The sequence below is a fragment of the Paraburkholderia sp. BL6669N2 genome (genome assembly GCF_003387275.1).
Taxonomy (GTDB): Bacteria; Pseudomonadota; Gammaproteobacteria; order Burkholderiales; family Burkholderiaceae; genus Paraburkholderia.
In genome coordinates, this window is the sequence record NZ_QUNA01000002.1 from 1727604 (window position 1) to 1785147 (window position 57544).

Genomic DNA, 57544 nt, shown 5'->3' on the forward strand with positions numbered 1-57544 from the left:
TTCGTGTGGTTGCGTTGTCTGCGCCAAGTGAACGCGAGAAGAGCCAGATGTACTTGCAACGTTACGTGCCGTACCTGCCGGCCGCGGGAGAAGTTGTGATCTTCGATCGCAGCTGGTACAACCGCGCGGGGGTCGAGCGAGTGATGGGTTTCTGTTCCGACGAGGACGTCGCGACGTTTTTCAAGGCGGTGCCGCTTGTCGAGCGTGCGATCGTCCATTCTGGGGTGATCCTGCTTAAATACTGGCTGGAGGTCAGCCCCGAAGAACAGACGCGCCGCCTCGAAGCTCGCATCCACGACGGACGCAAGGTCTGGAAGTTGACGGAAATGGATCTGAAATCCTATAGCCGATGGTATGACTACTCCCGTGCACGCGACGCGATGTTCGAAGCGTCGGACACCGATATCGCTTCGTGGTATGTAGCTAATTCGAACGACAAGCGGCGCGTGCGCCTTAACATCATCAGCGACGTGCTCGGAAGAATTCCTTATCAGGAAACGCCGCGCAAGAAAATTACGCTGCCGAAGAGACAAAAACCCGATGGCTATAAAGATCCGGACTATCCGTTCAAGTACATAGCCGAGCGCTTCTGACCCGGGAGCCTCACGAGGCTCGGCGATGGCAAATGCTGGAACTCGACGCCGGACTTCCGGGTGTCCATCGTGTTGCGCGCGCGTCAAGCCGTCAGGTAGTAGTCCCGGAACTGATCCCTCAACTGGTTCTTGAGCACCTTGCCGGTTGCACCGAGAGGAAGGGCTTCTACAAACACGACGGCATCGGGCTTCCACCACTTCGCGACCCGGCCGTCAAAAAATTCGAGCAACTCGTCAGATCCAAGCGCGCTCTCCGGCGTCTTTACGATCAGCAGCAACGGGCGCTCGTCCCATTTCGGATGCCTCGCGGCGATGCACACGGCGCTCGCCACTCCCGGGTGCAGGCAGGCCACGTTCTCGATGTCGATCGAACTGATCCATTCCCCGCCGGATTTGATGACGTCCTTGCTGCGGTCGGTGATCTGCATGAAGCCGTCGGGATCGATCTTCGCCACGTCACCGGTCGGAAACCACCCATCGCATAGTGGCGACGCATCTTCGCCGCCGAAGTAACCGGACGTCACCCACGGCCCGCGCACCTGCAGGTCGCCCGTTGCCTGAGAGTCCCATGGCAACTCCTTGCCGTCCGGGCCCACGATTCGCATGTCGATGCCGAACACGGCGCGGCCCTGCCTGGCCTGGATAGCGTAGCGCTGCTGCGCCGGCAACGACAGGTGGTGCCCTTTGAAGCTGCAAACCGTGCCGACCGGGCTCAGCTCCGTCATCCCCCACGCATGCAGGACGTCGACCTGGTAGCGCTCCTGGAATTCCGCGGTCATGGCCGTCGGGCACGGCGCGCCTCCCACGATCGTGCGGCGCATGGAGGTAAACGTCGTGCCACGCTCGGCCGCATGTCGAAGCAGTCCCTGCCAGACAGTCGGGACACCGGCGGAGAGCGTGACCTGTTCGGCCTCGATCAGCTCATAGAGCGATTTTCCGTCGAGAGCGGGACCCGGGAACACGAGCTTGGCGCCGACCATGCATGCGATATAAGGCAGACCCCACGCGTTCACATGAAACATGGGGACGACCGGGAGGATCACGTCGCGCGCCGAACAGTTCAGTGAATCGGGCAATGCCGCTGCGTAAGTGTGCAGAAGCGTTGAACGATGGCTGTACAGCACCCCTTTCGGATTGCCGGTGGTCCCTGACGTGTAGCACAGGGAAGAGGCATGGTTCTCGTCGAGGAGCGGCCAGGCGAAGTCGTCGTTGTGACCGTCGATGAGATCTTCGTAGCACAGCAACATGACCGGCAGGTCGTGTTTTGCCGGCATGTTTGCGCGGTCGGTCATCGCGACGAATACCTTCGGACTCTTGATACGCGATGCGACAGACTCGATCAGCGGGAGGAAGGTCAGGTCGAAGAAGATGACGCGATCGTCGGCATGATCGATGATGTAGGCGATCTGATCGACGTGCAGCCTGGGGTTGAGCGTGTGGAGTACGGCGCCGGAACCCGACACCGCAAAGTACAGCTCCATGTGGCGGTAGCCGTTCCATGCCAGCGTACCGACGCGTTCGCCCTGAGCAATGCCGAGCCCGGCAAGGGCGTTGGCCAGCTTTCTGGCGCGTTGCGCAAGATCGAGATAGCGATAGCGGTGAATGTCGCCTTCGACCCGTCGCGACACGATTTCCTGCCCGGCGTGATGCCGTTCGGCGTGGGTGAGCAGCGATGCGACCAGCAGCGGTTGCTGCATCATCAAACCATACATGACTATCTTCCTCATTTGTCCAGATTCAGCTGGATTGCGCGTGACACGGACCTGCCGTGATGTCGTCGACGGTGAGTTCGAGCCTGCCGGCGACGTTCCGGATGGGAAAGGTCACAAGACTCAAACCGCCTTTGCCCGGCATGCAACCGGTCGCGACGTCAAAACGAAGGCCGTGGGCGGGGCAGCGAAGCAGGCGCCCTTCGATCTGCCCGCCTGCAAGCGATGCGCCGTTGTGCGGACAGGCGTTGTCGACGGCGCAGAGTTCACCGTCGACGTTCAAGAGCACGACACTGCGACCCTCAACGAAGACCAGCTTGCGTTGTCCTGGGGCGAGTTCATCGGCTGATCCGACCGGTATCTGGCGTGACATTATCTGTTCTCCCGATCACGGGCCCGACGCAACATGGGTTCCATGTCAGATCAGCTCGCGGATCAGGGTGTCCGCCTGTGGCCAGTCGCCATAGCCGGCCGCGGGGTTCAGGTGCCCGACTTCGCCGAGGTCAACGAGACGGCTGCCCCAGTCTGCCGCCATACCGGCAGCGCGATCAAACCCTGCAAGCGGATCGTTGCGGCTGGCGCCGAGAATACTCGGGAACGGCAGCGGTCTACGCGGAAACGGCAGCCACCCGTGTTCTTCGAGCACGTCCAGCGTCGGATAACCGGCGGGCATGGGAACTTCGAGGTCCGCCGGCGTGGCCAGCAGCGCCCCCTGGATCGGGCGGTTGTGGTGCCGCGCCCAGTGCACGGTAATCATGACGCCGGCGCTGTGAGCGACCAGTACGATCGGGCCATCGATCTTCGCGATGGCCTCGTCCAGCGCCGCGACGCGCGCCGCGCAGCTGAGCTTGTCCTGCTCGAGCGGCGGCACCGAAGCCGTTTTGGGAAGACGAGCCTGCAGCAGTGTCTGCCAGTGTTCGGCGACATGGTCACGCAGACCGGGCACGACGAGTACGGTAGGTGCGGTATTGAGCGTCACGACGCGGAGTCCTTCAGGTTAGTACGGCTTGTCGCCAATAATTCCGGCTCGCTCCATCTTTCGATGGCACGGCGCGTAATCCATCACGGCGTAGTGCTGCGTGGAGCGGTTGTCCCATATGGCGATGCTGTTCGGCTTCCAGCGCCAGCGCACCTGGTACTCCGGGATGTACGCCTGGCTGATCAGATAACGCAGCAGATCGGACGCGCCCGGATTGGCGTCCTGGCCAAAGCGCACGCGCGCCGGCGTGTGGTAGTTCGTCAAGTGCGTGGTGAACGCATTGACAAACAGCACTTTCTCGCTCGTCTCGGGGTGCGTGCGCACGACCGGATGCTCGGCGTCGGGATACTGGGCTTTCAAGGCATGCCGCTTCTCGATCGGCATCACGGCGCCGAAGCTCGCTTCAATGCTGTGACGTGCGCGCAGGTCGGCGATCTGCTCCTTCACGTGCGAGGGCAGGTTCTCATACGCGAGCACCATGTTCGCCCACATCGTGTCGCCGCCAACGGGCGGGCATTCCACGCAGCGCAGCACGGCGCCGAACTGCGGGGCTTCGCGCCACGTGGCGTCGGAATGCCATGCGTTTTCGTAGCGGTCGTTGGGCTGATCCGGCGACTTGTAGATTCGCACGAGGCCCGGATGCTCCGGATCGCTGCCCGCGACCGGGTGGTCCTCCAGCTCGCCGAAGCGGCGCGCGAAAGCAACATGCTCAGCACGGCTGATGTCCTGATCGCGCAGGAACAGGACACGGTGCTTGAGCAGGTTCGCCCGGATCTCTGCAAAGAGGCCGTCGTCGTGGATCGCGTCGGCGAGCTTGACACCCACCAGTTCGGCGCCAATGGCGTTAGTGAGTTGTTCGACAAGCATGGTGCCCTCCTTAGATGACGAAGACCGATGAACCCGTTGTCTTGCGCGATTCGACATCACGGTGCGCTTGCGCGGCATCTTCGAGCGCATAGCGCTGGTTGATCTCGATCTTGATGCGGCCAGCCGCAACGTGGCCGAAGATTTCCCCGGCCAGGTCCGACTTTTCGGCGGGGTCGGCGATGTAGTCGGCGAGCGCCGGACGGGTCAGGTACGGCGATCCTTTCATTGCCAGGATCTGCGGATTGAATGCCGGTATCGGCCCCGATGCCGTGCCGACGCAAACAATCAGGCCGCGGCGCTTGACCGAATTCAGAGTCGCTTCAAAGGTATCCTTGCCGACACTGTCGAACACCACATTGACCCCGACGCCATCGGTCAGTTCGCGTACGCGCGCGGCGACGTCTTCATGGCTGTAGTTGATGGTGTGTTCGCAGCCATGCGCGCGGGCGACTTCCGCCTTGGCTTCGTTCGAAACCGTGCCGATCACCGTGAGCCCCAGCAGCCTGGCCCACTGCGATACGATCAGCCCGACGCCGCCCGCGGCGGCATGAAGCAGAATCGTATTGCCGGGTTTGAAGTCGTAGATGCGCCGCATCAGATACGACGAGGTCAAGCCGCGCATCGTCATGGCTGCCGCCGTCTCGCAGGTAATGCCATCAGGCAGCTTGATCAGCGGTGCCGCCGGACACAGGCGCTCCGTGCTGTAGGCGCCAAGCGTGTTGATAAAGCCCGTGTAGGTGACACGATCACCTGTCGCGACGTTCGTCACGCCCTCGCCCACTGCTTCGACCACGCCGGCTGCTTCCACACCCATGCCGGCAGGCAGTGGAACCGGATACAGTCCGGAGCGGAAATAGGTGTCCGCGAAATTCAGGCCCACTGCCTCATGGCGCAGACGAACCTGCCCCGGCCCCGGATCGCCGACTCCAACGTCCTCGTAACGCAAGACCTCAGGGCCGCCGGTTTCATGAAAGCGGACTGCTTTCGCCATGATTCGTTCTCCAGTTTACTGCTCGATTTACAGAAGGGAATGCGCCTGCCGGAGAACGTTACGTCCCGGCGAAGGCGTCGATTACCGCAAAGTGTCCAGGTACTGCTTTGTTGACCGGATTTAACCGACCGCGCCGCCGCATCATCAGGCGGACGACGCGGCAAGCACGAGGGAGCCGCTCAGAGCGAGGCCTTCTCACGTAACGTATTCACGAGGTCGAGGTCGCGCCTGTAGCTGCGACGGCCAATGGCGAACGCGATCGCTGCGAACAGCGGCGCCAGCGGGACCAGTTGCAAAGCGCCGAGCAAGCCGATCCGGTCTGCGACGATGCCCGTGAGAATAGCCGCAGGCGCCAGCCCCAGCAGGTTGTTGGCCAGTGTCAGGGTGGCGAATGCTGAAGCGTGGATCGACGGCGGGGTAAGGTTCGCCACCATGGCACCCGAAGGCCCCGTCGCGCCGGCACAGAAGAACATGCCGCAACCGATCAGGACGAGTTGCAACCGGCCGGCCGGCAGTTGGAAAGCGATGCCGAGCAGGACGCAGCACAACAGGCAGTACACGATCGCGGTCAGCCACTTTCTTTGTACAACCTTCCTGTTGAGCCGGTCGGAGAGCCAGCCGCACACGATCATGCCAAGGCCGGTCACGAGTACGAACACCGCACCATGCACGGCGGCCTTATCCGGCGCCATGCCGTAATAGCGATTCAGGAAGCTCGGCATCCATGACCACACGGCCGCCGGCACGAGCAGATGCATACCGCTGCCCACGTAGGCACAAACAACGGCCTTCGTGGAAAACAGCCCCTTCATCAGCGCGCGGAAGCTCATCCGCACGCCAAGGTTACCCTTGTGCCCGGCGGTCGCCGGCTGCAGTGTCGCCAGCCTTTTCTCCGTGACAACACAACGGTAAATGACAACCAGCGCGATACCGACGCAAGCCATCGCGCCGAACGACCAGCGCCATCCAAGGCGGGTCGCGACAGCGCCGCCCAGCGCCATGCCCATCACGGAGCCAAATGCGCCACCTGCCATGAAAGTGGCGGTGAGGGTGGCGCGCAGACGCGGCGGAAAAATGCTCAGGACTAGCGCGATGCCCACACTTCCGTAGGCCGCCTCGCCAATACCGACACACGCGCGTGCGAGCAACATCTCGCCGTAAGTCGTCGAGATGGCACATCCGAGCGTCGCGAGACTCCACAGCGCCGCCATCAGTACGATGCTTTTGACGCGGCCCCAGCGATCCGCGAGAACCGAAAGCGGAAAGGTCAGCACGCCAACCATGAGCGCCACCACGCTGCTGAGCGAGCCGAGCTTCGTGTCAGAGAGATTCCACGCGGACTTGATAAACGGAAAGACCGCGTTGAGAACCTGGCGCGACATATAGTCGGAAAGCAGCAGGCCGATCGTGAGCGCGCATACCACCCATGCGTAGGCCGGTATCCCGGATTGTGTTGCTGAAACATCGCCCGTCGTGGGCTCGGCATGCTGTAAAAGCATTTCGTCTCCTCCGCGTCTCGCGCGTCCGGCGCCCTCTTCCCATGATGGACAAAAGGGGCCGATATTTGTGTCGCCCCCCGATGCGAGCCGGGGAGCCTCCTTCTTCAATCACCATCGACGCGGAATATCGTGCCGTTGGCGAGTCCCACCCTGTTACGCGGCGCGCAGGGGCAGGTTTTTCACACCTGCCTTGCGACTCGGCGCCATGCCGTTGGCCGCGAGGGTTTCGTCCACCGTTTTGTATTGCACGCCGATCTTGTAGATCTCGCGCGCTTCCTTGCCGCTCGCGATTTCACGGCCCAGTTCGCGTGCCACGCGCACGCACTGCTCGATCTGCTGCACCGAGCTCATCCGATTGCCGTGCTGGTCGATGATCGTGTCCTCGATTCCGCAGCGCGGGTGCAGGCCCATGGCCATCGCCATCATGTTGAACGGCAACACGTTCTTCAACAGCGACTCGGCCGTGACCGTGCCGCCGTCCGGCGCACGGTGGACGAAGTTGAAGAAGTTGAACGGGTTCGGACCGTCAAAGCCGCCGCCGATGCCGATCCACGTCAGGTTCAGCGGCCCCTTGTAGGCGCCCTTGCGTACAAGGCGATCGAGCGTTTCGAGCGCATGAATGCCGGTGAGCTGGAAGTGCGGCTGGATACCCGATGCCTGCAGGCGGCGCAGATGTTCCTCAACCCAGGCCGGTCCCGCTGGCACCGTCATTTCACTATAGGCGGCCATGAGCGCAGGATTGGCCAGCGACGTACCTTCCAGGTACTCCGGATAGAGCAATTCCATGATGTTCATCTGCGTGGTGTTGATCGCGACCGTCACCTGATCGGGCTTCGGGTCGAGATCGGCCAGCATGTGACGCGTGTCGTCGGACAGCCACTTCGCGGCCTGGCCGTCGTCTTCCGGTGCAAACGAGATCGAGCCGCCCACCTGGATGATCATGTCCGGCACGGCGGCGCGCACGCCCGCGATCAGTTCGTTGAACTTCGACAGGCGCTTCGAGCCTTTGCCATCCAGCTCGCGCACGTGCAGGTGCAGCACGGTCGCGCCCGCGTTGTAGCAGTCGACGGCCTTCTGGATCTGCTCTTCCATCGTCACCGGAATGTCTTCGGGAAAATCCTCTGGCGCCCATTCCGGTCCGTACGGAGCCGTCGTAATGACTACCTTGTGCTGATTCTCCGGGTGCAGCGAGTCGTCGAGAAATTGCATCGTTTCCTCCAGAAATAGTTGGATGTTTTTCTTCGGCGCCGGGTGCATGTCGACGCGTCAGGAAATAAATCAGTAAGGCGAAGATACGGCAATCGGGCGATACGGATTTCGTTTCCGACGACATTGTTTTATGATTTGACGACACCGCGCGTTAACACCAATCCCGCGCCGATGGACTTCGCGCGTGAGGAATGGAAGGAGATCGAATGCAAAGCATGGTGAGGTCGTCGACACTGCACGGGTATTTCGACGTGGTGAGAGGCTTGGGTCTGAACCCCTACGAGCTTGTGCAGGCAGTCGGTCTCGACGCCGTGGCGCTGGCGAACCCCGAGGAACGGATTCCGGCTGACGGCGCCTGCCGGTTGCTCGAAGCGACTGCGGAGGAAGCGTCGTGTTTGACACTGGGGCTGCGGATCGCGCAAACCCGCCAGCAGTTCGGCAGTGGCGTCGTCAACGTTCTGCTCGCCCACAAGCGCACGCTCCGCGAGGTGCTGCTGGCGGCGGCGCAGTACCGCTATCTGCTCAACGAAGCGCTGGGTGTTTACGTCGAAACGACCGGCGACACGGTGACGATCCGCGAAGAGATTGTGGCCGAACCGGGCACCCGGACAGTCCAGGCGATCGAACTGGCCGTCGGCGTGCTGGCCCGCCATTCCAGCGCGCTCCTCGGTGCCCACTGGAAACCGCACAGTGTGCATTTCACCCATGCGGCGCCGCCTGACCTGACCTTCCATCGCCGGTTCTTCGGCTGTCCGATCACATTCGAAAGCGACTTCAACGGATTCGTTTGTGCGGCAGCGGACCTCGATTATCCGAATCCGAATGCAGACCCCGTGCTGGTCCGTTATGCGGAAAGCCTTGCCAACCCGCTCAACGATACGGCGGCAGATTCTATTGCGCTGGACGTGCGCAAGACGATTTACCTGCTATTGCCCCTCAGTCAGGCTTCAATCGAACTGGTGGCGCGACAACTGAATCTGACCGTGCGCACCCTGCAGCGCCAGCTTGATTCAGCCGGCTCCCGCTTCTCGGGCATCGTTGAAGAAGTTCGGCGCGATCTCGCCGTGCGCTACCTGCTCAACCCGCGTTATCCGATCGGCCGGGTCGCAGCCCTGTTGGGCTACACAAACCAGGGGGCGTTTACGGTCTGGTTCCAGAAGCGTTTTGGTCTGACGCCCCGTGACTGGCGCAGTCGCCACCGCAAGTGAAAACGTAACGTGTCGTGGTGCAACCGGATGCCGCGATGGCCCATGCGACACGGCACAACGCCACATGCGCCGTTGGTTCAGAAGCTATGGCGCAAGCCGATCATGGCCGCCGTCGTTGTCAGGCCTGGAGCCACCGGCTGACCGTAGACGATCGTCTGGTTCATGGTCCCCTTGTTCACGACGTGACCGACCTGACCGTAAACCATGGTTCTGACGGAGAGCTTGTATTCGGCTCCGAGCGCAATTTCCGTCGAACGATTTGCCGAATTATTCTTGTCTTTCAGGTAGTAGAGACCCGAAGTCACCTGAAGCGTCGGGTTGAAGCGATAACCCAGGCCCGCGGAAAACAGATCGATATTGACCTGATTGGAATGCGCAGGATTCCTGCCGTTGCTGTACGACGCCGACACCGAGAATCCGTGGAGCGTATAAAGTGCGCCGAGATACACGAACTGGTTGTTGTCGAGCCCGGTCAACGGCGCACCGGGAGCCGGATTCGTATCGTGTCCGTTGTAGTACACAGCGGACAGGCTCAGACCGTAGTTCGCGTATTTGAGCACGGCCGACTCGCGCGTCCCCCCCTGAAACTGCCCTGCCACGCCGCCGGGTGCGTACTCCAATCCGATCGAAGCGCCGCCGAAAGAGGGCGACTGGTAAACCAGCGCGTTGCTGTCATAGAGTGCGCCGATTGGCGCATTGGTGCTGGTGCCCGGCCAGCCGGCTGACTGGTTCATACCCAGCCACGCGGTCAGGATACTGCCGAAGTATTGGGAGGACCGTACATCCGTCTCGGCCATGGCATAGATCATCGGGATGATCTGCCGGCCCGCGTTGAACGTGCCGAACGGTCCCGATACGCCGACGGTCGCAAACTGGTTGAACGCAGCCGCGACACCTGGTGTATCGCTAAGGCCGAATTTGCCGGTGCTGCTGTCGAACGAACCCTGGAGCCTGAAATTGATGTGATAGCCGCCGCCGATATCTTCGCTACCCTTGATTCCCCACAGGCTCGAATAAATGCCGCCGTCCTTGAGCCGGTACACCGATCCCGTATTCGGCGCCTTCGGATTAAACGACGCTGCGGCAGTACTCTGATACAGAAAGCCCGAATCGAGGATGCCGTAAAGCGTCACCGAAGATTGCGCTTGAGCGGCGCAGGCGAATGTGGCGAGCGCTGCCGCGCCGATCAGTTTCATCTTCATTTTGTCTCCTTCCTGATAGTTTTGTTTCGACTGCGGCCAGCCAGCCCTTCCCCGCAATGAACTCAAGTCGCGTAGGTGTGACGGAATTCGCCGCATTGTGGCGCGTCGTGCAGGGAAGAATACGTAAAGGAGCTCGTACAGGCCCCTCCCAAAGCGGGAGGGGCAGAACATCTCGGTGAACAGCGCGCCGCGCAGCGCGAACTTATGCGCCTTCGAGCAAACCCAGCACCAACGCTCTTCGAACCGCATGCTTTCGCGAGCTGGCGTCGAGCTTTCCAAAGAGATTCTTGAGGTGCCACTTCACCGTGCCCTCTCCCACCGCGGCCGCAGCCGCAATCTCCTTGTTCGACATATTTCGCGCCAGCAGCTCGAGGATCTCGCGCTCTTTGGGCGTCAGCACAACGCTCGGCACAGCTCGCGGCACGGTGGCCTGGCGACCCAGTGGCGGCACGGCGACGCGCGCTGCCGCGATCGCGTGAGCGACTTCGCCGGATTCGGGCTGCTCTTCGCTGACGCGCCGCGCCCAGTCGGCGAGGGCAGGATGCGCGTCGGCCAGCGTGCGGGTCAAACGGAAAGTCTGCGCGAGATTCATCGCCTCGCGAAGCAATGCGAGCCCGTTCGCGCCGGACTGCTCCAGCGCGAAGGCGCGCATCGCCATGACTTCAATCTGATATCGACCAAGCTTCATCGCCAGAGCGGCCTCGCCGGCCTGCGCGAGGTCGTCGAGCGCCTGCTGCCAGCGACGCGCCGCGATGGCTGCGCCGGCATGCGCCAACCCGACCAGCAGCCCGACCGACTGCCTCCACAGCGGCCCTCTTTTCGGTCCCTCCTCCGTCACCATAGCGTCGATACGGCGCACCAGCGCGTCGCACATTTGGGCGCGATAGCGACCGGCGTGAATACGCACCTGTTCCGCCATGCTGGCAATACACAGACGCGGCAGGCGCCGGCTCACACCCATCGCGTACATTGCCTCGAGGAGATCGAACGCCCGGTGTTCGTCGCCTTTGACCGCTGCGATACGCGCCGCGGTGCGGTACGCGAGGGACACGGTGTCTGGCGTGCCGCCTCGCTCCAGGATGTCAAGCCGATTGGCCAGCAGCGCGGCGGCCTCGTCGACCCGATCGGCTTCATAGCTCAGCGCAGCGCACGTCGCGGCAAACATGCACGAGAGCGGATGACGGCGGCCAAGGTCCGCTTCCGCGCTTGCCAGCGCCGGACGGAGTACCTCCTCGGCAAGCACAAGCTGGCCTTCCCATACGTAGCTGAAGCTCACGATGTAATCGGCCCAGCGCACCACGTAACCGATCCCTTTGCCGACTTCGGCCCGCTTTGCCGCCAGCTGGAACCGACGCGCCTGCGCGGGCTGACCGAGCAGAATCGCACGTACTGCGAGGCGGTTTGCATGAACCTGGGCGAGCCAGGAATCGGCGGCGGGAGCGAACTCGGCCCAAGGCGCAAACAGCTCGACGAACCGGTCGATCTCATCGGCGTAATAGGCGGCCGCGCATAGGATGAGCGCGCATTCGTAACGCAGTTGAGCGTCGGCGCCAGGGCTGGCGAGGACGCGCTGCACCTGGAGTTCCGCCTCCTTGTGCCGCTCACCCAGCGCCAACGCCCAGGCCGCTGCCAACAACAAGCGTGGACGTCGCTCGAGTTCATCCGCGGGGAGCAGATCAAGCCATTCGAGAACCGCCGTCAGGCGTCCCTCCTTGACTGCGTCATGCAGGCAGCGCTCCGCCAGTTCGTAGGCAGTCTGGTGCTGGCCCGCGGCGTGAGCATGCCTTGCTGCCTGTTCGATCATGCCGTGCCGGGTCAGCCAGGCAGCAGCACGACCATGCAACGCGGCCCGTTCGGCGGCGGGCACATGAGCGAGGCGGCCTTGCAGGACGTCGCGCACAAGTGCGTGCAGCCAGCACCATGCGCCGTCTTCGGAGGTGACGAACACGGGCGTCTCACGCACGAGGCGCGCGAGCCGCTCCGGTGCCTGTGGATCGCCGGTCAACGCCTGACAAAGTTCCGGGTGCAGCGAATCCACCAGGCTGGTGCGCGTGAGGAAATCGGTATCTTCCGACGAAAGCTCCGCGATCAGCGTCCCGACAAGGTGTTCACGCAGTCCGCCCTGATTGGCCGCCATGGTCTGCACCACCTGCCGGGGATCCCGGGCGCGCGCCATGGCCGCCATTGCGAGCTGCAACCCAAGCGGCCAGCCATCCGTCAACTCGAACAGCCTCGCGCACGCGTCGGCGTCGAAACGCGAGCCGAACCGGTTGGCGATCAGTGCAATCGTCTCTTCGAGACGAAAACACAGCATCTCGGGATCGACCAGGATGCATTGCCCGTAAGCGATCAGATCGGCAACGGCCGTATCGATTCTGCGGCGCGCGGCAACGGCAACGTGAAGATTCGGCGGGGCATTGTGCAAGACATAGATCAACGCAGTGAGGCCGGCTTCGGGTAGACGGTCGGCCTCGTCGACGATCAACAGAACATCGCCCGAAAATTGGGCGACTTCGGCGAGCCAGGCGGTCACGGCGTCCAGTTCGCCGACCGACCCCACGGCGCCGTCAAGCAGCAATCGTCCGAACGCGGGGCGCGCGCAGCCCGCCCGCATGGCATGGACGAGCCCTTGCAGGAGCCGCTGAGGATCGTCCCGCTCATCCACTGAAAGGAAGGCGACCGCGGCACCACGCGCCAGGGTTTCCCGGCGCCATTGCGCAAGCAGAGAAGTCTTGCCATACCCAGCCGGCGCTTGCACAAGAGCGATGGATTGATCGCCGAAGTGCAACGCGTGCGCGGCCAGCCGCTCACGCATCAGCAAATGGGCCGGCGCGCGCGGCGCGATGGTCTTCAGGACCAGTTCGGTGGCTACACTACCGGCGCTTGTCGATGTCGATGCCATCTTGCAGAGCCTGTCGAGGCTCCTGACGGCCATCTCCGGCTGCCGCGGGGAGCGAATAAGGGGAAGGCTCAAGCGTACCACCCGCACGCTCCAAGCCCCCTCCCTTCGTGGGAGGGGTGAGCGAACCGGCCGCGGACTAAGATAAGTTCCAACAGACCTCGGATGCAAAACCAGCCGGCGAATTCGAAACTGGACAGCAGGAACTGCAAACGTTGAATGCAGCATGAGGGATACCATGTACCGACACTTTCTCGTCCCTGTGGGAGATATGGGTTCATGCATTGAAGCAACCGGTCACGCAGTCGCGTTTGCGCAGTCGATGGGTGCGCGCGTGACCTTCCTGCCCATTTTGTACCGACATGCTGCCACGCTGCACCGCCCGGCCTCGCGCGCAGGCAACCTCACGGAGCGCACATTGGAACTGCTGGCTCGGGCCGAGGCCGCAGCGCGCGCGCAAGGCGTGCCGTATTCGTCCATTGCTGCCAGTGAAGAAACGTCGTTCGACAGCATCGTTTCGGCGGCGATCAAGTGCGGATGCGACCTCATTTGCATCGCCCCTACTCAACGGCTGACTGATGCGGGCGACGTCGCGCCTGCACCGTCCGATGACTCTGGTACGGTCAACGTGGCAGTCCTGATATTCGCTGCAGACAGTCGCCCGGCAACCTCGCGCGCGATCGGCAGGCTCCTCGACGAACACCGCGCCATCGCCGACACCGTCCACGCGCTGCTGGATATGGTCCGCACAGCACGCGCGGCCGGTCAGCAGCCCGAGCCGATATCGATGCGCGAAACGGTCAAACGCCTGCGTGATCTTCAGATACGCCGGCATAGTCTTAAGGAAGATGCCAGGTTATTTCCACGGCTGCGCGATCGCACCTCCGTTGCGGATGCGGAGCTAGATGAACTCGAATGCCGGCATCAGCGCGACAAACAACTGCTCGACGAATTGGCCGAACTATCCGAACTCGTCGGGCGCGACTCGGCGCCGCGCATCCTGACTGGGCGGCTCGAACAGGCTCTAGGCGCTTACGCGCAATTCACCTGGGAGTATCTCGGACGGGAAGAAGGCGTGGTACTACCCATCGCGCGGCGCTATTTGCGAGACGAGGACTGGGACGACATCGCAATGGCATTCGACGCAACCGCTGCGAACTCCGCCAAGGGGCAAACTTGACTTGTATGAACTGCGGGCCTGACAGCGCACATGCAAGATAAGGAAACCTCATTTCATGCTCCAGTCGATCCGATATTGCAGAAAAACGAACTGTCACACTTAACCAATAAACCTGGAGATAAATCGATGAGAAAAGCAACAGCACTCAATTTGGCCGTTAGCGGAATGATCGCGCTGACGTCTATCACCACGTGGGCTCAGCCCGGCCAGACAGCCGCGGCTTCAACCGGATCTGCAAAAGCGGCATCGGCTGGAGTCGATGCCAAAGCCGCTAAACGAGCGAATCGCGAACTGGCCAAGCAGGTTCGTACGGCGATCGCCAGGGAGAAGAGCATCGACGCCGCAAACATCAGCGTGAAAGCGAAAAGCGGCGCAGTAACACTTTACGGAACCGTGCCGGCCGCGTCTCAGATCGACACAGCGGCCGCCGTGGCGAAAGCGGTCCCTGGTGTGACATCGGTCAAGAATCAGATCGTGGTTGAGAAGACGTTCGGTCAGTAAGCGCCTGTCGTGCGAGTCGATGGAATACGAAGTCGTGATCGTCGGCGTCCCGCCGCGACGACCCGCGTCCGTACGGCAGCGAACAGTACCGGGCGCAAGACAGGTGAATAGTGGCGATTGATGCGGCCCACGAGAGGATCTTGATGCGCGCCCACTTCTATCTTCCCCTGTCTCTCTTGCCATTTCTGCTCGTCGGCTGTAACACGCCGCCGATTCCACCCGGTAAGTCAGTCGATATTCCGACCGCTTTGCATCAGGTTCTGGAAGGCCTTTGCAGTGCCAGGAAGGATATGGCGGCACGGAAGCAGGACTTTGGCTTCGCTATCGACTCGATCACAGTGGAACTCGATCTGACCGTGGACGGAACAAAGAATCCGCCGGTGGCAGTTGCGCCGGACATTCAGTTCATCCCGACCGTCAGCTATGGACAGATCATCACGGCAGCCAAAGGAAGCAGGCTTGTGCTTACGCTAAAGAATACTGGTGCCGCTGGCGCCGACTGTCCTGCGTCCATGCGGACCAATTAGGCGGGAAATAAAACGGCGTCGACGATGGCGAGTCAGCGCCTATTCTGCAAAGTGATATCAAAAGGTCCGGTACGAAAAAACCCGAGCGCGGATTCGCCATGGTAGGCCACCGCAGCTTGGCGACCATGAGATCGTACAAACACAGGGTACGTAGGCGGACCGCATGTGTCGCGATCCAACCCACAGCGCGAGCCGGACAGTTGGATTCGACCCACCGGCCGCAGTGCGCATGTCTGTTTATCAACTGCACTGACCGCCCTTAAAAATCCAATATTTTCAACTAGTTGCGCGGTCGCTTTCGGCGGCGTCACCGTTTGGCATGGACTTTGCCTTGATCCTCACCGAGGAGTGACGACACCCTCAACACAAGCTCTGACATTCCTGACTGACCAATTCACCCTCGGAGAATCGACATGAACACACTGGTAATCAAAGACCTCCCCGCAGCCGTTGAGATGGATCGTACTGCAATGACCGCCGTCTGCGGCGGCAGGTTGCCGCAGCAGGTCGTGAACATCATCCAGGCGGTTTCCGACTTTGCAAACGACGCTCCTACCCAGCACAGCTTTACTGGCAGTGGGGTTACTGTCCAGTACTAACAGAAGCATAGTGATTTCGCAGCTCAAGGCCCCGCCAACGAGGGGCCTCTTTGAATTCGCTTCGGTTACTTTATCTACTGAGAGTCCGCTCAAAGGTCGATGACCGTATCACCAACGGGTTGCGAGCAGCAGATGAGCAGGTTGCCATCTGCGGGCTTGTCTAGCGGCTCGGGACTGTACGCTATGGAGCCCGAGACCAATCCGCTTTCGCAGTTGTGGCAGACACCCGTCCGGCACGCCCAACGAACGGGAACATCGCACGCCTCGGCCAGCTCCAGGATGCTCTGGTAGGCCACACCGTCCCAGTGCACATCGATCCCGCTGCGTGCAAAGGACACGATCGGACCGGTGGCGCCATGGTTTTCAGGCAGATGAGGCGCACGAATCGCATCGCCGACGATCCCCGGAGTCATCGACTCCAGGCCATTGAAGATTTCGGTGTGTATTTGCCTCTTTGCAAACCCGAGATTCGTCAGCGCCGCCTTCATATCGACCATGAAGCGGGACGGTCCGCAAAGATAAACATCGGCCTGCGTCGGAATACCTGCGCCCGCTAACCTGGCTTCGGAAAAATGACCCGTCTCCGTGTACTCGACTCCTTGCCGGTCACGCGTGGCGTCGGGCTGGCTGAAGCAGATATACCGACGGCAATGCGCAAGCGCGTCCGCGAGACGCCCCGCTTCAGCATCGAAGGGATGATGCTGTCCATCACGAGCCGCGTGCAACCACCAAACCTGCCGCGTCGAGCGTTGCGACGACAGCGTATTCAGCATGGCGAGAACGGGGGTCGCGCCGATACCCGCGCTTAGAAGGACCACGGGACTCGGGCTCTGCAATAGCACGAAACTCCCACGAGGAGCGCTGACATCGATTACGTCCCCGACGCGCACGCGATCACGGAGATAGGTGGCGGCTGCTCCCCCCTCTTCGAATTTCACACTGATCCGGTATTCCAGCGTTGACGGACCATTGGAAATCGAATAGCTGCGATAAAGCGGCGGTCTCCCACCGTCCTGCGGAAGACGCAATACAACATACTGGCCTGGCTTTGCCATCGGTAACGGCTGGCGGTCCGCTCGCTGCAGGGAATACGAAACGACGTCGGCGGACTCGACCACAACCGACACGACTGTGAGTGAATGGAATCCCGGTGTGGTGGGATAAGCGGCCGAGGCAGGCGCGAGCCCGGCGTTGCCTCCCGTCTTGCCGGTAACGGAGTTGCTCAACAATGCCTCGAACGACCGCTTCCACCCCGATGAAAGCGCGTCGATCCGCAGCGCCCGCTCAAGGCGGTCACGAGGATGATGCGGGGAATACAGGAGCGCATTGATCTCCGTGACCGTCATGCGCTCGCCGGCTTCGTCCACCTTCACTATCTCGTCGTCTGCCCCAACCTCGCCTTCCTTCAGAACGCGAAGGTAAAATCCCGGCCGCCCGCTCGACGTAAGCAAAGCTGCCATACGTGGCTCATTAACGCGAATACCCACGCGGTAGCAGGTCACCCGAGGTTGCGTCACCTCAAACAGTGCACTACCAATTCGATACCGGTCGCCGATGCATACATCGCTATCGGGCATTCCTTCAACCGTGAAGTTCTCACAGAACTGGCCATAGACAACGTCAGGCCACTTCAACTGCTCCTTCCAGAAATGTGCCGATTCGGTCTGGTAGACGAATACGGCTCGATGCTCACCCCCGTGCCCGGCGAGATCGCCCTGCCCGTCTCCGACCAGATTCAAACGAGCCGCCCAGCAACGGCTCGTGAGCGGCTCCTTCCATATGCTCGTATGAACCGTACGGCCCTTCCATTCGATATCACGTGGAAGGCCAACATTCACTGACAGTAGCCGAGCCATGTCTTGCTCCGATCTTTGGGACCGCCTTATCGCATTACCGGTAACGTTCGATGGCTCTTTCGAGCCTTCTCCCGTGATTCGTCTGGCGGCGTACTGGACACGGTATCAGAAGATCGACGAGCAGGCCTTCGGTGACGGTTCGTCGATCCGACGCTGAGCACCTTTGGCGACAATCTGGACCGCAAGGCCTGTCGCCGCAACGGAACCTTCGTTCCGAATGAGGTGTTCGTCATTGCCGCCGTCCACCAATGTCGTGCCATTGGCTGTGCCCGGCCCGTACACTTGCGGCGTACAGTTTGCGTGGTACTCGGTTAACTGTCCCGACGTGATGACTATCAGGCTATGTCCGGGGTGCCGATGCCAGCCAGTGGTTCCACCCGGCGCCCAGGTGTTGGTCTGTATGTACACGTCTGACGGCCCCTCGGTCTTTTCGAATGAAGACCACGTATCTCCAGGAAACCCAGGAGCAAACCGCTGAAGCTGGTCCTGTGTGAGGCGGTTCATGACTTGAAATTCGGCGAAAGTTCCTTGGGCCAGGGTCGTGCCAGTGAATCCGCTGGCCGGGGTCGCTTGGCCAGATTCCATGTGAGAGAGGGCCGCGACCATCCATACGGCAAACCACAGCGGCAACCAGATGGCCTGCCGCAGCCGCTTTCGACTTGAAAACCGTGTCGTCCAGGCGGGCTCCTCGGCATAGCGATCCTTGGTCGCGTTCTTTTCATCGCCGAAATCGGGCTTCTTCACCACACCGCCAGTGCATGTCATGTCATCGCCTCCTTTTGAGCGGGTGTGTCCATCTCTGCGAGTCTCGTTGGTGGACGACCGCTTCCGATCGCCGCGATCAAGGGGTGACGCCGACGGCGATTTTTCGTATCGCGAACGCCGGAGCGAATGACACTTCGTGGCGGGTACTGGCCGCACACGGTCTGATACTTAACCGGCTTATCTGGCGCGTGTAGTGAAGCCTAACCGGCGATCCCGTGCAGCCCGATCCTTTGCAACGGGCCTATTTCGGCGGCGCCCAATCGTCGACGCCATTTTTGACGAAGATCGCTTTGACCGTGCCGTCTGCCTCGAGCTTCGCCAGCGATCGATTTATTCTTTCAAGCAGTTCGCTATTTCCCTTTCGCACCGCAATGCCGATCCGAGGTTTTGGCGACTGCGACTGGTAGGAGCTCACAATTCGCAGATTCGTAAGTCGGCCGTGTTTAGAGGCGTATATCGTGTCAGGGCCAGAAGTCACCGCTGCCTTGATCTGGCCTGAAACGACGGCCGACCACGCGTCTTCCAGCGTGTCATAGATCCTGATTTCAGAGAAACCGCCAATCCGTTGCAGGAGCGCTAGTTGAATGCTGCCCTTCTGTGCGCCCACCGGGAAATTTTTGAGGTCTGCCAGACCTTGATAGGCCGTCGTGTCGTTCGCCGGGACGACAACGACTTCTGTTGGCGCGTTGTAAACCGGGTCGCTGAAATCGACTTGCTGAGCGCGTGCGGGCGTAATCGCCATATTGGTGGCGATCACGTCGATCTTGCCACTGGCCAGCGCAGGGATCAGGTCGCCGAATATCATGAGCTGATACTGAACCGGCAGGCCTGCATCTTTGGCGATGGCGTTTATCAGATCGACGAAGACCCCGGAGAGCGAGTCCGAGTTCTTGTCGTGGAAGACCCAGGGCTGCACGTCCTGACCTGCGACCTTGAGTGGCTGCTGCGCCCACGATGGCACAGAGCAACCGATTGCGCCCAACGAGACGACCGTCGCGATCACCATATTGCTGAACTTGTTCATGGTGTCCCCTCGTGATCGCAGCGCTGGTACCGGTGATGTTGAATCCCATGAGTCGGCAAGGAACGGCAAACTCTACGGAGTATGTCTCAACCAATCGTTTAGCGCAGGCCACAATACCGGCAGAATCCGTCGAGACGCGCATGCGCGACGCGCCAGTGGTCAGCGCCCCTTGAAACGCGGCGGCCGCTTCTCGACGAATGCACGGTGGCCTTCGGCGCGATCCTCGGTCTTGAACACTTCAAGATTTGCCAGATGCTCGCACTGCAAGCCTTGTTGAAGGTTGGTCTCGAACGAATCGAGCACGGCGCGCTTGGCCAGCCGGACGGCGAGCGGCGCGCGGGCGGCGATCAGCGACGCGATCTCAACCGCGCGCGCGACGCTGCGTACCGGCGGTACGACCTCGGTCACCAGTCCGTGGCGCTCGGCCTCGGCTGCCGTCAGCGGCTCGCCGGTAAGCACGAGTTTCATCGCCAGTGTCTTGCCTAGCACCCGCGGCAAGCGCTGGGTGGCGCCATCGCCCGGGAGGGCGCCAATGACGATCTCTCGTTGCGAGAAGGTCGCGTCATCCGCCGCGACGACGATATCGGCCAGCATCACCAGCTCGTGGCCACCACCGATCGCGAAGCCGTTGACCGCGGCGATCAGCGGCTTCGGAAAGGTTTCAATCGCCTTCCAGCTCGCGAGGCGCACCGGGTCCGCATACGCTGCGACCCCGCGCGCCGCCATGTCGGCAATATCCGCCCCCGCGCTGAAGAAACACTCGCCGCCGGTAAGCACGACAGCCCTGACGTCGTCGCTGACCTCGGCTGCCCAGAGCACGCGCGCCAGTTCCTGCAGCAGCGCCACACACAGCGCATTGCGCTTCTCGTGATGATTCAACGTGATCAACCAGACGAACTCAACTGGTTGTTCCAGCTTGAGGTACTGCAGGTCCTCGCATGCGGCCTGCAGGACCGGCGACGCGCCGCTTCGCTCGATGTGAGCCGTGTTCATGATGAGCCTCTCGGTAATTCGGTCGCTATGCGCGCGCGAACAGTCGCCGCTTACGGGGTCGTGGAGCCTGGGCCAAAGGCGTGCAGCCGGCGGCCCATCGGCCTCGTGTTATTTGATTGCCAGCAGGTTGGGCAAAAAGCGCGGGATATGCGGGAAGACAATGATCAGCAGCAGGTCGACCGCCAGCGCGAAGATGAACGGCAGGATCGCCCGAGTCGCTTTTTCGACGGACACACCGCCGATCGACGCAGCCGTAAAGAGGCAAAAACCGATCGGTGGCAGGTTGATGCCGATGGCCGAGTTGACCAGTACGATGACGCCGAACACGACGGGGTCGATATGCATCTGCACGACGAGCGGTAGAAACACAGGAATCACCACGGCGATACTCGAAATGGTTTCCAGTACCGTATGGGCTGCCAGAAGGAAGAGATTGATCAGGATGAGCAACACAAACGCGCTGGTCGTCACGGCCAGGAAGTTGTTGGCGACGTGCAACGGAATTTGCGCCTCGATCAGATAGCGGCCGAGCACGAACGCGAGTCCGAGAAGAAACGATACCCGCGTGGTATTGATAGCCGTGCGCGTGAGTATTTCCCTGAAGTGCGACAGCTTGAGCGACCTGAAGATGAAAGCGCTCACCAGCGTCACATAGAGCGCCGCGACGACGCCTGCTTCAACCGGTGTGAAGACGCCGCCGAGGATGCCGCCCAGAATGATCACGGGCGTCAGCAATGCCCAGATCGCCTGTCTGAAGGTGGTCCACAGCCGCCTCGCGGAGAACGCCTCGACCGCCGTATAGTTCTGGCGCACGGCAGTCACGTAGTTCACGAGCATGAAGGAAACGACCACCAGCAGCATCGGTACTATCCCCGCGACGAACATCGTTCCGACCGAAACGTTGGCGGTGTAGGCGTACACGAGCATGCTCATCGACACGGGCGACAGCAGTCCGAGTGAGCCCGCTGCTGACTGCAGCGCGACCGCGAACGCGCGCGAATACCCCTGCTTCACCATCCCGGGGATCATGACCGAGCCGATCGCTGCGGTATCCGCCGTCGCCGAACCGGAGAGGTCGGCGAAGAACATGCTCGCAACGATCGTCACCTGCCCGATGCCGCCGCGCATAAACCCGACGAGCGCCTGCGAAAAGTCGATGATCCGGCGCGAGACGCCGCCCGCATCCATGATTGCGCCTGTCAACATGAAGAACGGGATGGCCAGCAGGCCGACGTTATTCAGGTTCGAAAACAGCTGCTGCGGAATCACCAGCAGCGGGGTTCCGTTCAGCGTCAATGCAATCGTCGCCGCAATGCCGATGCAAATAGCCACCGGCACACCCAAGCCGAGAAACCCGGCGCCCAGAGCGAGTGCCCACATGTTGATTCACCTCAGATATGTTCGGAGACGCCCTGCAACAGAGACGGCCTCGTTTGCGCGCCGGGCGCGAGATGGGAAACCGCGATTCGCACCGCGGAATGAAAGACCAGCAACGCGCCGCAGACGGGAATCGAAAGGTACGGGTACACCATCGAGATCGGCAGAGAGGTCGCGGTTTCGGTGCCCATCAGATCCAGCATGTCGCCACCGTACATAACGAACACCACGCCGAGCCCGAGGACGACACAGTCGGTCAAGTCCGCCAGTGTCTGCGCGAAAGCGGGCGGACAACGGTCGGCCAGCACCCGCACCTCCGGATGAACCCGCAGCTTGGCTCCCGCCGCCGCGCCGAGGCACGTGAGCCACACGAACAGATAAGCCGCGAGCTCGTCGGACCACGACAGCGAGTTGTGCAGGATGAAGCGAAAGACCACCCCAAGGCCTGCGACGAGCACCATCATGAGAAGTAGTCCGCCGCAGAGGAATAGCGTGATCTTCAGGACCAGGTCGTCGATAAAGAGGAGATTACGGGCAAGCTTTTCCATCGCACTCTCCCTTCATTTCGAAGCGACAGCAGACTTGTCGACCGCCTTGATTTCCTGATAAAGCGCCTGGCCATCGGGAATGTTGCTGAGCAGGCTCTGGCGCGCCCTTTCGGTCGCGGCGGCCCACGGCGCCGTGTCGATCCCGCTCACCTGGGTGCCGTTCTTCTTCATCGTGGCGAGCGCGTCGTCGTACTCGTGCTTGTATTCCTTCACGTCGTAGTCCGCGGCGACGCCGGCAGCTGCCTGAAACGCCTTCTGTTCGTCCGGTGAAAGACGCGTCCAGGCGCTCTTGCTCATTGCCAGCACCACGGGCAGGTAGTTCACGTGGGTCAGGTAGTAATGCTTGGCGACGTCCGAAAATTTGTCCTGGATGAACTGCTCCGGGGAGGTATCGCCGCCGTCGACCAGGCCTTGCGAAAGCGCCAGAAATACCTGGTTATAAGGCAGCGGTGTCGGGTTTGCGCCCAGTGCTTTATAGCCCGCGATATAGCCGCGACTCTGCATCACTCGCACTTTCATATCCTTCATGTCTCCAAGCGAGCCGACCGGCTTTTTCGCGGTGAACAGATTGCGTTCGCCCACCGACAGCCACGTCAGGCCGATCATGTTGACCGCCGGCATCATGTCGAGGAACTTGCGGCCGACCGGTCCTTGCAGAACGCGGTTGGCGTCGTCGATGCTGCTAAAGAGGTAAGGCGTGTCGAAAATCTGCCACTGCTTGATCGTGTTTCCGATCGGCGCCTGTGCGGAAATCATGAGCTCCTGGGTGCCGGTGCGCAGCGCCTGCGCCATCTGCACTTCGCCGCCGAGCTGTGACTGCGGAAAGATCTCGATCTTGACCTTGCCGTGGGTTCGCTGCGCGACCTCCTTCGCGAACACCTGGGCAGTCAGCTGATAGTGGTTGTCCGGAGCGAGGGTGTGGCCCAGCTTCATGACGATCGGCTCGCCGGCACGGGCAACGCTTGCGGCAACGACGCCTGCTGCGAGCAGCGTACCCACCATCACGGCGCGTCCTGCGCGGCGCGCGCTAAAGAATGATTTCATTTCGTCTCCTTCCATACTGGAATGTAATTTCCGCGCTGCATCCGGTCGATCCGTCTGCAGGCGCTTCAAGTATTCGCGAGTGCACGCAACGGGCGTTAGGACCGGTCGCCCGATTTCTTGTACTTTTTTACGGCCTGTTCGATGACAAGCCTCTCCCGCACTGTCTGGCGATTTATCCGGCGCACACGGTGAAAACCCTTGGCGATATTGATGCGTGGCAGACCGGCGGCTATCCGCGGGCTCCTTGCGGATCGGCGAAGACTGAAATCACTGCGTACGTGCAGTCGAAAAAGTCCAAGCATTCGCCCAAACCGTCCTAACGGTCGGCAACTCGCACTGATTAAATTTGAGTCACGCCCGCCGGCGCCCATCGACACGGAACAGGCCGGCTCCTCAACTGACTCTCACTTTCAGAACCACCATGGCCAAACGCCCGCACATGGATTGTTACGCGGTCGGCGACACTGCCGATTTCGCCAAGACCGTAACTGAATTCGACATCTACGGCTTCGCCGGAATCGTCGGCGATTTCTATGCCGTGCATTTGAATGAGGAATTCGCCAAAACCACGCGCTTCGAGAAGCGCATCGCGCAAGGATGTCTCTCGGTCGGCTTCCTGTCGACTGTGATGGGCTATATGGCGCAAAAGGCGCCGAACCCCGGGGCGGTTTCTTACCGCTACGACATCACGTTCAACGCGCCGGTATTCATCGGTGACACGGTCACTGCCCGGCTCACGCTGCGCGAGAAGAACGACGATCGCAACCTGTGCGTGTTCAAAGCAGAGGTCACGCGCCAGGACGGCACGGTGGTCGCATCTGGCGATACCTATCTGAAGGTGCTGTAACACAGCGCCTGCCTTTAACTCCTCTCCCCGCTTTTCAAAGAGTCGAACATGCCGCATTGGTTAAACGAACAACACACCGCGATACGTGACGCCGTGCGCCGTTTCGCTGAAAACGAAATCGCTCCTGTCTCGGAAGAGCTTTGGGAGGCGGAAGCCTTTCCCTACGAAATCTGGACGCGTGCTGGCAAGCTCGGCTTCGCCGGCCTGCCCTATCCGGAGACTTGGGGTGGCGGCGGTGGCGAATGGCTTTCCTATGTGATCGTGCTGGAAGAACTCGCACGCGTAGATTGCGCAATCGCCAACTCGCTCATGGCCAATTCGACGGTCGCGAGCCTGCTATCCAACTATGGCACCGATGAGCAAAAGGACCGCTATTTGCGCCCTATTCTCGACGGCCGCAAGGTCGGCGCGATCGGATTATCGGAGCCCAACGCGGGCTCCGACGCGGCCAACATCGCGACGCGTGCGACGCTGGAAGGCGACCGATGGATCATCAATGGATCAAAGACCTTCATCAGCAACTCTGGCACGGAAGTGACGGGACCGGTCGTCATCGCCGCGGTAACGGGCACGCGCCCTGACGGCCGCAAGGAAATTTCCAACTTCATCGTGCCCAACGGCACCCCCGGTTTCGGCTACGGGCGCAAGCTGCGCAAGATCGGCTGGCGCGCATCGAGCACCTACGAGTTGTACTTCGAGCGCTGTGCGATCCCGGCCGCCAACCTCCTCGGCGAACGCGGCGCGGGCTTGCGACAGACGCTCGCCCAGATCAGCACGGGCCGAATCCTGATCGGCGCGCTCGCGCTAGGCATTCTGCAGGGTTCATTGGATCGGTCGATCGCGTACATGAAGGAGCGGCGCGCATTCGGCAAGCCGATCGCGGAGTTCCAGGCGCTGCAGTTCAAGATCGCTGACATGGCGGCCCACGCGCACGCCGCGCGGTTGATGCTCTACGATGCCGCCGCTCTGAAAGATGCGGGCGTCCGCTTCAATCAGCAGGCGTCGATGGCCAAGCTCTTCGCCACCGAGCGCGCGATGGAGGCGGCTCATCAGGCGCTGCAGATACATGGCGGGTACGGCGTGATGAGCGAGTACCCGGTGTCGCGCGCATTCGGCGACGCCAAGGTATTGGAGATCGTCGAGGGCACCTCGGAGATTCAAAGAATGATCATTTCGCGAAACCTGCTTGCCTGAGCCCTCAGTCAAACAGATACGGACACGCGCTCAGGAGACAAGTCATGCTGGAAGGCATCAAGGTGCTAAGTTTTACTCACTTCTTGCAGGGCCCCGCTGCCGTGCAGATGTTGGCCGACGTCGGCGCGGACGTGATCAAGATCGAACCGCCGGGCGGCGCGTTCGAGCGCAGTTGGACCGGCTTCGATGCGTATGTCGAAGGGGTGAGCATGTTCTTCCTGCTCGGCAATCGCAACCAGCGCAGCATTTCGCTGGATCTGCGCGACGAGCGCGCGAGAGAGATCGTCTGGCGGCTAATCAAGGAAGCCGATGTTCTGATCGAAAACTACCGCCCAGGCGTCCTGCAGCGCATGGGCTTCGGTTACGACGATGTACGCGAGATCAATCCGCGGCTCGTGTACTGTTCGTGCACCGGCTACGGGCCATCGGGGCCATATCTCAAGCGGCCGGGGCAGGACCTGCTGTTGCAGGCCATAAGCGGCATGACGATGCTCTCCGGCGAAGCCGATTCCCCGCCCACGCCCGTCGGATCCGCGATCGTCGACCAGCATGCGGCGGCATTGGCGGCCTTCGGCGTGGTCGCGGCCCTGCAGGCGCGGGAACGCACCGGCAAAGGCACGCTGGTCGAAAGCAATCTGCTCAATGCGGCACTCGATCTTCAGATCGAGCCGTTCACCTACTACCTGAACAAGGGGCCACTCTGGCCACGCACAAACCCGCCGACCGGCAGCCGGTTCCATCCCGCACCCTACGGGATTTACCGGACTCTCGACGGCTGGATCGCGATTTCGCTGACGCCCACTGAGAAGCTCGCGGCGGCCTTGTCTGAACCCATGCTCGCCGGGTTTTCACACCCGAAGGACAATGTGCGCCGCCGCGACGAATTGAACCGCATCGTGTACGACGCGCTGACGACGCGTACGACGGCCGACTGGATGACGACCTTGGACGAGCACGACATCTGGTACGCACCCGTGAACGACTACGATCAGGTCGAGGCCGACCCGCAAGTGGCGCACAACCGCATCATCATGGAGGTCGACCATCCGCAGGCCGGGCCGATCCGTTTGCTCGCGCATCCGGTCCGGTACGACGGCGCGGCACCGCCGCTCGTCCGTCAGCCGCCCCGGCAAGGCGAACACACCCGCGAGGTGCTCGCCGAACTGGGCTACGCGCCGGAAGAAATCGATACGCTGGTCGAAGCCGGCGCGGCGCTGACCGGGCGTAGAACCGTATGAACATTCTCCCGACTCAGCACCACGAGATGCTGCGCTTTGACGACATCCAGATTGGCCGCTGTCAGACACTCGTGCACACCATCGCGGAAAGTGACGTGAATGCTTTCGGCCATCTGTCGGGGGACCTGAATCCCTTGCATATGGATCAGGCCTTCGCGGCACGCTCGCCGTTCGGCCAGCGCGTGGCGCACGGCCTGCTAACTGCCGCATTGGTGTCGACGACACATACCGGTTTGACCGGTCCCGGCTTTGTCTACGTCGGGCAGGAGTTGCGCTTTCTCGGACCCGTCTTCATCGACGATACGATCAGAATCCATGTGACGGTAGTCGAGAAGAAGCCCGCCAAGCGCATCCTCGTGATGGACACGATGGTCCGCAATCAGGACGGCAAACCCGTGCTGAGCGGACTGTCGGCGCTAAAGGAATTGCGTTTCGAATGAGTGACAGATGAGCTGACAATCCGCACGCGAGGTCGACCGGTGCGGGTTTTCGACAACAGCCGTCACGCCGCTTTGCTAATTACAAGTACACTACGTTCGATGCCGAACCGGCGAAGGAGAAACAGCACGCTTGATTTAGCCAGGGAGTGAACCGGCTAGGCGAGCCAGATAAGTGAGCTGGATGCAGGAGACAAATCAAATGCTTAGCGGTTGTGGTTGCCAGTTGCCGGTCTTCAAGATCGCGCACTATGAGTACGGGTCGCGAATCAAGTCGATCGATTTTCATCTCGCGCCCCTCGAAGATATGAAATCGACGTTGCCGTATCCGCATCGACACGAGTTTTATCACATCGTCTGGGTCGTGGCGGGCAGCGGTCACCACATCATCGACTCGATTCGCTACGAGGTGCGGCCCAATACGCTGTTTTTCATGGCCCCCGGCCAGATCCATGATTTCGCCTTGTCCGACGACGCCGTCGGGCACGCGATCAGTTTCTCGTCCGAATTTTTCGCGTTCAAGGTGCAGAACCGCCATTCGCAGACCGAGATTCCCGTCTACGATTTCGAGCGAATTCCGAACACGGTGTATATGAGCGACACACAAGCTCAGGACCTTCATCGTGTGCTGGATGGAATCAATGCGGAATATCAGGGCGAAGAGGCAGGTTACGAGGACGTGATCTGGTCATACCTGCGCGTTCTGCTAATCAAGTCCGCGCGCCTGGGCGGCGACGCCGTCACCGACGTCAATTCGTCGCGTAGCGTGCTGCTGTCGCGACGCTTCAAAAGCCTGCTGGAAAAAAATTTCGCCACGGTCCACGACGTCGCTCACTACGCATGCCTGCTGAACGTCACAGAACGCGCGCTGAACGATGCAACGCGTCAGGCGCTCGGCAGTACAGCGGCCAAGCTGATTCGCGAACGCGTGATGCTGGAGGCGAAGCGTCTGTTGCTGCATTCGGAGGTCAATGTAGCGGAGATCGCAACACAGCTCGCCTTCGACGACCCGGCCTACTTCAGCCGATGTTTCCGCAAGCACACGGGCCGCTCGCCAATCGATTTCCGCCGCAGCCTGGAGAAACTGAGCATTTGAAGCAGTGGCACGACAGGCGTCCGGGGTGCGTGCAGGAAAGTCCAATATAAGCCGCACTTCGTCCTAACTGCCAGAACCGCCGCGCTCCTAGAATTTGCGTGTCCCCGTCACTCGGGAAACGTGAAAGTAATCAGGAGACAAACGCGTGAATGCTTCGTACCAGGATCAAGAGTTGTCCTCTGAGCGGTCCGCCCTCTTCACCAATATCCTCGATCGCATGGCGGCCAAAGTTGCAGAGGACGAGCCGACGCTCGGTGTCGAATTCCCTCAGATCACGGCGCCCGATGGAAAGTGGGTACTGCTTCCGGCGTCGCTGTCGGCAGGCTACAGCGGTTCGGCGTGGAGCCACGGAAACTGGTTTTGCGGGTTCTGGGTCGGACTTTTGCTGGCGTCGTATTTGCACACCGGCAAGGACAAATACCTCTCGTGGGCCCGCGAGCGCATGCGTCTCGTCGCGCAGCGCGCGCAGGACCCCAACACGCACGACATCGGCTTTATCTTCGACAGCAGTGCCGTCCCCGGTTATGAAATCACCCGCGACCCGTGGTACGCGCAAATAGCAATGGAAGCCGCGGACAAACTACGCGCCCGTCTTGTCACCACGCACAGTGGCGCCTATCTCGCTTCCTGGGGCCCGCTCGACGATCCACGCGGACGCAGCGCCTCGGCTATCGACACCATGGCTAACCTGTCGTTGCTTTATTGGGCGGCGAACCATTCCGGGGACGGCAGTTATCGCCTCGCCGCCGAAGCACACGCCCTCATGACCGCCAACGCGTTTATCCGCCCCGATGATTCGACTTATCACGCGGTCGAGTACGACGTGACAACGGGTGTGCGCCAGCGCGGCTACACGTTTCAAGGCGCATTCGACGAATCGGCGTGGAGCCGCGGCCAGGCGTGGGCCGTCTATGGCTACGTGAACACCGCGCGTGAAACCGGCAAGCGTCACTGGCTGGATCTTGCAGAGCGTCTGGCGGCGTACTATCTGCGCCGGCTCGATGGCCGTCCGGTGCCACCGTGGGATTTCGACGCCGCTGGCGCCGACGCGCAAATCAGGGACACCGCCGCAGCAGCGGTGATGGCGTCAGCGCTGATCGAGATGGGTCGTCTGCATCCCGACCCTGCTGAGGCGGCTCGCTGGCGCGAACACGGAGTCGCGATGCTCGAAGCGCTATGTCGTGACGAGTTTGCCTACGAACCCGCACAGCGCGGACTCCTGAAGAATTCCTGTTATTCGAAGCCGCACAATGAAGGCGTCGATGGTGCGACGATGTTCGGCGATTTCTTCTTCGCTGAAGCACTGAGTCGCGTGATGCTGCCCGGCAAGCTTCGGCCAGCCGATACGCAACGCGTATCGCTCGCCTGAAGCGCGCCTCCCTTCCGGTTCCCAACTCTCGCCAGGCAACGCCACCATGATATCGAACGATCTTCCGCATTTCGTACCTACTGACCTGGCCGACGCCCTGCTGGTCGGACGCATCTGGCGAAACGCGCCGATCGACGGGCCGTCGGTCGTCGTTGTTCGTGCCGGTCAGGTCTTCGACATCACGGCGTCGGCGCCGACGACCTCCGATCTGTTCGAGCGCGTGGACCTGTTGGAGTTTGCGCGTCACGTCGAGGGCGAGGCGCTCGGCCCCGTCGAGAACATCGGCCAGGCATTGCTCGCGCCATGCGATCTTCAGGCCATCAAGGCATGCGGCGTGACCTTTGCCGTGAGCCTGCTCGAACGGGTCATTGAAGAACAGGCTAACGGCGACGCGACGCAAGCGGACACGGTGCGCTCGACGATCGCGCAACTGATCGGCACTGATCTCTCCAGAATTCGCCCCGGCACGCCGGCCGCCGACAGTCTGAAGCGGGAACTGGAACGGCGCGGCGCATGGTCGCAATATATGGAAGTCGGCATTGGGCCCGACGCAGAGGTGTTCACCAAGTCTCAACCGATGTCGGCGGTCGGTTACGGCGCAGACGTTGGGCTACACCCGGCCTCCCGCTGGAACAATCCCGAGCCCGAAATTGTGCTGGCGGTCAACAGCCGCGGAACGATCGTCGGTGCAACCCTCGGCAACGATGTCAATCTCCGCGACATCGAAGGCCGCAGTGCGCTGCTGCTCGGTAAGGCAAAAGACAACAACGGCTCATGCGCGATCGGTCCTTTCATCCGGTTGTTCGATGAACGCTTCACGATGGACTCGGTGCGGGCAGCCAGCGTGTCGCTCAGGATAGAAGGCGCGGACGACGGATTTATCCTCGAAGGCGTGAGCCACATGCGCGAGATCAGCCGTGACCCAGAGGAACTTGTCGCCCAGACTGCCGGGCCGCATCACCAGTATCCAGACGGCTTCATGCTGTTCCTCGGCACGATGTTCTCTCCAATTGAAGACCGGCATGCTCCGGGCAGCGGCTTCACGCATCATCTCGGGGACAAAGTGACGATTGCAACGCCGGCGCTCGGCACCCTTGTCAACACCGTGCAGTCGTCAACCGAGATCGCGCCCTGGCAATTCGGCGTCCGCGCTCTTTACAAGGCCCTTGCAAAACGGCGGGCGCTTAGCAGCGCCGTGGGGCAGGTAAGCGATGCGTAAATCGGCGCTGCGCATGATAAAAAACTTCCGCGAGACCGTCGACGGCCGGTCGCCGGCTCGGGAGCCTCGCAACTTGTCCCGCGACGCCGGCGAGCCCGCTGCTCAACGACCGTGACGCTCTATCTCCAACGCCCGTCGATCACGGACCGAGGGGCCTCTCCGCGCTCCTGCGCGAGCGACGGATAGTCGGTATACCCGCGCTCGCCGCCTCCATAGAACGTGGACGGATCCGGCGAATTGAGCGAAGCGTGCGATCGCAAGCGGTCCGGCAAGTCGGGATTGGCGATGAACAGGCGCCCGAACGCGATCAAATCCGCCTTGCCGTCCTCGATCCATCTTTCCGCACTGCTGCCGTCGAACCCGCCCGCGACCATCAGCACACCGCGATAGGTGCGTCGTATCATCTCGTTCATGCGCTTCGCGCGCTCAGTGAAAGCGGCATCCTCGCCGGTCGCCGCGAGCGCGGGATTGACGATGTGCAAGTAAGCGAGCCCGTATCGATTGAGCTTCTCGAGGACGTAAGAGAAGGTCGCCTCGGGATCGTCGTCATGCATGTCGTTGAAAGTGCCGAGAGGAGAAAGCCGTACGCCGACCTTTTCCGGCCCCCACACGTCGCAGACCGTTTCGATCACCTCGAACAGGAGCCTGGCTCGGCGCTCGCTCGACCCGCCATATTCGTCCGTGCGGCGGTTTGTACCGGACAGCAGAAACTGGTCGAGCAGATAGCCGTTCGCTCCGTGCACTTCAACGCCGTCCATACCGGCAGCCTTTGCGTTGCGCGCACCCCTGAAATACTGTCGCACGAGATACGGCATCTCTTCGGCCTGCAGCGCGCGGGGCGTGACGCAGGGTGCAACGACACCTTCGCCGCGCTCGTTCTCGATGAACGCCTCCGCTTTCGGCTGGACCACAGAGGGCGCCACGGGCAGCATTTCGTCGGGCTGCAACGAGGGGTGCGATATGCGTCCAACGTGCCAGAGCTGCATGAACATCAACCCGCCCGCCTCGTGTACGGCGTTCGCGACGAGCCGCCAGCCTTCGACCTGCTCGCGACTATGAATCCCAGGCGTCCACGCATAGCCCTGCCCTTGCATCGACACCTGCGTCGCCTCACTGATGATGAGCGCGGCCGATGCACGCTGCGTGTAGTAGCAGGCGTTGAGCTGAGACGGTATGTTGCCTGGCCGGCTCGCGCGCGAACGCGTCAGCGGCGCCATCACGACCCGATGACGCAGGTTGTACGGTCCCACCTTGACGGGTTCGAAGAGCTTGCCCAGCGGGATTTGCTCCTCGCGCTGCCCGGCTTCCGCCGGCGCGATTTCTATATCCGGCATAAATTCGCTCCTTACGTTTCTTGACTCGACCCGAAAAGTGCTGCCATGAACGCTTCGAAGCGTCTGGGCAGATCACATCGACATGATTTGGCTCTCAGGCCAGTCTAGCCATGGCCCACGCGCGCTTCTTTCCGGTTTCTGCTCAGAAGTGTCGCGATCCTGCCGTTGCCCATGTCTTCCAGTACCGCACAATCCGCCGAATGCCAGCAGGGGACTCAGGCTGCGGCACGCGCGCAGAGGGCTCGTTCACAGCCGAGCGACTTGCGACCAACGACCCGGGTGCTGCAGTGACGTAAACCTCTCCGGCGCGGCGCGCAACGTCAACGAAGCGCGGCCAACGCGTCGTCGATCGGTTCACTGCCACCGGCAAAACCGAAGATGGTGTTAACGACGTTCAACCTGAGCGCTTCGAGCACGACGTCGGCAACATCCTCGCGCGCCACGGGGGCACGAGCCGACTGCGCGTCGATCACGACCTCAATCGTCCCGGTACCCGGCTCCATGGTCAGCGTGCCGGGACGCAGCACGAGATAATCGAGCCCACTGCCGATCAAATAGTCGTCGGATGCACGCTTCATCTGCGCGTAATGCCGAAGCTCATCCGGTGCGCGTTCAGGGGCGTATGCCAGCAAGGTGCTGACAACGATGAAGCGGTCCGCGCCATGTTGCTTCGCATAATCCACCGCCTTGATGATCGCGTCCCGATCGATCTGAGTCTCCTGTGCGGCGCCCTCGGTTTCAGCGGATCCTGCTGTGAAAATAACTGTATGAGCGCCCGCGAGCGCCGCGCCGAAGTCCTGTGTCAGGTCGACCATCGCAACGGTCGCGCCGAGGCCTTCGAAACGGGCCCGCTGCGCCTCGTCGCGCAGCAACGCGCGGAACGGAATGCCCGCACGGTGCAATTTCTCTGCCACCAGGCGACCGGTGCGGCCGGTGGCGCCAATCAATGCAATGCTCATCGTGTCTCTCCTCGGGAAAGCGTCAGCACAGCGAAAGCTTGGGGCATTCAGCTGACATGTCTTCCAGGAGCCGCGTTATCGCTTAAGATTCGTGGCGATTGTGAGCCCATCCAACCCACGCGCGCCGCCACATTCGCCGCGATGCATCTTCCATGTGACCGAACGGTTCCCATGAAGGAAGTCTAGTGCGCTCGTCCGGCCTGTGCGCAAGATCTTTTTCGAGCCTTGAGCGCCACGCATTGCCGCTGTAACAACTTGAATCGCTGCTCTTCGGCAAGCACTTGTTACCACTCAATGACGCCGCTCTGCACATTTTCCCGCGCTGGAACCATGTCCGCGCCGGAGACCGATTTCGGCAGGTTGACAACGCCTTATGATCGAATTGCGTGCTATACGCTGCGTGCTTGTACGTGCACGCAGCGCGACGGCCATCGTAATCGCCTGATCTCTCACACCACTACGCGGCCGAAATGCCTTCAAAGCTATTCAGGCCTGGGCGTAAGCACAGGATATTTGCTGCGGATCGCGCTGAAGATTTCCTGCATCTGCGTTCGCAAGTCGACTGACATGCCCGTCTGCGCATCGACCACCATGAAGATTTGACGCTTGATGAAGTGACGCCACGCAACCGGCAGGCTCGCGAGAAAAGTCGTCATCTCATCATATCGATCGCGTGTCCAGCGTTGTTCGAACGCAGAGCGCGTCGGACCATAGTCGAAATGCTCGTGCCCGCCAGCCACCCCACGCCTCTTCTCGCGATGCGTCGCGGTCAGATCCTGATCGATACACATTTGCACTCCTGTCCCCTTCACCGCCACGCCATAGTCTTCGAGCGCGCGTTCAGGTGAAAGGAAGCCGCTGCGAACGTCCGACAGAACGCGTTGCGCATCGCGCAGAATCGGATCGCCGTAGCCGCCTGCTCCTGGACCAATGACGCGGATAACGTCGCCCGGATCGCACCGGACGACGTCCGTGTTGCCCAGTTCCATGGCAGCGGACGTATCCGGGTTCTTCTGGAAGGTGGACAGCGCCCCCGCACGGCCTCCCTTCACGCCCCACGACGAGAACACTGAACGGTTACGGTTACGCGCCGTCACGATCGTGTTGGGCGTCGACGCGCGGAACTCCATCACCGTGGACATGCCGCCTCGATACTGCCCGGCGCCGGCCGTGTCTGGCCACAGACCGTACCGCAGGAAAAAGATCGGCACTTCAGCTTCGCTGATTTCGATCGGCGTGTTCTTGAGAAACGCCGACGCACCACCGCAACCCTCGACGCCATCTGACACAGGAGTCGCTCCGCCGCCGCCGCCCACCGGCCCAATGGACGCCATGACGGGCCGATTGGCGTGATCGACGGTCTTCACGTTCATGATGGCGTTGCCACCGGGCGCCGTCACGGGGATCCTGTCGGGAAGCGCCAGCGAGAATGCGCCAAACGTGACAATCTGCGTCATCATGCATGTCAGCGAGCGCATACCCACGGCAGCAGGCGCTTCGCAGTTGACGACCGTGCCTGACGGAAGGATCGCCCTTGCCGCACGCAGGGTTCCGGCGTTCATCCAGATACGCGGGTCCAGCGTATAGAGCACGTAGGTCAGGCCGACCAGCGGCAAAGGATGGTGTTCGCGCCCGCCCGTCGGCATGTTCAGCGACGACGCGAGTTGCGGATCGCTGCCGGTATAGTCCAACTCGACCTCGTCGCCCTTCACGCGCAGCGTAAGCGCGATACGGCATGGCACGCCGCCGTCGCCGTCTTCGTCAGCGTAGTCGGCAAAGAAATATTCGCCGTCGGGAATGGTGCGGATAACATTTCGCGCCTGCTGTTCGGCATGGTCGAGAATCGCGCGTGCACCCTCCCTGAAATCTTCCCGGCCAAAGCGCGCGATGATTTCCTTGACCTTGCGCTCGCCGATATTGACGGACGCTATCTGCGCGTTGAAGTCACCCCAGTTCTGATCCGGCGCACGCACGTTCAGGCGCATCATCGCCGCCATCTCCTCGTTCAGAACGCCCCGCCGGTAGATCTTCACGGGCGGTATACGAATCCCTTCCTGCACGATATCGGTGAGCGACCGGGAGAGCGACGCCGGCACGGCGCCGCCTACGTCCGTATTGTGAATATGGCCTGCGACGAAGCACACAAGGACACCGTCGTCGAATACCGGTTTCCAGATATGGATGTCGGGAGAATGCGTGGCGACATGGCCGCTATACGAGTCGTTCGTGATACAGACGTCGCCGTCTTCGTAGTCATCGAACATCTCGATGACCGGAGCATAGTCGATCCCGCTGTACCACGGTGCGCCGAAACTGCGCGGATTGGCGAATGCCATGCCCGACTCGGTCAGGATCGTGCATGAGAAATCTTCGGTTTCCTTAACGAACGTCGAGTACGCCGTTCGGAGCAACGTATAAGCCATTGCGTCCGCGGCGGCGGCGCAGTAGTTGGCAAGAACTTGCAGGTTACGACGGTCAATCGCCATGACGTATGGCTCCTTGAGGGTTTATCGTTGTGCGTGCCCGCGAGCAGCACGGGCGCGACGCAGGCGGGCCATCAATGCATGGTGATCACGAGATTGCCGAATGTATCGACTGTCACGCTCATTGCGGGCAGCACGCATGTCGTGCAATCGTCCTGAGCGACGATCGCCGGACCATCGAAGCATTGTCCCGCAAGCAAATGCGCACGCTGATATAGCGCTACGTTGCGCACTTCCCCGTCGACGTATGCATCGACGAACGCAGCGGGCACTGGGGCAGCCGTACTGTGTTCGATGCGCGCGAGCGCCGGCTTCGGCGTCTTGCCGGTAATGAGCACGCGCAGGCTGATCATTTGCAGCGGCGCGAGGGAATCGCTGTGGCCGAACAAACGCTGATGCTGCGCGTGAAAGGCAGCGGTGATCGCGTCCAGATCGCCATGAGCGACCCAGTCCGGATCGAGCGGCACTTCGATTTCGAAGGACTGTCCGCGATACCGCATCTCAGTCGTGTACGAGAGCGCGCTTTCCCCTTCGAACTGCTGATCCCGATAGAGCCAATGCTCGGCGCGCAATTTCAGCGCGTCAAACGATTCCTGCAGCAACGCGACCGAAGCCGCATCCAGATCGATGTACAACGTCTTGATGAAGTCGTTCTTCAGATCGGCTATCAACCCGCCCAATGCGCTCAATACACCTGGTGTCGGCGGAACGATCACGCCTTTGATATTCAGTTCGCGTGCGAGAAAGCACGCCATCATCGGGCCTGCACCGCCGAATGCGAGCAGATAGAATTCGCGCGGATCAATGCCGAAGCGCGACATCAATCCGCTGGTATCGGCGAACATGCCCGATACGGCAATCGTAATGATGCTCTCGGCGGTTTCGAACAAACTCAGATTCAGCGCGTCTGCGAGCGGCGCCAATGCGGTTTGCGCCTTCTTCACGTCGATGTTCACGGCGCTATAACCCAGCTTGCTATGGCCGATCAAACCGCAGGCGGCGAACGCGTCGGTCACCGCCGGCCGGAGTCCGCCCTTGTCGAAGCACGCCGGCCCCGGACTCGATCCCGCGCTTTCGGGGCCCACCTGCAGCACGCCGAGGTCATCGACCCACGCAATCGACCCGCCGCCCTGGCCGATCGACGTGACGGACACAGAAGGGATGAAGATCGGGAACTCGCCGATCAACTCACCTGCACCATATTCCGCCGCGCCATCCACAATGACGGCCACGTCGGCGCTCGTGCCGCCAATGTCGAGGCTCAGTATCCTGGGCAGTCCCATCATGCGTGCCAGATAGCCGGCGCCGATCACGCCGGACGCGGTACCCGACAAGATCATCTGCACGCATTCTTCCTTCGCCTGGCGCGCGCTCATCACGCCTCCGTTCGATTTCGTGATGCGCGGCGGCACGGGAACGCCGACTTCGTTTAGTGCTTCCTCGAAAGCCGTGAGATAACGGGCTACTTTCGGCTGCACATAGCCGCTGATCACCCCGGTCACGGTTCGCTCATATTCGCGGATGATGGGCCACACGTCGCTTGAACAGAACACCGGAAAAGAAGGCGCGATATCCGCGATCGCCGCTTTTGCGGCCCGCTCGTTCTCCGGATTGCGATAGGAATGCAGAAAGGAGATCACGATGGCCTCGCAGCCCTGCTCCCGTGCCTGCTCGAAGGCTAGCATGACGGCTGTGGCATCGACCTCCGTGAGAACCTTGCCGGCGGCGTCGGTACGCTCATCTATTCCAAATACCGAATACCGCGGAACCAGCGGAACCGGGCGGCGCGCATACAGGTTGTGAAAGCGCGGCATCTTGAGACGGCCCAGCTCCAGTACATCCTCGAAATGCCGGGTGGTGAGAAGCGCCAGTTTGGCGCCCTTGCGCTGAATGACGGTATTGACGCCGACGGTCGTCCCATGCGTGAAGTAGCTGACGTCTGCCGCGGCAATACCATCGCGCTCGGCGAATACCGCCATACCGGTCCTGATCTCCGCGCCCGGTTCATCGGGCCGTGACAACACCTTTAACGGTCGAATCGTGTTGTCCTTTTCGTCCAGCACCGCGAAGTCCGTGAACGAACCGCCAATATCAACTCCAACCCTGTAGGCCATGTTAGCTACCCTGAAAAGAATGCTTTCCCGCTGCTCGTATGACGCTCGATGCGCTCACTCGGCGGCCTTCGTCATGAGGAGATCGGTATATCCGACGCGCTTGAAGCCGACCTTTTCGTAGAGCGTATGAGCATCCCGGGTCGACAGCATCCATCGGCGCACGGGTACCAGGTCAGGATGCCCGCCAATCGTCTGCATAAGCCACAGGCCCAGACCCTGCCCACGATATGCACTTGCCACGATCACGTCGCGTACATAAGCAAACGCGACGCCGTCCGTGACGACTCGTGCAAAGCCGATCTGCCGCGAGCCGTCATACAGCCCAAACGCCACGGATCCGGCTATTGCTCGCCGCAAAGCGTCGGCCGTCGATTCTTGCGCCCAGTAACTTTCCTCGATCAGCAAACGCTGGGTAGCCGGCACATCGATACGCTGCCGGTCGGTATCCACTTCGAAGCCATCGCGCGACCAGCGCGCCGACCCGGATTCGAAAGGCAAAAGCTGAAATGTGGGACTTGACGGTGTCATGACGAGACCTGGTGGATCGCCCTGCCGATCGGTTTTTCGGTTACGACGATAACGTAGGCAGATCCCAGTTTTCCTGGGATCAAAGCCACGCCTGGATCATCCGTGACCAAGAATAGCCTTCGTTTCGAGGTACTCTTCGAATCCTTGAACACCATACTCGCGTCCATTACCGGATTGCTTATAGCCACCGAACGGCGCGTGCGGATCCCATGCCGGATGGTTGATATGAACCTGTCCCGCGCGAATGCGAAATGCCACCGCGCGCCCGGCGTCGAGATCCTGGGTCTGCACGTGGGCACCCAGTCCATAGGGCGTGCTGTTCGCTATCTCGACTGCCTGGTCGATCGTGTCGTAGGGAATGATGCAAAGAACCGGACCGAAGATTTCTTCCTGCGCGATCCGCATCTGAGGTAGTACCTCGGAGAAAATCGTCGGACGGGCGAAGAAGCCTTTGCTGAAACCTTCCACCCGCCCGGGCCCTCCGCAAATCAATTTCGCTCCACTCTCCACGCCCGCGATAATCATGGTCTGTACGCGGTTGAACTGGGCCTCGTTGGCGATGGGCCCTAATACCGTCGCGTCGGATTGGGGATCGCCCACGACAATTGCTTCAGCGGTTGCCACGGCCAAAGCTTCGACATCCGCAAGTCTGTCGCGGGGCACGATCATCCGCGTGGGTGCGCTGCATGATTGCCCGACGTTGCGAAAGGCGGACATCACGCCGAGCGGTACGGCCTTTGCGAAATCGGCATCAGGAAGCATGACGTTCGGGGACTTGCCACCCAGTTCCTGAGCGACACGCTTGACCGTCGGCGCTGCCGCCTGGGCAACCAGCACGCCGGCGCGGTTCGACCCGGTGATCGAGATCATGTCGACATCCACGTGCTCCGCGAGTGCCGCGCCCACTTTCGGGCCGGTGCCATTAATCAGATTGAATACGCCTGGAGGAACGCCGGCGTCGTGAACCAGTTGTGCGAAGACCTGCGCGCTGAGCGGCGACAATTCGCTCGGCTTGAGGACCACCGTACACCCGGCCGCGAGCGCCGAAGCCACCTTTGCGGTGATCTGGTAAAGCGGCCAATTCCACGGCGTAATGAGCGCGCAAACGCCGATCGGCTCACGTGAAATTGCCGTGCCGTTATTGACGGACACAAAGCGATATTGCGAAACCACGTCGCGTGCGATCCGAACGTGCTCGGCCGCAAGCGGAACCTGCAGTGAACGCGCGAAAGAAATTGCAGCGCCCATTTCAAGCGATATTGCCTGGGCGAACATTTCCTTTCGTTCGAGAATCAGATCATGCATCCTGCCAAGAATGGCGACGCGCGTCGCCACCGGCGAGGACGACCAGCCATCGAACGCCGCGCGGGCAGCACTGACCGCGCGATCGACGTCCTCGGAGGAACCCAGTGCTATCTCTGCGACGGGTTCCTCCGTCGCGGGATTGATAACCTGCATGAATGTGGGCTTTGCGGGTGCAATCCAGCGGCCGTTGATATAGAAACGCTGGCATGCGACCGGATCGACGTTATAAGCGTTCGTTGAGAGAGAAGTCATCGCACACATCCAGGAAAAATTAATAAGCACCGACAATCGGTTGAACGCGGCGCGCGGGCGTTCATATGGGTAACGGCGAGCCCGCGTGCAAGCTATCAAAAATGCGTGGCCGGCCTGACGCGGGCGCTTTTCAGGAAGGCACTCGGGGTGATGTGCAAATACGAAGGCACGTAGCAAAATCTGTGTAGAGCGCGGCGCGCAGGCGTCGGCGCCTTTGACCGTGCTATGCCGCCACCGCTGCGGACGTCGCCGTTGCCGCAAACCGTTCGATTGCAAATGCGTCTATCGGCGTGCTGGTTGCGCCGGTATCGATAAGCTCGGCCATGACGTCGCCGACGCCCGGGCCCAATTGGAAACCCGCGCCGCAGAAACCGAATGCATAGTAAAGACCATCCACCTTGTTGCTCGGCCCCATGATTGGGCGATCGTCCGGCATATAGCCCTCCACGCCGCTCCACACGCGAATGATATGCAGCCGAGTCAGCGCTGGCGCCACGCGCGCCAGTTGACGGAATTGGATCAAAGGACTTTCCGGCAAGACTTTTGCGCGACGCTCGTCAAGGTAGGCGGGCCCACGCGCGCAGCCCCCGATCACAATGTTTCCGCGTTTGACCTGCCGGAAATAGACGACTTCTTCGAGCAACGGTGAGGTCACGCCGACCACCTCGCGCAGTCCATAAGGCATGGGTTCGGTCACGGCCATCTGGGGCGCCCGCACGGCAATCGGAACGGCTTCACCGAATTGTTCGCTTAGCTGATTTCCCCACGCGCCCGCTGTAATCAGCAGATTCGGCGCGCAGAATTCGCGACCGTCGGTGCTTCGTGCGCGAAATGTATCGCCGTCTTTCTCGACGACGGCAATCTCCGTGTTCTCTTCGATACGCGCGCCCGCGCGTGCCGCAGCTCGACCGAACGCTGGCGCGGCAAGGCGCGGATTCGCGTGACCGTCCAGCACGGAGTGGGAAGCCGCACGCACTTCTTTGCCCAGAAATGGGAATTTGGCACGCATCTCGGTGCCGCGATACAGATCAAGCTTCAGTCCATAGTGACTGGCCTCACGCGCATAGATTTCGAGCGCGTCGTCCTGTTCCTGCCGGTAGCAGACACGCACGTGTCCCGACGGCAGAAACTCTGCATCATGACCGATTAGTTCCGGGAGTTTTCCCCAGATCTCGCGTGAGCGGTTAGCAAGAGGCAACTGCGGCAGAAAGCGCCCCTGACGGCGTACGTTGCCGAAATTCGTGCCGCTCGCCTGCTGGCCGATCAGGCCGCGCTCGAGCACGATGACAGAGCGTCCGCGCTGGCGCAGGAAAAACGCCGCCGCCGCGCCCATGAAGCCACCACCGACAATGACCACATCCGCCTCTATCCGCTTCATTCTTCCTCCAGCGTCGTAAGCGCGGTATGCCCAGCCACGACCTGCGTCGCAGCCAGGGTATCGGAAACCGTTGAGATCGCAAATGGCTTCACGGGTGCCTGACCGCGCAAGCGGCCGACCTGTTCGAGTGGCACGCCTGATTCGCCGGCGATCACTTCAGCCGCGGCATGGCCGCAATAGCGCCCCTGGCAGCGGCCCATGCCGACACGGCTGAATGCCTTGGCACGATTCGCTTCGCGCGCGCCCTCGTCGCGAACCACCCGCCGCAATTCGCCTGCCGAGATGCCTTCGCATCGGCAGACGATGGTGTCGTCGGAGAGCGCGGCCGCCTGCTGGGCCGGCCAGGGAAACGCGATGGCGAGCCCTGCGCGGAAACGGTCCATTTTCTCCCGTGTGCGAATCAGGGACGCGACCCGCGCTGTATCGACAGCGCTGCCGAGGTCCTGCAACACGGCGAACGCTGCGAGCGCCCCCGCGGTTTCGGCGCCGTCCGCGCCGAGCACACGCGCACCATCACCTGCCAGATACACGTTTTTAACCGAACTGCGCCCCATCTCGTCGAGCTGCGGTAGCCACTGGCGCGTCGATGCATCGAATGTAAAAGTACAGCCTGCGAGGTCCGCGAGTTGCGTTTCCGGCCGCAGGTGATAACCCAGCGCCACCGCGTCGCACGCGATGCGATGCTGCGCGCCACGTGCCGTGCGATAGCTCACGCCGTCCACGCCCCGCTGGTCATCGCCGTGAATCTCCACCGGCACGATGCCCGTCTCGATCTTCACGCCCTGCTTCCTGAGCGACGAGACCAGCGCCGCGCCCTTGCGTAGTACATCGGGCCGCGCAAGCAGCTTCGGCAACGCACGCAGACGCTTGCCGAATGGCGAGGTGTCCAGCACCGCTGCGACTGTTGCACCCGCCTGCACATACTGGCTCGCGACGAGATACAGCAACGGCCCCGAGCCCATGAATACCACGTTGCTGCCGATCGCGCACGCTTGCGCCTTGAGCGCGATCTGTGAGGCACCGAGACTATACGTACCGGCCCGTTGCCAGCCTTTCACCGGCATCAGCCGGTCGGTCGCGCCCGGACACAGCACCAGCGCGTCGAACGGATGCTGGCTCGCCACGCCCGCGTGCGTGGTGTGGAGTGTGCCGCCTGCGAAATTCCATGCAAGGGTTTCAGATTGATAGTCGATACTCGCGCGAAGGCGTTCGAAGCTCTCGTGCAGGTCGAGCGCACGCGGCGCCTCGGTGCCATACAGCTTGCTGTACGGGCGCGTGAACTGATCTGGCTGGCGCCGGTAGATCTGGCCGCCGTCGCGCCTGCTTTCGTCTATGACAAGCGGACGCAATCCGGCGTCGACCAGCGCCTGAGCGCAGCGAACCCCAGCCGGCCCCGCGCCGACAATGATCACGCGAGGTTCGGCCATTGCACCTCCGGCTGGCGAGTCACCATGTTCAGATCGGCACTGACCATTGTCGTGCAGGCTCGCATGCGTTCGCCATCCGTGGTCCACACCCAGCAGTCCTGACACGCACCCATCAGGCAGAAGCCGGCGCGTGTTTCCGGACCGAACTCCGAATGACGCACATGATCCGTGTTGCACAGCATGGCTACGAGAAGCGTATCGCCTTCAAAGCCTGTGACGGTTTCTCCGTCGATGCAAAACCGGACCGGAGTCCGCGCCGTTTCTGACAGCCGAACGAATTTGGACTTCATGCACATGACTCCCAACGCACGCCGCACGCGCGGCGCTGATCATGAAAGGATGCGACCGCACTGAGAGACATTTAATCACCTTAAAAACCCGGCGTTGTGCCGTATTCGTGGGCGTGCTGCACAGATCTCACCGTTTTGCGGACGCTCCGCAGCACACGATGCGGCGTCAGGACATCGGTCAATTTATGTCGGTGCGCCGGTCACGCGCTTTACCGCGCGGGCTTACGCGTTCCACCATACGTGTTCGGCAAACGAAAAGCCCATCATCGCCCCCGTTGGGATCGACCCGAGTCCTTGCAGACGCTTGTCGTTCGCATCGAGAATACTGATGAACGCCGGAATACCGATGCTGCCCTGCGTCGCAACGATCTGCTGCATATCACCGTACATCTGCTTGCGTTTGGTCTCGTCCGTTTCCGATCGTGCAGCGACGAGCAACTGGTCGAACTTCGGATTGTTCCAGCCCGACTCGTTCCATGGCGCATCCGATTTAAAGAACTGCGTGAACAGGACGTCCGCGCTCGAACGCGGATTCACACTGCCAAAGCCAAGCGGATGCTTCATCCAGTGATTCGACCAATAGCCATCGGCGGGCACGCGATTGATCGTCACGTTGACGCCGATCTTCGCGCCCGTCTGCTGCAGAAGTTCGGCCATCTCGATCGAGCCATTTGCGTCGGGCGTCGCGTAGATCGGAGGCAACGCCGGGCCGATCGCATTCGCCTTCTTGAAGTAGTACTTGGCCTTGTCCAGATCCACCTGCCGTTGCGGTACCGACGCATTGAAATAGCGATGCCCCGGCGGAATCGGCTGGTCGTTGCCGATCACGGCATAGCCGCGAAATACGGCGGTACGGATCTGCTCGCGATCGAACATGTATTTCATGCCCTCGACGAAGTCCGCATTGCCGGAGAGCGGATTGTCATGTCGCATGATCAGATCGCTATAGAGCCCCGACTTCGTTTCGAGCACCGCATAGCCCGGCGTCGACGCGATTCGCTGGGTCGAACGGGGATCGACGGAATTGATCAGGTGCACGTCGCCGGCCAGCAAAGCGTTCACACGGGCGGCGTTATCGCCGATCCCGATGAGCTCGATCTGGTCCAGATAAGGCAGACCCGGTTTCCAGTAGTTCTCATTGCGCACGCCAATGGTGGTCACACCCGGCTTGAACGTCTTAACCTTGTACGGACCAGTACCGATTCCCGACGAGAAGTCGGTCGTACCGTTTTTGACGATGACGAACTGCGGCGTGGCGAGGATGACCGGCAGGTCGGCATTGGCCGACGCCAGCGTCAACGTCACTTCGTTTGGACCGCTTGCCTTGATATCGGTGAACTGATCGGCGAGCGTTTTCACCTTCGAGCCAATCGCAGGATCCTTGTGGCGCATCAGCGAATACACGACATCCGCCGGTGTCAGCGCCTTGCCGTCATGAAAGGTAGCGCCCTTGCGAAGCTTGATGATCCAGACGCGACCGTCGGAAGTATCCAGCGCTTCCGCAAGATTCATCTGCGGTGTCAAGCTTTGGTCCAGTTGCGTGAGTCCGCTGTAGAACATGAAGAAGCGAATGTAGTCGGACCCTGCGGAGCCCTTGGCCGGGTCCATGGTGTCCGCACTCGATCCGGCGTCGTACGCCACCCGGATCGCTCCGCCCTTCTTGGGCGCCGGCGCGGCGATCGCCGACTTCGCACCGGCGAACAGTCCGCCGGCGCCAGTGGCAAGCATTCCGCCGGCGGCGAGAAGACGCATCATGTCGCGTCGGCTGATACCGCCATTCTTGATCTGGGCGTCGTTCATGCGAACTGCTCCTTACATAGAGAGATTGATGGTGCAATGACAGCTGAACTGGCGCGGCCTCGTGCGATGCCGTCTCTGTTGAAACTTGACGCCCGTTGCCTGGAACGGCTTCGCAACGGACTCGTGACGAACCAATTTAATCACCCCAAAAAATGGCCTTTATTGCAAACGCGGCATCCCAACCATTCAAATCGATCGTTCTTGGTGGGGTGCACAGCATGATTTGCGTGGCGGTGCGGGGGAGGATGTTGTCTGTCGATGCGTCGCACCGACCTCAAACCTGGCGTTGCGAATCGACGCGCTTATTTTTGTGCGACAGCTTAAATCTCAATCTTCAGACCGAAGTGGAGTGCGGGAAGCGGCACGGCGGTGGGAGCGGGTTCGGCGTCTCCGACCCGGCCTCACACGAAAATCAGGTCTTGTGCAATTGAAACATGGCTGTAGTGGCCGCCCGGCTTTGCCACTGCCGCCGGATTGACCGTCCGCGGGAACTGATCCATGGGGGCACTCGAATCTGGAAACCGGCGAATTCGCAGCCACCGGTTTTGAATGGCCGCCGGGGCAAGCGGCATTACCGTGTTCACGCTGAAGGAAGCCGAGCAGTTTTTGCGAGCGGCATTCGTGACATCGTCTACGCAATGAGATGTGGCGCCGACCAGGCTCTCACGGGGCGCTTGCGCTGCGGGGAAAGGACTGCGGACTGAAAATTGTTGCCGACAGCGTCGCTTGCGCAACAGCCGACCGGACTTCCCGCGACCGTTGACGCCGTCCGGCGGATGGACGCTTACACTGCCGTCACGAGACGAGCGCGGCGACTCAAGTTAATTGTCGGGCTAGTCGCCTTCGCGGGGCGCGCCGCCTTGCTGTCGCTGTGCGCGCAGCATGCGATCACGCTCCGCTCGCGCGGCGTTCGGTGCGTCGACCGGGTCATCACGCTGCCGCATCAGCCAGTAGACGCTCCCCAGCGCCACCAGCGCAAATGCAAGCGCCGCGATCTGGGCGGGCGCACTGGCCGGATCGAGAATGATGAATTTGCGGGCGATAGCCAGTAGCGCGACCAGAAGCACCGTTTTGACCTGCACGATGTGATCGCGCCGCGCCATCACGCGCGTAATCGAATGTTTGAATTCCATCGCGATCAGCAGCGTCATGACCATACCGAAGACAGTCTGATACACCGCGTGATCCAGCGGGTTGAGCGCATCCGCAACCAGCAATGAAATCACCGCCTGAATCAACTGCCAGAGCGACACGAGGATGATGATGGAAATGACGACGCTCAGCACATGCGCGACAAGCTGCTCGAATCGCTCATAAAAGGTGAGCATCGCCCACTGCAGACGCAACGCATCGAGATCCTTGCGTAGCCAGCCCTTCTTACTTTCCATGATTTGACTCCCGGACAGCCGTCGCTGCGCCGCGAACGCACCGCGCGCGCATGGATTGCACATGCACCGTGCACAGTTCATTCGACGCTCGGGTAACGCACATGCTACGGTCTTTCGCGCTTGCGGCTTCTCGCGGATAGCTGCCCAAAGCGGAACTGACATATCCAGTGATTGATAACAGAGGCCGAACTATCTCGCGCTTCTGATACAGGTTCCTGTCATGTATTCGAAGAGGTACTAAGCCTCGAGCAGCAGTTCCATGCACTGTACCCCAACGAGCGCAAGATGGAATACGCGATTTCGGCGGTGTTACGGGGATTGCCTCACTGCCCGCCCCACCCGTGATGTGCCGACAGGTCGTCAACCGCTCATAAGATGTGTGCAGCTCTTGCCTCGCGTGACACACGGTTTCAATGTAGCCTCGCGCGCGACACGCGCGGCTCATTTCCGGGTCTTTCTGGCTTTTGCGCATTTTCGGAGCAGCTTTGTTGCGTGCACTCCCTTGAGTGCGGTCCGCAGAAGCGAGCGATTGTCCAAACATCCCCGGATTAGCGACTAGACTTAAAGCATCGTTGGCGCATGCTCACGCGAAAGGAACGTATGCGCCATTCAGTCACGAACCGCACATGCGACCGAGAGAGGCAGACCGATGGGGAAAACCGTTCGAACCGCTGAGCAGATTCGCGACGAACTGCAGAACCGCGTGGCAAAAATCGCCGCGGACGTGCCGGGCGCTTTGCGCGTGCGCATACCGCTACCGGAGCGGTGTCCGCCGGACGCATCCGGCCGCAACTGGAACATCGTGCCGCTCAACGACCTCGGCGCGGATTGCGCACATCATGTCCAGAAGGCGATCGAAGACATGCGTACCGAGTTCGTGCTTCCAGATTGACGCCTTGATACGAAACCGGAGCGGCCCGTGCGAACGCACGCGTTTGAACATCGAGCCTGCGGGATCGAGCAGAACGCATACGGTGCGTGGCAGGCAGTCGCACGACCCGACGTGATGGAACCTTTAGCGGAAAGCGAACAAAACCGGGCGGTATCGCGAAAGACGCCTCTTACCATGCGCTTACGATGCCTGAATATGGCGATCCGCACTTATCCCGGCGCGGCCACCTGCTTGGGAAACGCGTGAAACGAAGGAAACTCCCACCTCAAAGGCGAATAGCATGGTCACGGTCAGGATCTATGGGCCAATGCGCAGCGCAAATGGCTACGCGCTACGCGACTTCCTGCATCGCTGCGATATACCGTTCGAATGGATCGAACTGCGCAGCGATAAAGAAGCGGAGGAACTGGCGCACGTGCAGCATCTTTCCGATTCGCGCTTGCCGGTCTGCGTCTTCCACGACGGCACGCGGCTCGAATGTCCCACCATCCGGCAAATCACCGAGAAGCTCGGCTGGTTCGCAAGTCCGTCCCGTGAGGCCTACGATCTCGCGATTTACGGCGCGGGACCGGCGGGTTTGAGCGCGGCGGTGTACGGTGCATCGGAGGGACTGCGTACGGTACTGGTGGAGCGTTGGGCACTGGGCGGCCAGGCAGGCAGCAGTTCCAAAATCGAGAACTACCTGGGCTTTCCACAGGGCGTGAGCGGTGTGGACCTCGCTGAACGGGCGCGCGTCCAGGCCGTCAAGTTCGGCGCCGAAATCCTGCTGGCGCGCGCCGGCGTGCACGCGGAGTTTCCGCCAGGGCGTGGCATCGTGTATCTGGAAGACGGCACACGTATCACGGCGCGCACGTCTATCTGCGCGACCGGCGTGGCATATCGCACGCTAGGGCTGAGCGGCGAAGAGCGCTTTCTCGGCGCGGGCCTTTATTACGGCGCCGGCGCGAGTGAGGCCGAACTGATCCATGGCGAAGACGTATATGTGGTGGGTGGCGGCAATTCGGCCGGACAGGCCGCCATGCATTTTTCGCAGACCGCCAGCCGCGTCTACATGCTCGTGCGTGACGCATCGCTCAAGAACACGTTGTCCCACTACCTGATGGATCGCGTCACGTCGGCGCCGAACATTGAAGTGCGCACGTGCACCGAAGTTACCGCGCTTGCAGGCAGTGACGTGTTGCAGGAAATCACGCTGACCGATGTGCGCACCGGCCGGCAAAGCACGGCAAGGACGAATTGGCTATTCGTCTGCATTGGTGGCGTGCCGCAGACCGAATGGGCGCAAGACGTCGGCATTGTCCGCGACGAAGGCGGCTATCTCGTGACCGGTCCCGACCTGCTGGAATATCGGGCGACCCTGAACTGGCCGCTCGAACGCGCGCCGCTGCATCTGGAAACATGTGTGCCCGGCGTATTCGCAGCTGGCGACGTGCGTCACGCATCGATCAAGCGCGTGGCGTCGGCGGTCGGCGAGGGAGCGATGGCGGTGGCGCTGGTGCATCGCTATCTGAATAGCGCCTGAGCGTAAGCACAACAACCTTGGTCCGCACGTCTGTGCGCACCTGTCCGAGGAGTACCGTCATGACCCCTGGTTGCACGCACCTGGGCGAGGCCCGCATTCTCCACACATCCATCGACTATTGCGAGGACTGCGTGAAGCTTGGCCAGCCGTGGGTACATTTGCGGCTTTGTCTTTCGTGCGGCCACGTCGGCTGTTGCGATTCGTCGCCCAACCGGCATGCAAGCAAACATTTTCACGCGACAGGCCACCCGCTGGTACGTTCAATCGAACCCGGCGAAACGTGGATCTGGTGTTATCGCGACGAGATCATCGCAGGTGAACTCGAATCGTAACGGCGACGTAGCCCGCACGTGCGAGCGGCGTCGCGTTCCTGAGCATGCCGGCGTCACGCATGCGCCGGTGCCGGCTTCGACGCCTCGCTGGGCGCTTCTGTGCGCGTGGCGCCTTTCTGCACACGCACAGAGTGCGTACCCGAGTCGTAGACCATTGTGACCTTGTCGCCGTCGCGCACGTCGCCTCCCAACAGCGCATCGGCGAGTTGCGATTCCACTTCAAGACGGATCTTGCGCTTGAGCATCCGCGCGCCGAATTCGGGGTCATAGCCGATCTGCGCAAGGTGATCGCGCAAGCCATCGTCGAACGACAGATCGATGCCCTGGGCCAACGCCGTGCGTCGCACGCGCGCAAGTTGCAGATCTACGATGCTGCGAATCTGCTCCTTGCCGAGCGCATGAAACACAACCACTTCGTCGACGCGATTGAGAAACTCCGGCTTGAAATGATGCCGCAGGATTTGCATCAACCGGTCGCGCAGCTCAGGATAGTCGAGTTGCTTCGAGTCTGCCTTCATATTGTCCTGGATCAACTGTGAGCCGACGTTGCTGGTCGCGATGATGATCGTGTTGGTGAAATCGACCAGACGGCCTTTGCCGTCGGTGAGCCGCCCTTCGTCGAACAGTTGCAGCAGGAGGTTGTGCACCTCGGCGTTCGCCTTTTCGATTTCGTCGAGCAGCACCACGCAATATGGCCTGCGCCGCACGCGCTCGGTGAGTTGCCCGCCTTCCTCGTAGCCGACATATCCGGGCGGCGCGCCAACCAGCCGTGCCACCGTGTGGCGCTCGGAATACTCGCTCATGTCGATACGCACTAGCGCGCTCTCGTCGCCGAATACCGAAGCGGCAAGCGCCTTCGCGAGTTCGGTTTTGCCCACGCCTGTAGGTCCAAGAAAGAGGAAGCTCGCTGTCGGCTTGCCGGCCTCCGTCAAACCGGCGCGCGAAAGCCGCACTGCTTTGGCGACCGCGGAGACGGCTTCATCCTGACCGACCACGCGCTCCTTCAGGCGGTCTTCCAGTCGCAGCAGCTTTTCACGGTCCTCAGCCGTGAGTTCGGATAACGGTACGCCCGTGAGCGACGAAACAATCTGCGCAATGTCTTCCGCCGTCACTTCCTGTGAACTGGTGCCGCGCTCCTTCTTCCACGTTTCGGTAGCTTCGTGCAGGCGTTTTTGTTCTGCGACGAGTCGTCCTTCCAGTTCCTTGGCTTTGTCGAATTCTTTAGCAGCGCTGGCCGCGTCCTGTTCCTGCTTGATGCGGCGGATGCTCGCCTCGACATCGTGCAAGGGCTGCGGACGCGAATTCGACGAAATGCGCACGCGTGCAGCGGCCTGATCGAGCAAATCGATTGCCTTGTCTGGCAGAAAGCGTGCGGCGATATAGCGATCCGAGAGCTTTGCCGCAGCAACGATCGCCTCTTCGGTGATTTTCACCTTGTGGTGCGCTTCGAGCCGATCCCGCAGGCCGCGCAGAATTTCAATCGTTTCCTCGACACTCGGCTCAGGCACCATGACGGGCTGAAAGCGCCGCTCCAATGCCGAGTCTTTCTCAATGTACTTCTGGTATTCATTCAACGTGGTCGCACCCACGAGGTGCAGTTCACCGCGAGCGAGCGCGGGCTTGAAGACATTGCCGATATCGAGGCCGCCTTCGCCGCCGCCCTGGCCGGCGCCGACTATCGTATGCAGTTCGTCGATAAACACGACCAGACGGTCCTGATTCTCGATGATCTCATCCAGCACCTGCTTGACGCGTTCCTCGAACTCGCCGCGATATTTCGCGCCTGCCACGACGCTATTGATATTCAGTTCGACCACGCGCTTGCCGCGCAGCACTTCCGGCACCTGGTCCTGAGCAATGCGTTGCGCGAGGCCTTCGACGATAGCGGTCTTGCCCACACCGGGTTCGCCGATCAGCACCGGATTGTTCTTGCGCCGCCGCGCGAGCACTTCAATGGTGGTTTCGATTTCCTTGTCACGGCCGATCACCGGATCGAGCTTGCCTTGACGCGCAAGCGCGCTGAGATCGCGCGCGTACTTGTCGAGCGTGGGCGTGGTGGAGCGGTCTTCCATCTTGCCGTCTTCGGCACCCTTGCCGACCACCTTGACTGCTTTTTGCCGCAGCGATGGCGACGACAGCCCGAGCTTGCGCAGCAATTCACCTGCAAAGCCGTCTTCTTCCTCCACAAGCCCAATCAGTATGTGTTCTGGTCCCACATAGCTGTGACCCAGTTCCAGCGACGCCTTCAACGCATTTTCCAGCGTACTTTTGGCGCGTGGCGACACGCCGATCTGCTCGTTGTCGCTCGGCTCCTTGCGGGTGCCGCGCGGCGCGGTCTGATCGATGGACTTCTTGATCTCTTCGGGATCAAGCTTGAATTCGCGCAGGATTTCCTGCACCACATTGTTATCGGCGAGCGCCAGCAACAAGTGTTCCGTATCGACTTCGTTCTTGCCGTATTCGACCGCTGCTTGCGCCGCGGCTTGCAGGCGGTCCAGACCGCTCTGGCTCAGGTACGTCTGCAGGTCTACCGCTTCACGCGCCCGGCGATGCCGGCGTGTCCGGCCGGCTGGCTGCGCGCCCGTTGAATCGCCGATTTGCCCGCTACCGGGGCCTGTATCCTGATCCGCGCCGCCGGGCTGTCCGGGCGCGCGTCTGATGCGTGGCCGGCTACCGCGCCCGCCTTCCAGTTGTGGCCACATGTCGTCGAACAGACTGTCGAAAAGTCCGCCGTGAAAGAGGGACTCGAGCGGCGACAGGCGGCGCTGATTGCGCGCCATGAACTCCATGTAATGCTCATCGCACAGCATCAGCTGACGGCGTTGACCGTTTTCGGTGATCGTGATCTGCGAAGTTGCGGGCTTCCCACAAACACTGCACTCGGCCATGATGATCTCCTGTTCGTCCGTGAGCGCATCGCTTCCCGGGCGGGTAATGGGTGGTGGAAAATATTTGTTCCGCTGCTTGTTCCGACGCCCCTTGTTCGCGCGCTGGGCTCGCGCTGCACCCGAAGCAAGCAATTAAGTGGACGGCACGTGGCTTGATCGGTTGTTTCCCCGACACCCAGTTCCGTTAGCTATGCGCAGGAACGCATCGGCATGCTCAATCCAGCGCCGCGCGGTGCGTCGTTCGTGCCGAGGCGTACCGCGACTTCCTCCAACGGCCATCGTCCAATTGCCAACGATAGGCCTGACCGCGGAGTGCGGAGTGCGTTATTTGATCTCAATGCGCCGCTTCGCGGCTGGTTCCGCGGCCGCTTTGGGGACACGCAGCGTCAGCACGCCATTTTCAAATCTGGCCTCTGCCCGATCGAGATCGATGCCCGAGGGCAGCGGAACCGCACGCTGAAAGTCTCCAAACGACCGCTCGACCCGATAGCATCCCTGTTCTTCGCTCGTCGATTCGAAGCGCTTTTGGCCGCTGATGATCAGCATGTCTTCAATCACTTCCAGCTCGACGTCGTCGCGGGTCATGCCCGGCAATTCGGCGACAATACGCAGCGCGTCGCCTTCGTCGGTGACGTCGATCCGTGGTTGAAACTCGCTGGCGCTGAAGTCGCCGAACCAGCTTCCGAGCGGTCCACGGCCGCCGAACGGATCACGAATCAATTCGGCGAACAGATGAATAGGATCGGGCAGCGGCCAGCTGGCAGACGCGAGTGCTGCCGGCGCAGCAGCGGTTGCCATCGGTGCCCCGTCGCCCGTTTGCGTGCCGCCAGTCTGCTGCGTATTTTGCCGTGCGCTTTGCTGACTGGTGCGCGACGCACCGGCGGGGCCGGATGCGTTTTCCTGCGCGGAGTGCGAGCGCAAAAACCGGAACGGATTCCATTTGTCGAGATCGAGAAGCATGTGATTCTCCTTGCGTCAGGTACGCCAGAGCCAGCCCAGAGGCTGGACCACTGGAGACGACGGGTAGTCCATTCGACCTCCGGATGCGAGGGGCGCGGCTGCTGTCGTGGCCGGGTGACTATGCATCCCCGCGCGCGGTGCGTTTACGGATGCAATGGCGCGTGTGGCTCGCCGGTCAGGCTGTCATGATGCCAGGCGCGCGCAGTGATGCCGAGTACGAACAGCAGCGCGCCCGTGAACAATGCATACACGCCGATCAGCCAGACGAGCGCTAGTGCGCCGGCGCCGGGAAAGAGCAGCACGAGGATGCCGAACAGCACGGATAGCACTCCGGTTAGCACCAGCATCCACGCATTGCGCAGGCGCCTATGCAGCCGCGTCGCCGAGATCAGATCGAATACGCCGGTGATTATTGCGTTTGCGCCGATGACGGCGACCAGCACGAGCGCCGTAATGCCCGGCACCAGCGCGGCAATCACACCGGCGCCGATACTGCAGATGCCGAGCAGCAAGGGCACCCACCAGCCGCTGTGCGTCGCGCGGTAGCGGATGGCCGCCACAATCGCGACAATGCCGCCGGCGATTGCGTAGGCGCTAAAGAGGGTGATGAGGAGCAGCAGCGTGAGACCAGGCCAGAATAGCGCCAGAGTGCCAAACAGCAGCGCGACCGTGCCACGCAGAATGAGCATCCACCAGGCGCGTCCAAGCAGTTCATCCATGTGGGACTCCAGGCTGTGCCGTCAGGCGATGGACTTCAATCTACGCTCCACCCATCGGCGATTCTTTCGCGTTTCTGCCATGTCTTTCGCAATTCTGCGTTGATTCTCGACGCGTGCTGAATGGCGTCCAGTCGGCGTCGCAGATGCACCAAAATAAACCGATCCATCACCGTTTTTTTATAAACGCTCGCCGTGAGGAGTTCTAACATGAACTTATGCCGCGCACGGTCCGGCATTAGCGTGATCATTGCTGGCCCGGTGTCGCACCGTCGGCACGATAACGAAGGGAATCTCATGAAAACGAATCTGCTTGTATGGCTGCTCGCGTCGTCGCTCACACTCCCGCTAGTGGCGAACGCCCAGGTGGCCGGCACCCAGCCGCTCGGCGTCAGCGTGGAAGAGTCGGCGGCGATCGTGGCAGGCTGGAGCGTGAGAAAGTCGGTCATGAACAAGCCGGTCTTCAACGAGCAGGGTGAGCGAGTCGGCGTCATTCATGACATTATCGTGGCACCTGACCGGTCGGTATCGTTTGCAATCGTCGCCGCAAACCAGTTTCTCGGGGTGTCGCATCACGACGTGGCCATTCCGATCGAGCAGCTCGATTTCAACAATGGCAAACTGGTGCTTGCCGGTGCGACGAAAGATGCGATCAAGGCGCTGCCCGAGTTTCAATACGCAAAGGTACGCGCGACACCCAAGGCAAGGTCCGACTACAACAGCGAGCATCACTGACCTATGTCTCGCATCGTGCGTGATCGATTCATTTGGCGTGCGGCACGCTCGTTCCAATGGGCGGTCCGCCGATTAGTGCGCCGCCGGGTGACTGTTCGTCGTGCCGCAAGCGGGCGGTAATTCATGTCACAACTCGGGGTCATAGATCACCATCGTCGGTAACAGATGCCGCCGCATCCCATACCTTTCAGACAGCCCTCGGTCAGGCCATAAATCGATGTCATTCTTGAGCCCGCATGCGCGGTCGGGATCGCGATGATCGGTAGGCGCGGGTGGAGCGTATTACGAATCTGCCTTAAGCCGCCTTGAAATCGACGTAAAGTTAGGTATGCGACGATGCAAGGAGAAAACGTCCGCTCATTATGGAGTAAGCAATGGGATCGACCCCGGATCACAAGTTACGCTGCCAACCGATGAACGTCGTTTTCACCCATGGCGGGCTGCATTCGGTGCAGGGATTTCGGCTCGTTATACCGACGGGTGGCACTGTTGTGCAGGCTGCGGGCTGCGACGAGGGCGGAATGAGTCAATCGATCCTGATAAGTGCACCGTTTGTCGCGGTTATTCCTGCCGGGGTGCAATTGGCCACCGTTGCTGACAACGATCCCAGAGGATGGGTTATCGCACTCAAACCGGGCGTTCTTGGGCAAGTCTCGCAAGAAGCGTTTGGCGCGGTTCCGAAATGGTCCAAGTCCTGGGATCCGTTCCTGCGCGAGGCCGCGGATACATTGGGTGCTTTGCATAACGCGGATCTCATCGACGCTGCCTGCGCCGACGCCTTTGCCGATGTCATCTCGGTGCACATCGCTTTGCGCTACGGGCACTGCGCGGGCGCGGTCGAGCCGGACATGCCGCTTACGCGTCAGATGCTGACTCGCATTCAAGCCTTCGTTCATGAGAACATCGCCGAAACCATTCTGGTCGAGCAACTCGCAGTTCTGGTGAACATGAGCGCATCAAACTTTGCACGCGGTTTCAAAACGGCGACAGGTAACCCGCCCCATCTGTATGTGACACTCGAACGAGTGAAATTTGCCAGGACGATGTTGTGCGAGGAGACCATTCCCCTCGTCGACGTTGGCGCGCGCGCCGGGTTTCAGACTCAGCAGCATTTCACCGACGTGTTTCATCGATATACCGGCGTGACGCCGCGCGCATTCCGACTGGCACACCGGAACGTCGGTAGCTGACTGACATGACGATGAAGAACGCTGGACACCGATTTACCCGGTCCCCACTCTGCCGCCGATCAACGAATTTTCCTGCCCGGATGCCGCGTGTCCATCAATGACGGAGATACCGGTGCGCCAACGCTTCGTAGAGCGGAGGCGCAAAGAGTTTCGATACCTGACTCGACACCAGTGCCGTCGCCATCAGTGAAATCACCAGCGCGTGCCCGTCGATCATTTCGATGACGATGACAAACGCCGTGATCGGACTCTGGGTGACGGCAGCGAGATAACCGACCATACCGAGCGCGATCAACATCGGCAATTGCATTTGTCCGAACAGGATGTGCAATGCGTTGCCGATCCCCGCGCCGATGGCCAACGACGGCGCGAAAAGGCCGCCCGGCGTTCCCGGCAGATACGAGCCCACCATCGACGCCATTTTCAGGGCCGGATAGGCCGCGCCGAGTTGCAAACGGCCTTCGAGCATTCCGCGAGCTTCCGCGTAGCCGCTGCCAAAGAGATGACCGCCGCTGGCCACGCCGATTGTGGCAATGAAGAGGCCGCAAACTGCGCCGAACGCCACGGGATGGACCTTTCGCAGCGTGCATAACCAGGCGGGCATCCATCGTTCGGTGTTGAGCAATAGCCAGCAGAACACGCCGCCACCAATGCCGGTGATCACGCCAACCAGAATGACCGCGACGGCCAGCAGATCGGGCAGTTTGCTCCCGATGGCGATCGTGCCGAAATACACATAGTTGCCCTGAAGCGCCAGCGAGACGACGCCCGCGAAAATAATGGCCGTGATAATGACGCCGCTGGTTCGGGCCTCGAAGCTACGCGTGAGTTCCTCGATGGCGAAGACTACGCCCGCGAGCGGCGCATTGAACGCGGCGGACAGCCCCGCGGCCGCGCCCGCGAGCGCGAGCTTGCGTTCGAGACCGACGCCGTAAATGCTGCGCAGCCGTGCCGGGTAGAAACGCCGAAGGCTAAACATCAGCGCGGCGCCGACGTGAATCGTCGGCCCTTCGCGGCCGATTGTGAAGCCACCGAGGATCACAAGGAATGAGAGGGCAATTTTACCGATCAGGATGCGCAGCGTAAGCAGACGCGGGCCGCGTGTGCGTACATCGTGTAGCGTCGCGATGACCTGCGGAATGCCGCTGCCCTCTGAACCGGGGAACCAGCGGCGCGTGGCCCAGACGCTAAAAGCGGCGATCGCCGGCGTGACGAGCAGCGGCAGCCACCAGTTGTGGGCGATCATTCGCAAAAAGATGTCGTAGCCGAAGTCGATGAGCCGCGCGTACAAGACGGCCGCGAGCCCCGTTATGATGGCGCCGAGCCAGAACAAGCCGAAATACAGCCAACGCCGCCGGCTACGCAGGATTGCGCGCCGGTCGATAAACGAGAGAAGTTGCACGGAGCCGCCGGGAAAATGACATTTAAGGCAGATTGTGACATAAATTGCCTCGGCGCCCCGCAGGACTTGACCCGCTGCTGTCAACTAGCTACCCATGTTGCCGAAAATCCAGCCGAACGCTCCGTAGAGCGCCTTGTGCTTAGCCGCCAGCTCCAGCAAAAATTTTTCGCCCTTGGGTGTGAGGCGGATCTGCACCTGGCGACGGTCGGCGGGATCCGGTGTGCGCGTTACGAGCCCCGCCGATTCGCAACGCGAGACGAGCGCCGCAGTCCCGTTCGGCGCCGCCTGCAACCGCTCCGCAAGTTCGCCAACGGTTGCCCATTGCCGGTCAGGAAAACCGTACACGTGCAGCAGCAACTGATACTGGAGCGTCGTGATGCCCGCGGCATTGGCGATTTCTTCGGAAGCACGCAGGAACTTGCGCAGGTCGTACCGGAACGCAGACATCGCCTCGATATCGCGCTTGCCCGGTGGCGGTTGTCTGGATGATTTGCCTGATTTCATGTCGAGTCTCTGCCGCCGGGCGGTCGTGCCCCAGGGGCTGGTTGCGGGGCAAACGGGTCGATGCCGAGGCAGTGATTGCGCACGGCCGACTCCGCCGTCGGGGAGGTTACCATGCGCGTGTTGTCAGCTACAGGTAGCGCCCCTTGGGTGACGTTCGGGATGCTTCGTTCATCTC

Annotated in this window: 51 protein-coding genes and 1 pseudogene (1 of these 52 running past the window's edge); 20 read left to right on the plus strand and 32 right to left on the minus strand. The window is 61.2% G+C overall.

The window, feature by feature from the left end:
• Positions 1–593 carry the 3' portion of a polyphosphate kinase 2 gene (gene ppk2 / locus B0G80_RS30230; RefSeq protein ID WP_116121613.1) on the plus strand. It extends 223 nt beyond the left edge of the window, so only the last 593 of its 816 coding nucleotides appear in the window; its start codon lies off the left edge, out of view; the stop codon is at positions 591–593.
• 83 nt (positions 594–676) lie between these two features.
• On the opposite strand, the gene B0G80_RS30235 is transcribed toward ppk2, so the two are convergent.
• The 7 genes from B0G80_RS30235 to B0G80_RS30265 all read right to left on the minus strand — a co-directional run bounded on the left by B0G80_RS30235 (position 677) and on the right by B0G80_RS30265 (position 7847).
• Positions 677–2305, minus strand: a complete 1629-nt coding sequence (locus tag B0G80_RS30235; RefSeq protein ID WP_116121614.1) for a 3-(methylthio)propionyl-CoA ligase — start codon at positions 2303–2305, stop codon at positions 677–679.
• A gap of 25 nt (positions 2306–2330) precedes the next feature.
• Positions 2331–2675 (minus strand): Rieske 2Fe-2S domain-containing protein, encoded by a 345-nt coding sequence (locus B0G80_RS30240; protein ID WP_116121615.1) that lies wholly within the window; start codon positions 2673–2675, stop codon positions 2331–2333.
• 45 nt (positions 2676–2720) lie between these two features.
• A complete protein-coding gene (locus B0G80_RS30245) occupies positions 2721–3281 on the minus strand; it encodes an alpha/beta hydrolase (RefSeq protein ID WP_116121616.1) in 561 nt (186 codons plus the stop codon).
• 18 nt (positions 3282–3299) lie between these two features.
• Complete coding sequence (locus B0G80_RS30250; protein ID WP_116121617.1) at positions 3300–4148, minus strand: TauD/TfdA family dioxygenase; 849 nt, start codon at positions 4146–4148, stop codon at positions 3300–3302.
• 10 nt (positions 4149–4158) lie between these two features.
• The gene (locus B0G80_RS30255; protein WP_116121618.1) at positions 4159–5139 is read right to left on the minus strand and encodes a quinone oxidoreductase; all 981 of its coding nucleotides are present in this window, start codon (positions 5137–5139) and stop codon (positions 4159–4161) included.
• A 179-nt stretch (positions 5140–5318) separates the two neighbouring features.
• Entirely contained in the window at positions 5319–6638 is a 1320-nt protein-coding gene (locus B0G80_RS30260; protein WP_116121619.1) for an MFS transporter, read from the minus strand.
• 153 nt (positions 6639–6791) lie between these two features.
• On the minus strand, positions 6792–7847 hold the full coding sequence (locus B0G80_RS30265) for a 3-keto-5-aminohexanoate cleavage protein (RefSeq protein ID WP_116123771.1): 1056 nt from the start codon (positions 7845–7847) through the stop codon (positions 6792–6794).
• A 206-nt stretch (positions 7848–8053) separates the two neighbouring features.
• On the opposite strand from B0G80_RS30265, the gene B0G80_RS30270 reads away from it, so the two are divergent.
• Positions 8054–9055, plus strand: a complete 1002-nt coding sequence (locus B0G80_RS30270; RefSeq protein WP_116121620.1) for an AraC family transcriptional regulator — start codon at positions 8054–8056, stop codon at positions 9053–9055.
• A 77-nt stretch (positions 9056–9132) separates the two neighbouring features.
• Here the strand turns inward: B0G80_RS30270 and B0G80_RS30275 are convergent, their stop codons facing one another.
• Both B0G80_RS30275 and B0G80_RS30280 read right to left on the minus strand, forming a co-directional pair.
• Positions 9133–10257: a porin gene (locus tag B0G80_RS30275; RefSeq protein WP_106277905.1), complete on the minus strand. Its 1125-nt coding sequence runs from the start codon at positions 10255–10257 to the stop codon at positions 9133–9135.
• A 202-nt stretch (positions 10258–10459) separates the two neighbouring features.
• Positions 10460–13159 (minus strand): LuxR C-terminal-related transcriptional regulator, encoded by a 2700-nt coding sequence (locus B0G80_RS30280; RefSeq protein ID WP_116121621.1) that lies wholly within the window; start codon positions 13157–13159, stop codon positions 10460–10462.
• 235 nt (positions 13160–13394) lie between these two features.
• On the opposite strand from B0G80_RS30280, the gene B0G80_RS30285 reads away from it, so the two are divergent.
• The 4 genes from B0G80_RS30285 (at position 13395) to B0G80_RS30300 (ending at position 15963) form a co-directional block, all read left to right on the plus strand.
• The gene (locus tag B0G80_RS30285) at positions 13395–14336 is read left to right on the plus strand and encodes a hemerythrin domain-containing protein (RefSeq protein WP_181920097.1); all 942 of its coding nucleotides are present in this window, start codon (positions 13395–13397) and stop codon (positions 14334–14336) included.
• Positions 14337–14366: 30 nt separating this feature from the next.
• Entirely contained in the window at positions 14367–14837 is a 471-nt protein-coding gene (locus tag B0G80_RS30290) for a BON domain-containing protein (RefSeq protein ID WP_258879078.1), read from the plus strand.
• Between the two features lie 143 nt (positions 14838–14980).
• Positions 14981–15364 carry a hypothetical protein gene (locus B0G80_RS30295; RefSeq protein ID WP_116121623.1) on the plus strand — a complete coding sequence of 128 codons (384 nt, stop codon included), beginning with the start codon at positions 14981–14983 and terminating at the stop codon, positions 15362–15364.
• Positions 15365–15777: 413 nt separating this feature from the next.
• Entirely contained in the window at positions 15778–15963 is a 186-nt protein-coding gene (locus B0G80_RS30300; protein WP_116121624.1) for a hypothetical protein, read from the plus strand.
• An 89-nt stretch (positions 15964–16052) separates the two neighbouring features.
• On the opposite strand, the gene B0G80_RS30305 is transcribed toward B0G80_RS30300, so the two are convergent.
• The 7 genes from B0G80_RS30305 to B0G80_RS30335 form a co-directional block, all read right to left on the minus strand.
• Positions 16053–17702 (minus strand): MOSC and FAD-binding oxidoreductase domain-containing protein, encoded by a 1650-nt coding sequence (locus tag B0G80_RS30305; RefSeq protein ID WP_258879079.1) that lies wholly within the window; start codon positions 17700–17702, stop codon positions 16053–16055.
• Positions 17703–17924: 222 nt separating this feature from the next.
• Positions 17925–18584 (minus strand): cupin domain-containing protein, encoded by a 660-nt coding sequence (locus B0G80_RS30310; RefSeq protein ID WP_116121626.1) that lies wholly within the window; start codon positions 18582–18584, stop codon positions 17925–17927.
• 241 nt (positions 18585–18825) lie between these two features.
• Complete coding sequence (locus tag B0G80_RS30315) at positions 18826–19608, minus strand: ABC transporter substrate-binding protein (protein ID WP_116121627.1); 783 nt, start codon at positions 19606–19608, stop codon at positions 18826–18828.
• 159 nt (positions 19609–19767) lie between these two features.
• Positions 19768–20601, minus strand: a complete 834-nt coding sequence (locus tag B0G80_RS30320) for an enoyl-CoA hydratase-related protein (protein WP_116121628.1) — start codon at positions 20599–20601, stop codon at positions 19768–19770.
• A gap of 108 nt (positions 20602–20709) precedes the next feature.
• Positions 20710–21981: a TRAP transporter large permease gene (locus tag B0G80_RS30325; RefSeq protein WP_116121629.1), complete on the minus strand. Its 1272-nt coding sequence runs from the start codon at positions 21979–21981 to the stop codon at positions 20710–20712.
• 11 nt (positions 21982–21992) lie between these two features.
• On the minus strand, positions 21993–22526 hold the full coding sequence (locus B0G80_RS30330) for a TRAP transporter small permease (RefSeq protein WP_087648004.1): 534 nt from the start codon (positions 22524–22526) through the stop codon (positions 21993–21995).
• Positions 22527–22538: 12 nt separating this feature from the next.
• Positions 22539–23570 carry a TRAP transporter substrate-binding protein gene (locus tag B0G80_RS30335; RefSeq protein ID WP_116121630.1) on the minus strand — a complete coding sequence of 344 codons (1032 nt, stop codon included), beginning with the start codon at positions 23568–23570 and terminating at the stop codon, positions 22539–22541.
• On the opposite strand from B0G80_RS30335, the gene B0G80_RS45475 reads away from it, so the two are divergent.
• The 8 genes from B0G80_RS45475 (at position 23561) to B0G80_RS30370 (ending at position 30970) form a co-directional block, all read left to right on the plus strand.
• Positions 23561–23890, plus strand: a complete 330-nt coding sequence (locus tag B0G80_RS45475) for a hypothetical protein (RefSeq protein ID WP_147309943.1) — start codon at positions 23561–23563, stop codon at positions 23888–23890. The genes B0G80_RS30335 and B0G80_RS45475 overlap by 10 nt on opposite strands.
• Positions 23891–23991: 101 nt before the next feature.
• Complete coding sequence (locus B0G80_RS30340) at positions 23992–24417, plus strand: MaoC family dehydratase (protein WP_116121631.1); 426 nt, start codon at positions 23992–23994, stop codon at positions 24415–24417.
• Between the two features lie 48 nt (positions 24418–24465).
• The gene (locus B0G80_RS30345) at positions 24466–25611 is read left to right on the plus strand and encodes an acyl-CoA dehydrogenase family protein (RefSeq protein WP_116121632.1); all 1146 of its coding nucleotides are present in this window, start codon (positions 24466–24468) and stop codon (positions 25609–25611) included.
• A gap of 44 nt (positions 25612–25655) precedes the next feature.
• Positions 25656–26849 (plus strand): CaiB/BaiF CoA-transferase family protein, encoded by a 1194-nt coding sequence (locus B0G80_RS30350; RefSeq protein ID WP_116121633.1) that lies wholly within the window; start codon positions 25656–25658, stop codon positions 26847–26849.
• Positions 26846–27289, plus strand: coding sequence for a MaoC family dehydratase (locus tag B0G80_RS30355; RefSeq protein ID WP_116121634.1), 444 nt, complete (start codon positions 26846–26848; stop codon positions 27287–27289). Before B0G80_RS30350 ends, B0G80_RS30355 begins: the two co-directional genes overlap by 4 nt.
• 199 nt (positions 27290–27488) lie before the next feature.
• Positions 27489–28382, plus strand: coding sequence for a helix-turn-helix domain-containing protein (locus B0G80_RS30360; RefSeq protein ID WP_116121635.1), 894 nt, complete (start codon positions 27489–27491; stop codon positions 28380–28382).
• 145 nt (positions 28383–28527) lie between these two features.
• Positions 28528–29751 carry a glycoside hydrolase family 88 protein gene (locus B0G80_RS30365; protein WP_116121636.1) on the plus strand — a complete coding sequence of 408 codons (1224 nt, stop codon included), beginning with the start codon at positions 28528–28530 and terminating at the stop codon, positions 29749–29751.
• 46 nt (positions 29752–29797) lie between these two features.
• Positions 29798–30970 carry a fumarylacetoacetate hydrolase family protein gene (locus B0G80_RS30370; protein WP_116121637.1) on the plus strand — a complete coding sequence of 391 codons (1173 nt, stop codon included), beginning with the start codon at positions 29798–29800 and terminating at the stop codon, positions 30968–30970.
• Positions 30971–31089: 119 nt separating this feature from the next.
• Here the strand turns inward: B0G80_RS30370 and B0G80_RS30375 are convergent, their stop codons facing one another.
• From B0G80_RS30375 to B0G80_RS30420, 10 genes are all read right to left on the minus strand, one after another.
• Positions 31090–32304: an alkene reductase gene (locus tag B0G80_RS30375; protein WP_116121638.1), complete on the minus strand. Its 1215-nt coding sequence runs from the start codon at positions 32302–32304 to the stop codon at positions 31090–31092.
• A 320-nt stretch (positions 32305–32624) separates the two neighbouring features.
• Positions 32625–33251: an SDR family oxidoreductase gene (locus B0G80_RS30380; RefSeq protein WP_258879080.1), complete on the minus strand. Its 627-nt coding sequence runs from the start codon at positions 33249–33251 to the stop codon at positions 32625–32627.
• Positions 33252–33745: 494 nt separating this feature from the next.
• The gene (locus B0G80_RS30385) at positions 33746–35749 is read right to left on the minus strand and encodes a hydantoinase B/oxoprolinase family protein (protein WP_116121640.1); all 2004 of its coding nucleotides are present in this window, start codon (positions 35747–35749) and stop codon (positions 33746–33748) included.
• A 71-nt stretch (positions 35750–35820) separates the two neighbouring features.
• Positions 35821–37860, minus strand: a complete 2040-nt coding sequence (locus B0G80_RS30390) for a hydantoinase/oxoprolinase family protein (RefSeq protein WP_116121641.1) — start codon at positions 37858–37860, stop codon at positions 35821–35823.
• Positions 37861–37914: 54 nt separating this feature from the next.
• Positions 37915–38310, minus strand: a complete 396-nt coding sequence (locus B0G80_RS30395; RefSeq protein ID WP_181920098.1) for a GNAT family N-acetyltransferase — start codon at positions 38308–38310, stop codon at positions 37915–37917.
• Positions 38311–38484: 174 nt separating this feature from the next.
• On the minus strand, positions 38485–39945 hold the full coding sequence (locus tag B0G80_RS30400) for an aldehyde dehydrogenase family protein (protein WP_116121643.1): 1461 nt from the start codon (positions 39943–39945) through the stop codon (positions 38485–38487).
• Between the two features lie 223 nt (positions 39946–40168).
• Positions 40169–41323, minus strand: coding sequence for an FAD-binding oxidoreductase (locus B0G80_RS30405; protein WP_116121644.1), 1155 nt, complete (start codon positions 41321–41323; stop codon positions 40169–40171).
• Positions 41320–42750, minus strand: coding sequence for an NAD(P)/FAD-dependent oxidoreductase (locus tag B0G80_RS30410; RefSeq protein WP_116121645.1), 1431 nt, complete (start codon positions 42748–42750; stop codon positions 41320–41322). Before B0G80_RS30410 ends, B0G80_RS30405 begins: the two co-directional genes overlap by 4 nt.
• Positions 42732–43040 carry a (2Fe-2S)-binding protein gene (locus B0G80_RS30415; RefSeq protein ID WP_116123773.1) on the minus strand — a complete coding sequence of 103 codons (309 nt, stop codon included), beginning with the start codon at positions 43038–43040 and terminating at the stop codon, positions 42732–42734. The genes B0G80_RS30410 and B0G80_RS30415 overlap by 19 nt, the downstream gene beginning before the upstream one ends.
• A gap of 222 nt (positions 43041–43262) precedes the next feature.
• Entirely contained in the window at positions 43263–44840 is a 1578-nt protein-coding gene (locus tag B0G80_RS30420) for an ABC transporter substrate-binding protein (RefSeq protein WP_116121646.1), read from the minus strand.
• Positions 44841–45389: 549 nt separating this feature from the next.
• On the opposite strand from B0G80_RS30420, the pseudogene B0G80_RS48300 reads away from it, so the two are divergent.
• Positions 45390–45579 (plus strand): annotated as a pseudogene (locus tag B0G80_RS48300) (DSD1 family PLP-dependent enzyme); the annotation flags it as partial.
• 94 nt (positions 45580–45673) lie between these two features.
• Here the strand turns inward: B0G80_RS48300 and B0G80_RS30435 are convergent.
• Complete coding sequence (locus B0G80_RS30435) at positions 45674–46228, minus strand: phosphate-starvation-inducible PsiE family protein (protein WP_116123774.1); 555 nt, start codon at positions 46226–46228, stop codon at positions 45674–45676.
• Positions 46229–46877: 649 nt separating this feature from the next.
• Here B0G80_RS30435 and B0G80_RS30440 point away from each other — a divergent pair.
• From B0G80_RS30440 to B0G80_RS30450, 3 genes are all read left to right on the plus strand, one after another.
• Positions 46878–47120, plus strand: coding sequence for a hypothetical protein (locus B0G80_RS30440; protein WP_116121647.1), 243 nt, complete (start codon positions 46878–46880; stop codon positions 47118–47120).
• Between the two features lie 280 nt (positions 47121–47400).
• Positions 47401–48642, plus strand: coding sequence for an NAD(P)/FAD-dependent oxidoreductase (locus B0G80_RS30445; RefSeq protein ID WP_116121648.1), 1242 nt, complete (start codon positions 47401–47403; stop codon positions 48640–48642).
• 59 nt (positions 48643–48701) lie between these two features.
• A complete protein-coding gene (locus tag B0G80_RS30450) occupies positions 48702–48974 on the plus strand; it encodes a UBP-type zinc finger domain-containing protein (protein WP_116121649.1) in 273 nt (90 codons plus the stop codon).
• A 53-nt stretch (positions 48975–49027) separates the two neighbouring features.
• On the opposite strand, the gene B0G80_RS30455 is transcribed toward B0G80_RS30450, so the two are convergent.
• The 3 genes from B0G80_RS30455 to B0G80_RS30465 all read right to left on the minus strand — a co-directional run bounded on the left by B0G80_RS30455 (position 49028) and on the right by B0G80_RS30465 (position 53541).
• Positions 49028–51862 (minus strand): ATP-dependent Clp protease ATP-binding subunit, encoded by a 2835-nt coding sequence (locus B0G80_RS30455; RefSeq protein WP_116121650.1) that lies wholly within the window; start codon positions 51860–51862, stop codon positions 49028–49030.
• 324 nt (positions 51863–52186) lie between these two features.
• Positions 52187–52822, minus strand: a complete 636-nt coding sequence (locus B0G80_RS30460) for an Hsp20/alpha crystallin family protein (RefSeq protein ID WP_116121651.1) — start codon at positions 52820–52822, stop codon at positions 52187–52189.
• A gap of 143 nt (positions 52823–52965) precedes the next feature.
• Positions 52966–53541 carry an HdeD family acid-resistance protein gene (locus B0G80_RS30465; protein ID WP_116121652.1) on the minus strand — a complete coding sequence of 192 codons (576 nt, stop codon included), beginning with the start codon at positions 53539–53541 and terminating at the stop codon, positions 52966–52968.
• A 294-nt stretch (positions 53542–53835) separates the two neighbouring features.
• On the opposite strand from B0G80_RS30465, the gene B0G80_RS30475 reads away from it, so the two are divergent.
• Both B0G80_RS30475 and B0G80_RS30480 read left to right on the plus strand, forming a co-directional pair.
• Complete coding sequence (locus B0G80_RS30475; RefSeq protein ID WP_116121654.1) at positions 53836–54273, plus strand: PRC-barrel domain-containing protein; 438 nt, start codon at positions 53836–53838, stop codon at positions 54271–54273.
• 374 nt (positions 54274–54647) lie between these two features.
• Positions 54648–55463, plus strand: coding sequence for an AraC family transcriptional regulator (locus B0G80_RS30480; RefSeq protein WP_258879081.1), 816 nt, complete (start codon positions 54648–54650; stop codon positions 55461–55463).
• 94 nt (positions 55464–55557) lie between these two features.
• Here B0G80_RS30480 and B0G80_RS30485 read toward each other — a convergent pair whose 3' ends face one another.
• A complete protein-coding gene (locus tag B0G80_RS30485) occupies positions 55558–56865 on the minus strand; it encodes a chloride channel protein (protein WP_116121655.1) in 1308 nt (435 codons plus the stop codon).
• An 84-nt stretch (positions 56866–56949) separates the two neighbouring features.
• A complete protein-coding gene (locus tag B0G80_RS30490; protein ID WP_116121656.1) occupies positions 56950–57369 on the minus strand; it encodes a MarR family winged helix-turn-helix transcriptional regulator in 420 nt (139 codons plus the stop codon).
• Positions 57370–57544: the final 175 nt, after the last annotated feature.

Coding starts and splice junctions, on each gene's coding strand:
- B0G80_RS30235 (WP_116121614.1), bottom strand. CDS start 2,305: ATGTATGGTTTGATGATGCAGCAACCGCTGCTGGTCGCATCGCTGCTC.
- B0G80_RS30240 (WP_116121615.1), bottom strand. CDS start 2,675: ATGTCACGCCAGATACCGGTCGGATCAGCCGATGAACTCGCCCCAGGA.
- B0G80_RS30250 (WP_116121617.1), bottom strand. CDS start 4,148: ATGCTTGTCGAACAACTCACTAACGCCATTGGCGCCGAACTGGTGGGT.
- B0G80_RS30255 (WP_116121618.1), bottom strand. CDS start 5,139: ATGGCGAAAGCAGTCCGCTTTCATGAAACCGGCGGCCCTGAGGTCTTG.
- B0G80_RS30260 (WP_116121619.1), bottom strand. CDS start 6,638: ATGCTTTTACAGCATGCCGAGCCCACGACGGGCGATGTTTCAGCAACA.
- B0G80_RS30265 (WP_116123771.1), bottom strand. CDS start 7,847: ATGCAATTTCTCGACGACTCGCTGCACCCGGAGAATCAGCACAAGGTA.
- B0G80_RS30270 (WP_116121620.1), top strand. CDS start 8,054: ATGCAAAGCATGGTGAGGTCGTCGACACTGCACGGGTATTTCGACGTG.
- B0G80_RS30275 (WP_106277905.1), bottom strand. CDS start 10,257: ATGAAGATGAAACTGATCGGCGCGGCAGCGCTCGCCACATTCGCCTGC.
- B0G80_RS30280 (WP_116121621.1), bottom strand. CDS start 13,159: ATGGCATCGACATCGACAAGCGCCGGTAGTGTAGCCACCGAACTGGTC.
- B0G80_RS30285 (WP_181920097.1), top strand. CDS start 13,395: ATGTACCGACACTTTCTCGTCCCTGTGGGAGATATGGGTTCATGCATT.
- B0G80_RS30290 (WP_258879078.1), top strand. CDS start 14,367: ATGCAAGATAAGGAAACCTCATTTCATGCTCCAGTCGATCCGATATTG.
- B0G80_RS30295 (WP_116121623.1), top strand. CDS start 14,981: ATGCGCGCCCACTTCTATCTTCCCCTGTCTCTCTTGCCATTTCTGCTC.
- B0G80_RS30300 (WP_116121624.1), top strand. CDS start 15,778: ATGAACACACTGGTAATCAAAGACCTCCCCGCAGCCGTTGAGATGGAT.
- B0G80_RS30310 (WP_116121626.1), bottom strand. CDS start 18,584: ATGACATGCACTGGCGGTGTGGTGAAGAAGCCCGATTTCGGCGATGAA.
- B0G80_RS30315 (WP_116121627.1), bottom strand. CDS start 19,608: ATGAACAAGTTCAGCAATATGGTGATCGCGACGGTCGTCTCGTTGGGC.
- B0G80_RS30320 (WP_116121628.1), bottom strand. CDS start 20,601: ATGAACACGGCTCACATCGAGCGAAGCGGCGCGTCGCCGGTCCTGCAG.
- B0G80_RS30325 (WP_116121629.1), bottom strand. CDS start 21,981: ATGTGGGCACTCGCTCTGGGCGCCGGGTTTCTCGGCTTGGGTGTGCCG.
- B0G80_RS30330 (WP_087648004.1), bottom strand. CDS start 22,526: ATGGAAAAGCTTGCCCGTAATCTCCTCTTTATCGACGACCTGGTCCTG.
- B0G80_RS45475 (WP_147309943.1), top strand. CDS start 23,561: ATGATTTCATTTCGTCTCCTTCCATACTGGAATGTAATTTCCGCGCTG.
- B0G80_RS30335 (WP_116121630.1), bottom strand. CDS start 23,570: ATGAAATCATTCTTTAGCGCGCGCCGCGCAGGACGCGCCGTGATGGTG.
- B0G80_RS30340 (WP_116121631.1), top strand. CDS start 23,992: ATGGCCAAACGCCCGCACATGGATTGTTACGCGGTCGGCGACACTGCC.
- B0G80_RS30345 (WP_116121632.1), top strand. CDS start 24,466: ATGCCGCATTGGTTAAACGAACAACACACCGCGATACGTGACGCCGTG.
- B0G80_RS30350 (WP_116121633.1), top strand. CDS start 25,656: ATGCTGGAAGGCATCAAGGTGCTAAGTTTTACTCACTTCTTGCAGGGC.
- B0G80_RS30355 (WP_116121634.1), top strand. CDS start 26,846: ATGAACATTCTCCCGACTCAGCACCACGAGATGCTGCGCTTTGACGAC.
- B0G80_RS30360 (WP_116121635.1), top strand. CDS start 27,489: ATGCTTAGCGGTTGTGGTTGCCAGTTGCCGGTCTTCAAGATCGCGCAC.
- B0G80_RS30370 (WP_116121637.1), top strand. CDS start 29,798: ATGATATCGAACGATCTTCCGCATTTCGTACCTACTGACCTGGCCGAC.
- B0G80_RS30375 (WP_116121638.1), bottom strand. CDS start 32,304: ATGCCGGATATAGAAATCGCGCCGGCGGAAGCCGGGCAGCGCGAGGAG.
- B0G80_RS30385 (WP_116121640.1), bottom strand. CDS start 35,749: ATGGCGATTGACCGTCGTAACCTGCAAGTTCTTGCCAACTACTGCGCC.
- B0G80_RS30390 (WP_116121641.1), bottom strand. CDS start 37,860: ATGGCCTACAGGGTTGGAGTTGATATTGGCGGTTCGTTCACGGACTTC.
- B0G80_RS30400 (WP_116121643.1), bottom strand. CDS start 39,945: ATGACTTCTCTCTCAACGAACGCTTATAACGTCGATCCGGTCGCATGC.
- B0G80_RS30405 (WP_116121644.1), bottom strand. CDS start 41,323: ATGAAGCGGATAGAGGCGGATGTGGTCATTGTCGGTGGTGGCTTCATG.
- B0G80_RS30410 (WP_116121645.1), bottom strand. CDS start 42,750: ATGGCCGAACCTCGCGTGATCATTGTCGGCGCGGGGCCGGCTGGGGTT.
- B0G80_RS30415 (WP_116123773.1), bottom strand. CDS start 43,040: ATGAAGTCCAAATTCGTTCGGCTGTCAGAAACGGCGCGGACTCCGGTC.
- B0G80_RS30420 (WP_116121646.1), bottom strand. CDS start 44,840: ATGAACGACGCCCAGATCAAGAATGGCGGTATCAGCCGACGCGACATG.
- B0G80_RS30435 (WP_116123774.1), bottom strand. CDS start 46,228: ATGGAAAGTAAGAAGGGCTGGCTACGCAAGGATCTCGATGCGTTGCGT.
- B0G80_RS30440 (WP_116121647.1), top strand. CDS start 46,878: ATGGGGAAAACCGTTCGAACCGCTGAGCAGATTCGCGACGAACTGCAG.
- B0G80_RS30445 (WP_116121648.1), top strand. CDS start 47,401: ATGGTCACGGTCAGGATCTATGGGCCAATGCGCAGCGCAAATGGCTAC.
- B0G80_RS30450 (WP_116121649.1), top strand. CDS start 48,702: ATGACCCCTGGTTGCACGCACCTGGGCGAGGCCCGCATTCTCCACACA.
- B0G80_RS30455 (WP_116121650.1), bottom strand. CDS start 51,862: ATGGCCGAGTGCAGTGTTTGTGGGAAGCCCGCAACTTCGCAGATCACG.
- B0G80_RS30460 (WP_116121651.1), bottom strand. CDS start 52,822: ATGCTTCTCGATCTCGACAAATGGAATCCGTTCCGGTTTTTGCGCTCG.
- B0G80_RS30465 (WP_116121652.1), bottom strand. CDS start 53,541: ATGGATGAACTGCTTGGACGCGCCTGGTGGATGCTCATTCTGCGTGGC.
- B0G80_RS30475 (WP_116121654.1), top strand. CDS start 53,836: ATGAAAACGAATCTGCTTGTATGGCTGCTCGCGTCGTCGCTCACACTC.
- B0G80_RS30480 (WP_258879081.1), top strand. CDS start 54,648: ATGGGATCGACCCCGGATCACAAGTTACGCTGCCAACCGATGAACGTC.
- B0G80_RS30490 (WP_116121656.1), bottom strand. CDS start 57,369: ATGAAATCAGGCAAATCATCCAGACAACCGCCACCGGGCAAGCGCGAT.